55 protein-coding genes and 1 riboswitch (2 of these 56 cut by a window edge) are annotated in these 57,671 nt (G+C 32.1%); of the genes, 31 read left to right on the forward strand and 24 right to left on the reverse strand.

Annotation, left to right across the window (positions count from 1 at the left end; genetic code table 11):
- From V8G56_RS13675 to V8G56_RS13685, 3 genes are all read left to right on the forward strand, one after another.
- Positions 1-1,249, forward strand: the 3' portion of a protein-coding gene (locus V8G56_RS13675; RefSeq protein ID WP_395439022.1) for an amidohydrolase family protein. The gene continues 53 nt to the left of window position 1, outside the view; only the last 1,249 of its 1,302 coding nucleotides appear in the window; the start codon falls outside the window, past its left edge; its stop codon occupies positions 1,247-1,249.
- A gap of 74 nt (positions 1,250-1,323) precedes the next feature.
- Positions 1,324-2,121, forward strand: coding sequence for a TrmH family RNA methyltransferase (locus V8G56_RS13680; protein WP_395439023.1), 798 nt, complete (start codon positions 1,324-1,326; stop codon positions 2,119-2,121).
- A gap of 93 nt (positions 2,122-2,214) precedes the next feature.
- Complete coding sequence (locus tag V8G56_RS13685) at positions 2,215-3,447, forward strand: M48 family metallopeptidase (RefSeq protein WP_395439024.1); 1,233 nt, start codon at positions 2,215-2,217, stop codon at positions 3,445-3,447.
- A 201-nt stretch (positions 3,448-3,648) separates the two neighbouring features.
- Here the strand turns inward: V8G56_RS13685 and V8G56_RS13690 are convergent, their stop codons facing one another.
- Complete coding sequence (locus V8G56_RS13690) at positions 3,649-5,430, reverse strand: hypothetical protein (RefSeq protein ID WP_395439025.1); 1,782 nt, start codon at positions 5,428-5,430, stop codon at positions 3,649-3,651.
- A gap of 388 nt (positions 5,431-5,818) precedes the next feature.
- Positions 5,819-6,475 (reverse strand): hypothetical protein, encoded by a 657-nt coding sequence (locus V8G56_RS13695; RefSeq protein WP_395439026.1) that lies wholly within the window; start codon positions 6,473-6,475, stop codon positions 5,819-5,821.
- Between the two features lie 620 nt (positions 6,476-7,095).
- On the opposite strand from V8G56_RS13695, the gene V8G56_RS13700 reads away from it, so the two are divergent.
- Together V8G56_RS13700 and V8G56_RS13705 are read left to right on the forward strand one after the other, a co-directional pair.
- A complete protein-coding gene (locus tag V8G56_RS13700) occupies positions 7,096-8,943 on the forward strand; it encodes a DEAD/DEAH box helicase (RefSeq protein ID WP_395439027.1) in 1,848 nt (615 codons plus the stop codon).
- 118 nt (positions 8,944-9,061) lie between these two features.
- The gene (locus V8G56_RS13705; protein ID WP_331631278.1) at positions 9,062-9,838 is read left to right on the forward strand and encodes a carboxypeptidase-like regulatory domain-containing protein; all 777 of its coding nucleotides are present in this window, start codon (positions 9,062-9,064) and stop codon (positions 9,836-9,838) included.
- A gap of 17 nt (positions 9,839-9,855) precedes the next feature.
- On the opposite strand, the gene V8G56_RS13710 is transcribed toward V8G56_RS13705, so the two are convergent.
- Positions 9,856-10,383, reverse strand: a complete 528-nt coding sequence (locus tag V8G56_RS13710; RefSeq protein WP_395439028.1) for an SRPBCC family protein — start codon at positions 10,381-10,383, stop codon at positions 9,856-9,858.
- 161 nt (positions 10,384-10,544) lie between these two features.
- On the opposite strand from V8G56_RS13710, the gene V8G56_RS13715 reads away from it, so the two are divergent.
- Together V8G56_RS13715 and V8G56_RS13720 are read left to right on the forward strand one after the other, a co-directional pair.
- Positions 10,545-11,225 (forward strand): SIR2 family NAD-dependent protein deacylase, encoded by a 681-nt coding sequence (locus tag V8G56_RS13715; protein WP_395439029.1) that lies wholly within the window; start codon positions 10,545-10,547, stop codon positions 11,223-11,225.
- A 145-nt stretch (positions 11,226-11,370) separates the two neighbouring features.
- Positions 11,371-12,165, forward strand: a complete 795-nt coding sequence (locus V8G56_RS13720) for a transglutaminase domain-containing protein (RefSeq protein ID WP_395439030.1) — start codon at positions 11,371-11,373, stop codon at positions 12,163-12,165.
- 80 nt (positions 12,166-12,245) lie between these two features.
- Here V8G56_RS13720 and V8G56_RS13725 read toward each other — a convergent pair whose 3' ends face one another.
- Positions 12,246-13,883, reverse strand: coding sequence for an ABC-F family ATP-binding cassette domain-containing protein (locus V8G56_RS13725; protein ID WP_395439031.1), 1,638 nt, complete (start codon positions 13,881-13,883; stop codon positions 12,246-12,248).
- A gap of 352 nt (positions 13,884-14,235) precedes the next feature.
- Here V8G56_RS13725 and V8G56_RS13730 point away from each other — a divergent pair, with 352 nt between their 5' ends.
- The 3 genes from V8G56_RS13730 to V8G56_RS13740 all read left to right on the forward strand — a co-directional run bounded on the left by V8G56_RS13730 (position 14,236) and on the right by V8G56_RS13740 (position 17,238).
- Positions 14,236-14,733: a hypothetical protein gene (locus V8G56_RS13730; protein WP_395439032.1), complete on the forward strand. Its 498-nt coding sequence runs from the start codon at positions 14,236-14,238 to the stop codon at positions 14,731-14,733.
- Between the two features lie 24 nt (positions 14,734-14,757).
- Positions 14,758-16,656 carry an adenylate/guanylate cyclase domain-containing protein gene (locus tag V8G56_RS13735; RefSeq protein ID WP_395439033.1) on the forward strand — a complete coding sequence of 633 codons (1,899 nt, stop codon included), beginning with the start codon at positions 14,758-14,760 and terminating at the stop codon, positions 16,654-16,656.
- Positions 16,657-16,791: 135 nt separating this feature from the next.
- The gene (locus tag V8G56_RS13740) at positions 16,792-17,238 is read left to right on the forward strand and encodes a KTSC domain-containing protein (RefSeq protein ID WP_331628515.1); all 447 of its coding nucleotides are present in this window, start codon (positions 16,792-16,794) and stop codon (positions 17,236-17,238) included.
- Positions 17,239-17,287: 49 nt separating this feature from the next.
- On the opposite strand, the gene V8G56_RS13745 is transcribed toward V8G56_RS13740, so the two are convergent.
- The 3 genes from V8G56_RS13745 to V8G56_RS13755 form a co-directional block, all read right to left on the reverse strand.
- Positions 17,288-18,850, reverse strand: a complete 1,563-nt coding sequence (locus tag V8G56_RS13745) for a serine hydrolase (RefSeq protein WP_395439034.1) — start codon at positions 18,848-18,850, stop codon at positions 17,288-17,290.
- Positions 18,851-18,911: 61 nt separating this feature from the next.
- The gene (locus V8G56_RS13750; protein WP_395439035.1) at positions 18,912-20,153 is read right to left on the reverse strand and encodes a glycosyltransferase; all 1,242 of its coding nucleotides are present in this window, start codon (positions 20,151-20,153) and stop codon (positions 18,912-18,914) included.
- A gap of 37 nt (positions 20,154-20,190) precedes the next feature.
- Positions 20,191-20,664, reverse strand: a complete 474-nt coding sequence (locus V8G56_RS13755; RefSeq protein ID WP_395439036.1) for a heme-binding domain-containing protein — start codon at positions 20,662-20,664, stop codon at positions 20,191-20,193.
- A gap of 39 nt (positions 20,665-20,703) precedes the next feature.
- Here V8G56_RS13755 and V8G56_RS13760 point away from each other — a divergent pair, with 39 nt between their 5' ends.
- Positions 20,704-21,270: an adenylosuccinate lyase gene (locus V8G56_RS13760; protein WP_395439037.1), complete on the forward strand. Its 567-nt coding sequence runs from the start codon at positions 20,704-20,706 to the stop codon at positions 21,268-21,270.
- Positions 21,271-21,275: 5 nt separating this feature from the next.
- On the opposite strand, the gene V8G56_RS13765 is transcribed toward V8G56_RS13760, so the two are convergent.
- A complete protein-coding gene (locus V8G56_RS13765) occupies positions 21,276-22,256 on the reverse strand; it encodes a DUF1028 domain-containing protein (RefSeq protein WP_395439038.1) in 981 nt (326 codons plus the stop codon).
- Between the two features lie 129 nt (positions 22,257-22,385).
- On the opposite strand from V8G56_RS13765, the gene purB reads away from it, so the two are divergent.
- Both purB and V8G56_RS13775 read left to right on the forward strand, forming a co-directional pair.
- Positions 22,386-23,729, forward strand: coding sequence for an adenylosuccinate lyase (gene purB, locus V8G56_RS13770; protein WP_395439039.1), 1,344 nt, complete (start codon positions 22,386-22,388; stop codon positions 23,727-23,729).
- A gap of 3 nt (positions 23,730-23,732) precedes the next feature.
- Positions 23,733-23,912 carry a hypothetical protein gene (locus tag V8G56_RS13775; RefSeq protein WP_395439040.1) on the forward strand — a complete coding sequence of 60 codons (180 nt, stop codon included), beginning with the start codon at positions 23,733-23,735 and terminating at the stop codon, positions 23,910-23,912.
- 69 nt (positions 23,913-23,981) lie between these two features.
- Here V8G56_RS13775 and V8G56_RS13780 read toward each other — a convergent pair whose 3' ends face one another.
- Genes V8G56_RS13780 through V8G56_RS13795 form a run of 4 tightly spaced genes read right to left on the reverse strand, consistent with a single transcriptional unit; the run spans position 23,982 to position 26,129 of the window.
- Positions 23,982-24,527, reverse strand: a complete 546-nt coding sequence (locus V8G56_RS13780; RefSeq protein WP_395439041.1) for a DUF4252 domain-containing protein — start codon at positions 24,525-24,527, stop codon at positions 23,982-23,984.
- A 27-nt stretch (positions 24,528-24,554) separates the two neighbouring features.
- Positions 24,555-25,115: a DUF4252 domain-containing protein gene (locus V8G56_RS13785; protein ID WP_395439042.1), complete on the reverse strand. Its 561-nt coding sequence runs from the start codon at positions 25,113-25,115 to the stop codon at positions 24,555-24,557.
- A gap of 38 nt (positions 25,116-25,153) precedes the next feature.
- Positions 25,154-25,633 carry a hypothetical protein gene (locus tag V8G56_RS13790; protein WP_395439043.1) on the reverse strand — a complete coding sequence of 160 codons (480 nt, stop codon included), beginning with the start codon at positions 25,631-25,633 and terminating at the stop codon, positions 25,154-25,156.
- Complete coding sequence (locus V8G56_RS13795) at positions 25,620-26,129, reverse strand: RNA polymerase sigma factor (protein ID WP_395439044.1); 510 nt, start codon at positions 26,127-26,129, stop codon at positions 25,620-25,622. Before V8G56_RS13795 ends, V8G56_RS13790 begins: the two co-directional genes overlap by 14 nt.
- A 147-nt stretch (positions 26,130-26,276) precedes the next feature.
- Between V8G56_RS13795 and V8G56_RS13800 the strand changes: the two genes are divergently transcribed.
- Both V8G56_RS13800 and V8G56_RS13805 read left to right on the forward strand, forming a co-directional pair.
- Positions 26,277-27,806, forward strand: coding sequence for a S41 family peptidase (locus V8G56_RS13800; RefSeq protein ID WP_395439045.1), 1,530 nt, complete (start codon positions 26,277-26,279; stop codon positions 27,804-27,806).
- Positions 27,807-27,859: 53 nt separating this feature from the next.
- Positions 27,860-29,344 carry a S41 family peptidase gene (locus V8G56_RS13805; RefSeq protein ID WP_395439046.1) on the forward strand — a complete coding sequence of 495 codons (1,485 nt, stop codon included), beginning with the start codon at positions 27,860-27,862 and terminating at the stop codon, positions 29,342-29,344.
- A gap of 48 nt (positions 29,345-29,392) precedes the next feature.
- Here the strand turns inward: V8G56_RS13805 and V8G56_RS13810 are convergent, their stop codons facing one another.
- Entirely contained in the window at positions 29,393-31,330 is a 1,938-nt protein-coding gene (locus V8G56_RS13810; protein WP_395439047.1) for a TonB-dependent receptor plug domain-containing protein, read from the reverse strand.
- Between the two features lie 67 nt (positions 31,331-31,397).
- A riboswitch (cobalamin riboswitch) is annotated at positions 31,398-31,604 on the reverse strand.
- Between the two features lie 92 nt (positions 31,605-31,696).
- On the opposite strand from V8G56_RS13810, the gene V8G56_RS13815 reads away from it, so the two are divergent.
- The 5 genes from V8G56_RS13815 to V8G56_RS13835 all read left to right on the forward strand — a co-directional run bounded on the left by V8G56_RS13815 (position 31,697) and on the right by V8G56_RS13835 (position 36,758).
- A complete protein-coding gene (locus V8G56_RS13815; RefSeq protein WP_395439048.1) occupies positions 31,697-32,965 on the forward strand; it encodes an ABC transporter substrate-binding protein in 1,269 nt (422 codons plus the stop codon).
- Positions 32,966-33,997 carry a FecCD family ABC transporter permease gene (locus V8G56_RS13820; protein WP_395439049.1) on the forward strand — a complete coding sequence of 344 codons (1,032 nt, stop codon included), beginning with the start codon at positions 32,966-32,968 and terminating at the stop codon, positions 33,995-33,997.
- Positions 33,998-34,006: 9 nt separating this feature from the next.
- A complete protein-coding gene (locus tag V8G56_RS13825; RefSeq protein WP_395439050.1) occupies positions 34,007-34,801 on the forward strand; it encodes an ABC transporter ATP-binding protein in 795 nt (264 codons plus the stop codon).
- Between the two features lie 83 nt (positions 34,802-34,884).
- Positions 34,885-36,207, forward strand: coding sequence for a DNA recombination protein RmuC (locus V8G56_RS13830; RefSeq protein ID WP_395439051.1), 1,323 nt, complete (start codon positions 34,885-34,887; stop codon positions 36,205-36,207).
- Positions 36,208-36,221: 14 nt separating this feature from the next.
- On the forward strand, positions 36,222-36,758 hold the full coding sequence (locus V8G56_RS13835; protein WP_395439052.1) for an acyl-CoA thioesterase: 537 nt from the start codon (positions 36,222-36,224) through the stop codon (positions 36,756-36,758).
- A gap of 7 nt (positions 36,759-36,765) precedes the next feature.
- Here V8G56_RS13835 and V8G56_RS13840 read toward each other — a convergent pair whose 3' ends face one another.
- From V8G56_RS13840 to V8G56_RS13850, 3 genes are read right to left on the reverse strand one after another with little or no spacing between them, the layout of a single operon-like run.
- A complete protein-coding gene (locus tag V8G56_RS13840) occupies positions 36,766-39,276 on the reverse strand; it encodes a TonB-dependent receptor (RefSeq protein WP_395439053.1) in 2,511 nt (836 codons plus the stop codon).
- Positions 39,260-40,168, reverse strand: coding sequence for a FecR family protein (locus V8G56_RS13845; RefSeq protein ID WP_395439054.1), 909 nt, complete (start codon positions 40,166-40,168; stop codon positions 39,260-39,262). The genes V8G56_RS13840 and V8G56_RS13845 overlap by 17 nt, the downstream gene beginning before the upstream one ends.
- A 48-nt stretch (positions 40,169-40,216) precedes the next feature.
- Positions 40,217-40,741 (reverse strand): RNA polymerase sigma factor, encoded by a 525-nt coding sequence (locus V8G56_RS13850; protein WP_395439055.1) that lies wholly within the window; start codon positions 40,739-40,741, stop codon positions 40,217-40,219.
- A gap of 130 nt (positions 40,742-40,871) precedes the next feature.
- On the opposite strand from V8G56_RS13850, the gene V8G56_RS13855 reads away from it, so the two are divergent.
- The 8 genes from V8G56_RS13855 (at position 40,872) to V8G56_RS13890 (ending at position 45,831) form a co-directional block, all read left to right on the forward strand.
- Positions 40,872-42,020: a hypothetical protein gene (locus V8G56_RS13855; RefSeq protein ID WP_395439056.1), complete on the forward strand. Its 1,149-nt coding sequence runs from the start codon at positions 40,872-40,874 to the stop codon at positions 42,018-42,020.
- Positions 42,021-42,054: 34 nt separating this feature from the next.
- On the forward strand, positions 42,055-42,528 hold the full coding sequence (locus tag V8G56_RS13860) for a hypothetical protein (protein WP_395439057.1): 474 nt from the start codon (positions 42,055-42,057) through the stop codon (positions 42,526-42,528).
- A gap of 119 nt (positions 42,529-42,647) precedes the next feature.
- Positions 42,648-43,022, forward strand: coding sequence for an OB-fold protein (locus V8G56_RS13865; protein WP_395439058.1), 375 nt, complete (start codon positions 42,648-42,650; stop codon positions 43,020-43,022).
- Between the two features lie 18 nt (positions 43,023-43,040).
- The gene (locus tag V8G56_RS13870) at positions 43,041-43,613 is read left to right on the forward strand and encodes a T9SS type A sorting domain-containing protein (protein ID WP_395439059.1); all 573 of its coding nucleotides are present in this window, start codon (positions 43,041-43,043) and stop codon (positions 43,611-43,613) included.
- 19 nt (positions 43,614-43,632) lie between these two features.
- A complete protein-coding gene (locus tag V8G56_RS13875) occupies positions 43,633-44,475 on the forward strand; it encodes a DUF5777 family beta-barrel protein (RefSeq protein WP_395439060.1) in 843 nt (280 codons plus the stop codon).
- 11 nt (positions 44,476-44,486) lie between these two features.
- Positions 44,487-44,849, forward strand: a complete 363-nt coding sequence (locus V8G56_RS13880) for a c-type cytochrome (protein ID WP_395439061.1) — start codon at positions 44,487-44,489, stop codon at positions 44,847-44,849.
- Positions 44,850-44,875: 26 nt separating this feature from the next.
- The gene (locus V8G56_RS13885; protein ID WP_395439062.1) at positions 44,876-45,253 is read left to right on the forward strand and encodes a cytochrome c; all 378 of its coding nucleotides are present in this window, start codon (positions 44,876-44,878) and stop codon (positions 45,251-45,253) included.
- A 35-nt stretch (positions 45,254-45,288) separates the two neighbouring features.
- Positions 45,289-45,831 carry a YceI family protein gene (locus tag V8G56_RS13890; protein ID WP_395439063.1) on the forward strand — a complete coding sequence of 181 codons (543 nt, stop codon included), beginning with the start codon at positions 45,289-45,291 and terminating at the stop codon, positions 45,829-45,831.
- Positions 45,832-45,862: 31 nt separating this feature from the next.
- On the opposite strand, the gene carB is transcribed toward V8G56_RS13890, so the two are convergent.
- Both carB and rpmH read right to left on the reverse strand, forming a co-directional pair.
- The gene (carB, locus tag V8G56_RS13895) at positions 45,863-48,715 is read right to left on the reverse strand and encodes a carbamoyl-phosphate synthase large subunit (RefSeq protein ID WP_395439064.1); all 2,853 of its coding nucleotides are present in this window, start codon (positions 48,713-48,715) and stop codon (positions 45,863-45,865) included.
- Positions 48,716-48,821: 106 nt separating this feature from the next.
- On the reverse strand, positions 48,822-48,983 hold the full coding sequence (rpmH, locus tag V8G56_RS13900; RefSeq protein ID WP_331633057.1) for a 50S ribosomal protein L34: 162 nt from the start codon (positions 48,981-48,983) through the stop codon (positions 48,822-48,824).
- A gap of 299 nt (positions 48,984-49,282) precedes the next feature.
- Between rpmH and V8G56_RS13905 the strand changes: the two genes are divergently transcribed.
- Positions 49,283-49,858 carry a DUF2892 domain-containing protein gene (locus V8G56_RS13905; protein ID WP_395439065.1) on the forward strand — a complete coding sequence of 192 codons (576 nt, stop codon included), beginning with the start codon at positions 49,283-49,285 and terminating at the stop codon, positions 49,856-49,858.
- A gap of 46 nt (positions 49,859-49,904) precedes the next feature.
- Here V8G56_RS13905 and V8G56_RS13910 read toward each other — a convergent pair whose 3' ends face one another.
- Both V8G56_RS13910 and V8G56_RS13915 read right to left on the reverse strand, forming a co-directional pair.
- A complete protein-coding gene (locus V8G56_RS13910) occupies positions 49,905-50,825 on the reverse strand; it encodes a lytic transglycosylase domain-containing protein (protein WP_395439066.1) in 921 nt (306 codons plus the stop codon).
- A 48-nt stretch (positions 50,826-50,873) separates the two neighbouring features.
- Positions 50,874-51,536, reverse strand: a complete 663-nt coding sequence (locus tag V8G56_RS13915; protein ID WP_395439067.1) for an alpha/beta hydrolase family protein — start codon at positions 51,534-51,536, stop codon at positions 50,874-50,876.
- A 116-nt stretch (positions 51,537-51,652) separates the two neighbouring features.
- Here V8G56_RS13915 and V8G56_RS13920 point away from each other — a divergent pair, with 116 nt between their 5' ends.
- Positions 51,653-51,949, forward strand: a complete 297-nt coding sequence (locus V8G56_RS13920; protein WP_395439068.1) for an N-acetyltransferase — start codon at positions 51,653-51,655, stop codon at positions 51,947-51,949.
- 32 nt (positions 51,950-51,981) lie between these two features.
- On the opposite strand, the gene V8G56_RS13925 is transcribed toward V8G56_RS13920, so the two are convergent.
- Both V8G56_RS13925 and mtaB read right to left on the reverse strand, forming a co-directional pair.
- Positions 51,982-52,485, reverse strand: a complete 504-nt coding sequence (locus tag V8G56_RS13925) for a hypothetical protein (protein WP_395439069.1) — start codon at positions 52,483-52,485, stop codon at positions 51,982-51,984.
- 97 nt (positions 52,486-52,582) lie between these two features.
- A complete protein-coding gene (gene mtaB, locus V8G56_RS13930; protein ID WP_395439070.1) occupies positions 52,583-53,926 on the reverse strand; it encodes a tRNA (N(6)-L-threonylcarbamoyladenosine(37)-C(2))-methylthiotransferase MtaB in 1,344 nt (447 codons plus the stop codon).
- A 222-nt stretch (positions 53,927-54,148) separates the two neighbouring features.
- On the opposite strand from mtaB, the gene V8G56_RS13935 reads away from it, so the two are divergent.
- The gene (locus tag V8G56_RS13935; RefSeq protein ID WP_395439071.1) at positions 54,149-55,774 is read left to right on the forward strand and encodes an ABC transporter substrate-binding protein; all 1,626 of its coding nucleotides are present in this window, start codon (positions 54,149-54,151) and stop codon (positions 55,772-55,774) included.
- Here V8G56_RS13935 and V8G56_RS13940 read toward each other — a convergent pair.
- Both V8G56_RS13940 and V8G56_RS13945 read right to left on the reverse strand, forming a co-directional pair.
- On the reverse strand, positions 55,771-56,601 hold the full coding sequence (locus tag V8G56_RS13940) for a TolB family protein (RefSeq protein ID WP_395439072.1): 831 nt from the start codon (positions 56,599-56,601) through the stop codon (positions 55,771-55,773). The genes V8G56_RS13935 and V8G56_RS13940 overlap by 4 nt on opposite strands.
- Before the next feature lie 127 nt (positions 56,602-56,728).
- Positions 56,729-57,671 carry the 3' portion of a GlmU family protein gene (locus V8G56_RS13945; protein ID WP_395439073.1) on the reverse strand. The gene runs 233 nt beyond the window's last position, so 943 of the gene's 1,176 nt are visible here — the last part of the coding sequence; its start codon lies beyond the right edge, outside the window; the stop codon is at positions 56,729-56,731.

Genomic DNA, 57,671 nt, shown 5'->3' on the forward strand with positions numbered 1-57,671 from the left:
ACAACAAACACCCGCCTCCAAACAATCCCAAGACATCGCTATTGTTGGAGCAACAGCTCATATTGGAAATGGCACCATTATAGAAAACAGTTTGATTATTTTAAAAGATGGAAAAATCTCTGCAGTCCATGACGGAAAATTGGTTAAAATGGATTTAACAGGAATGAAAATTATAAAGGTCAATGATAAACATGTATATCCGGGTTTTATAATACCAAATAGCACTTTAGGCTTAGTTGAAATTGATTATGTTCGTGCATCTATTGATGAGAAGGAAATAGGAACCTGGAATCCACATATCAGAAGTCTTATAGCCTATAATGCCGAATCTAAAATAGTAGAATCAACGCGACCAAACGGCATTCTTTTAGGGCAAATTACACCAAGAGGCGGACGAATTTCTGGAACCTCTTCTGTGGTGCAATTTGATGCCTGGAACTGGGAAGACGCTGCCGTAAAAATTGATGACGGTATTCATCTAAATTGGCCAAGTTGTTTTACAAGAGGCGATTGGCAGTTAGGTGGAGATACGAGACTAAAAGCGAACGATAAATATACTGAACAAGTTAAGGAACTTACTGATTACATCAATAACAGTAAAGTCTATCATAAAGGTAAAAAATCTAAAACGAATCTTCCTTTTGATGCAATGGATGGTCTTTTTAAGGGTTCAAAAAAACTATTTATCCATGTTGACAATGAAAAAGGCATCATCGATGCTATTAATTTTTCAAAAAATAACGACATAAAAAACATAGTTATTGTTGGTGGACATGAGGCTTATAAAGTTACTGGATTATTAAAAGACAATGATGTCTCTGTTTTATTGGAACATGTACATTCTCTTCCAAAATCAGAAGACGAAGATTATGATTTACCTTATAAAGCAGCTAAATTATTAGTTGATCAAGGAGTCTTAGTCGCTTTACAGACGGACTTCCATGATACAGAACGTATAAACGCACGTAATTTACCCTTTTACGCTGGCACTTGTGCTGCTTATGGATTAGATAAAGAACAAGCCTTAAAATTAATCACCCTTAATCCTGCAAAAATATTAGAAATTGATGATAAATATGGATCTTTAGAAACAGGAAAAAGTGCTACCTTATTTATTTCTGAAGGGGACGCTTTAGATATGCGTACTAATATTTTAACACATGCTTTTATTGATGGTAGAGAAATTAGTCTAGAAACACATCAAACAGAGCTTTGGAAACGCTATTCTGAAAAATATAATAATCAGTAATCTAAAAGAGCGAGCTATTTAGCTCGCTCTTTTATTTAAACTAGTTTTATAAATACTTATTTTTGTGCACTATTATGATTAAGCAAATTTTCAGTTTACAAAACCCATTTATAAAACAGCTTGTTCAGCTAAAAGACAAATCAAGAGAACGCAAGAAAACCGGCTTGTTTTTAATTGAAGGTCAACGTGAATTATCATTAGCATTAAAGGGCCATTATGCTATTGAAACCATTTTATTTTTACCAGAATTAATTTCAGAATCTCAAATTAGTCCGTTGGTTTCTCCAGAAACAGAACTCATAGAAATATCTAAAGAGGTTTTTCAAAAATTGGCTTATCGCGATACCACTGAAGGCGTAATAGCTATAGCTAAATGCAAATCACATGATTTAGAAACCATACATTTTGCAACTAAAAACCCACTCATATTAATAGCTGAAGCACCCGAAAAACCAGGAAATATTGGTGCCCTTTTAAGAACTGCTGACGCCGCTAATGTTGATGCCGTAATTATTGCTAACCCAAAAAGTGATTTATACAATCCTAATATTATCAGATCTAGTGTGGGTTGTGTTTTCACCAAACAAATTGCACTTGGCAGCACTTCAGAAATTATTGATTTTTTAAAAACACGACATATTAACATCTATTGCGCGGCCTTGCAGGCTTCAGTTCATTACAATACACAGGATTATGCGCAATCAACCGCTATTGTAGTAGGAACCGAAGCTACTGGGTTGAGTGATGAATGGATAAAAAATGCCACTCAAAATATAATTATCCCCATGCAGGGAGAAATAGATTCCATGAATGTGTCTGTTGCTGCCGGAATACTTATTTTTGAAGCCAAAAGACAACGAAATTTTAATTAAAACGTCATTACTAAGGAAGTATGACTGAAGTAATATAACTAATATTAAACAGATTACCACGGCTTTTACAAAATCTCGCAATGACCTTAAGATATGACAGCTACCACCCTTTTCTATATCATAATCGCTATTATCATTATCAATTTTATTGTTGATAAAATTTTAAATGCACTTAATGCCCGGCATTATAAAGATGCCTTGCCAAAGGAGCTAATAGATGTCTATGATGAGTCTGAATACAAGAAATCTCAGGACTATAAAGCAACCAATTATAAATTTGAAATTATAACCTCCACATTTTCTGTTATTTTAACCTTGGGTTTTCTGTTTGTGGACGGATTTGAATTTGTTGATACTATTGCGCGAAGTTATAGTCAGAACCCTATCATCATTGCTCTAATTTTCTTTGGCATTATAATGTTATGTAGCGATATTTTAACCACACCATTCTCATACTATAGCACCTTTGTAATTGAAGAGCGCTTCGGGTTTAATAAAACCACTAAAAAAACCTTTATTCTTGATAAATTAAAAGGATGGATTATGATGATTATTTTAGGTGGTGGTATATTAGCCCTTATCATTTGGTTTTATCAAATAAGTGGCTCACAATTTTGGCTTTATGCCTGGGCCTTAGTAGCCGTTGTCAGCATATTTATGAATATGTTTTATTCGAGATTAATTGTCCCACTATTTAATAAACAAATACCTTTAGAAACAGGAAGTTTAAGAGAAAAGATTTCTGAATATGCCAAAACAGTTGGTTTTAAATTAGACAAAATTTTTGTGCTTAATGGTTCAAAAAGAAGCACAAAAGCAAATGCTTATTTTTCTGGTTTTGGAAGAGAAAAACGAGTGACGCTATACGACACTTTAATTAATGATCTAGATGAAGAAGAAATTGTAGCTGTACTGGCACATGAGGTTGGACATTATAAAAAAAAGCACATTATTTTCAACTTAGTAACCTCTATATTTTTGACCGGATTGACACTTTATATTTTATCTTTATTCATTAATAATCCTTTGCTTTCTAATGCCATAGGGGTTGAAATACCAAGTTTTCATATTGGGTTGATAGCCTTTGGTTTGCTGTACTCTCCTATTTCTGAAATAACAGGTTTAATTATGAATTACTTTTCCAGAGTTTTTGAATATCAGGCGGACAACTATGCAAAAAAAACCTATAAAGCAGAACCATTAATCACCTCACTTAAAAAACTATCAAAAAATAGTTTAAGCAATTTAACACCTCATAAAGCCTATGTATTTATGCATTATTCGCATCCTACTTTATTAGAACGCATTATGAATTTAAAAAAATAGTTGTTTTCTAAAAAAATATCGGTAATCATTTTTTTAGAAAAGATGATTACCGATAAAGAAATTCCAAATTTATTACATAAGTTTAATAAGTGATTTCACCATAAACTGTATGTTAATTATGACCTGTTTAAAAATTAATAGTCCTTTTTTCTAAACAAGACGCTATAATGCTTAAGGTTGGAAACCTTGTCTTCATTGGTCTTAACGAACCTTATTTTGGGGTACGCGATAAATGACATTCTTTCCGCCTCCCGAAATATAGATGTCACCTGATGAACCAACGGCTACCCCGTCAAAGAACCATGTTGAAGGAATCTCCAGACCAGGCCCGCTAAGTTCAAGATTTTCTACAAGCGTAGTGACGTTTTTACCTGCCTCTTTTGACAAGTCGATACGGGATAGACGGGATGCACCAGACTCCACCACCACCAAGCTTCCGTCTTTTTCAAAGGCAAGTCCTTCTGGATTCTGAAGGCCGGATGCAACAGAAACTGGTGCGGTCAGGTTTGTACCATCATAATCCAATTTATAAATTTCACCTGTAGACCTGTCAGCCACCCATAAGGTTTCACCATCGGTAGCCAAACCACTAGGTTCAACCAGCGTGGCTATCAACGATTGGTCACTTGCCCAGATTAGCTCACCCCTATTTGCCTCTGATACGATAATACCGTTCTTGAAGCGAATGGCATCCATAGGACTACCAGGAACTTCAAGTGTTCCTATAGGATAATTCTCGATGACCCCAATTAGAGGATCAGGATTCCAGACCTGCACGGCACTGCTAAACCAGGAAGAAATTATCAGGTTGACCCCATCAGCAGAAACATTCATTGGTAAAATTAGAGACGCAACACCTACCTCCGGTTGTATAGGGACTAAATACCCTTTATAATCATTCAACTGTTGGCCACTATTTCCATCGAATTGTCTCAACAAAAAGAGATCAGCTGCATACACAATATCCTTATTATTGGGTCCTGATAAAACTGCCAAGCCTTGAGGTTGTATCATTCCCCCTTTACTAATTATACGAGCTTGCCCACTTTTGAGTATCTCGGCCACCCAGCCTTCGTCATTATTGGTCATATACAAGGTACCATCTTCATCAAAGACCATATTATCTAACCCTGGCTGAAGGGCAGTGAACAGTGTTTTTTCACCGGTTAAAGTGTTTATTTTAAAAACCTCACCTGATTGATCCAACACATAAAGAAGTCCATCTGGTCCGAACTTTGCAGACGCTGGGTTTTTAAAGCCACCTGCCAATATCTGTACAGTTCCATCACCAAAAGGGTCTGTAGAAACAGGATCTCCAGAATTACCGACATTTACACTGATTACTAAACCTGCTGCAAACAGAGGTCCGTATAAGCGCCCGTCTGTACCGAAATCAAAAGCATTTAAAAAACCAAGAGGATAAGGGTTTGCTGCAGTCGATGCTATGATGTGTCGTGGAGGCTCAATAAGATCGGGGTCAAGCTCATATAGCCCGTCACCCAGAAAATCAAGTCCCACAAAGAGACGTCCATCTGATGAGAAAGTAATTGGGTTAACACCAGGTGCAACAAATTGGTACCCCAACTGATTGCCATCCAAATCCATTCTACCTACAAATCCGGTCAGAATATCAGTCCAGTAGAGCGATTGACCGTCAGGATTAAACACCAAATCATCAGGACCCAATACACCATTGCCTGGTCCAAATCTTTTGATGATCTTGCCATCATTCTTGTTTATCACTGAAATATCCTGACCATTAACACTAGCAACGTAAAGATTACCATCTGGTCCAATGTCAATACCGTTGGCTCCGTGCAGGGCAGCGCCTTTAGCTAATACTTTCAAAACAGAATTTTCGCCCTTCTGAGATTTGGCACTCACTGCCTCTAGGTTTATTTCAGACTCCAGGGTCTTATCCGTGCTGCATGAAAATGCAAACAGAATTACAAATAAAAGTGTAAACTTAAAAATTGTTTTCATAATTGGTTGGTTTTAATTGGTTATATAATTGATTAGTAATTGCAGTATTGCGTTGTTTATAATCATAACAATTTAATATACGATAACTTAAACCTAGCCAAATAGGTAGTAAAAAGGGCACATTATGGATTCATTGAATTAATCCATTCAAAATTTTAAATATGCTATTAATTAGGGAGTTACTTAATTTATTCTTTGAAAAGTTAGTGAAAAATTAAATATAAAAATAAAAATAATTATTTTAAACGACTAATTACCAGTAACCTAGGTCATAATGACGTTTTTTGCTCAATAATGTAATTTTAGTAAGCAATTTAAAATAAAAAAGGGCCGGTATTTTAAGCCGACCCGTTTTTATCATAGTCAATTATAGCTAAAAAAACTTCGGTTATTTTAGACTAAAATCAATATGTGCATTTTCCCATCCTCCGCCGGGATTAACATTCCACCACATTTGCAACATGCGTGATTTTCCTCCAGCACCGTTCAAAGTAAGAGCAGCATTGCCGTGAATTACCCACGCATTATTGCTGGGATCTTGATAGAGAAAAGTTTCACAAAACTCCTCTCCAGTGACTTCATCCACATAACAGAATTCTTCACTTGTAAATGTGAATTTTGTATTCATATTTCCAGTGCCAGAGTAAAACTCTCCTGTTTCAATGTTAAAGTAGCCTGCAAGAGCCTGGTTAGTTGTTAATTTGACTGAAACAGTCCCATCTGGATTCGTCCGCCAGAAATCACCTTTTCCATAACTACCTTCAAAATCTGCAAACTCACCACTGATAAATGTGAATGTGAACGTCTCCCAGTCGATTTCCATTACCACATTCTTAGCAATCCCTAAACGGTAACCATCGTCCGTTGGTTCAATGAAGTAGGCACCTTGGCCTAGATTATTTACCGCCATAATCTTTGCTACGCGTTGATACTTTTGAATGTCTACTTGTTTTGCTGATGATTTATGACTTTTGCTAACTGACGAAGACAAATTTGCTGAATCTATTTCAGGAGTACTAATAGCTTCATCCTGACTACACGACATACATACAAAAATTAATAACATCAATACATAAATTGTTTTTTTCATAATTGGTTGATTTTAAAATGATTAAAAATATATTTTGTTACCAATCACAAGAAGGGAAAATATTATAATAAAATTGCGCATGTAAAAGTGGAGGTTGAGTAATACTATAGTTTAATTATTACATATAGAGAAGTTAATACTTAACTCTTTACCTTTAAAGAATTATATATACCGAATGTAGTGTTCTGTTTTTCAATTATACTAGTTAATTATTTATAAACGTCAAAAAGCCATAATTCAACGTTCATTACTTAATTTCATCATGGTTTATTCAATTTCATAGTCCAAATTATAATTCTCGGCAGCATTTTGATTTCAAAAATTGCACAAAAAGGATAGTGTTAACGATTGAAATAGTATCCTTTTTTTTTATATAGATAGAGTGAAAAGCGTTTCAAAATAGCCTAAAAATAAAATCACAGGAATAAAAATAAAAGTGTATCTTTGCCGCTTGAAATCCAGAATATGGGTTTATATTCCTCAGAGTGAGGATGTGTTACAAGAAGGTTAAGGTTAAGTATGTCGATTCGCTTCTTATGTAACACCACATAATAAAATCGAATACTTACATAAGAATGAACACATTCCAACAATTGGGTCTTAACGAAGACCTATTACACGCTATTACAGATTTAGGTTTTGAAACACCCAGCGATGTTCAAATCAAAACCATCCCCATTTTACTAGAAAAAGATACTGATCTGGTAGCTTTAGCTCAAACCGGAACCGGTAAAACGGCCGCTTTTGGCTTCCCAATGCTTCAAAAAATTAATATTGATAGCAGAACTACCCAAGGGCTTATTTTATCACCAACTCGCGAGCTTTGTTTGCAAATTACCAATGAAATAAAACTTTATGGTAAATATTGTAAAGGACTTAATGTGGTTGCTATTTATGGTGGAGCCAGTATTACTGATCAAGCCAGAGATGTCAAAAAAGGAGCTCAAATAATTGTGGCTACTCCGGGTAGAATGAAGGATATGATAAACCGTAAACTGGTTGATATCTCCAAAATTGAATTTGCTGTTTTAGATGAAGCTGATGAAATGCTAAACATGGGCTTCTATGAAGATATTACTGATATCTTATCATATACACCAAAAGAAAAAAACACCTGGTTGTTTTCTGCAACTATGCCTCAAGAGGTTTCTAACATCGCTAAAAAATTCATGCGTAGTCCTGTAGAAATCACGGTTGGTAACAAAAATGAAAGTACAAACCAAGTGTCTCATGAATATTTTCTTATTAATTCAAGAGACCGGTATTCTGCCTTAAAACGATTATCTGATGCCAATCCTGATATCTTTTCAGTAGTTTTTTGCAGAACCAAGCGCGATACACAAAAAGTAGCTGAGCAACTTATTGAAGATGGGTATAGTGCAGCAGCCTTACATGGTGATTTAAGTCAAAATCAACGTGATTTGGTAATGAAATCTTTCAGAAACAAACAAATTCAAATGCTGGTTGCTACAGATGTGGCTGCACGTGGCATTGATGTTGATGATATTACGCATGTAATAAACTACCAGTTACCTGATGAAATTGAAACATATACACATAGGAGCGGACGTACAGGACGAGCAGGTAAAACGGGTATTTCCATGGTACTTGTATCAAAAAGTGAAGTGCGCAAAATAAAAAGCATTGAACGCATCATTAAAAAAGAGTTCATAAAAAAGGAAATTCCTGATGGTATGGAAATTTGCGAAGTACAATTAATGTCACTCGCCAATAAAATTCATAACACAGAAATCAATCATGAAATTGATAAATATTTATCTAGTATCAATGAATTATTTGCAGATTCAAGCAAAGAAGATTTAATTAAAAAATTCTTCTCTGTTGAATTTACCCGTTTCTTTAATTACTATCAAAAATCAAAAAATTTAAATGTTGAAAGTTCATCATCTGATGAGCGTGAATTTTCAAAATCATCAGACTCCGTGCGTTATTTTATTAATGTAGGTAGTAAAGATGGTTATGACTGGATGAGTTTAAAGGACTTTTTAAAAGACATATTAGAATTAGGCAGAGATGATGTTTTTAAAGTGGAAGTTAAGGACAGTTTTTCCTTTTTTAATACTGAAAAAGAACTGAAAGAAAAGGTCTTAGCCTTTTTTACAGACTTTAAACATAATGATAGATTTGTAAATGTTGAAGTTTCTGAAAACCGCGGTGGCGATAGAAGCAGAAGCAGAAGTCGTGGCCCAAGACGTGATGACAGAAAAGGCGGAGAAAGCAGAGGAAGTGATAGACGCAGTGGCTCTGGCCCAAGAAGTGAAAAACGAAGTTTTGGATCTGATTCCGGAAACAGAAGTGAAAGAAGACGTTCAGATAGTAGCTCTAAACCAAGACGTGCTGGCAGTTCAGATTCTAAATCTTCGGCATCTGGTTTTGACAGACCAAGACGTTCAAGAAGATAATTTATAAATCAAACCTCTTTGTTTATCACAAAGAGGTTTGTTAATTTTAAGTCAAAATATTACACTGGTATAAAATTTGACATTTAGTTTACTATTTTTATACCTAATTAAAAATTGAATGAAAAAGTATTTATTCCTATTTACCTTTTTACTAACAACGCTATTTTGTTTTTCTCAAGAAATCACTACGAGTGTTAAAGGAGTTGTAATAAATAGTGCTGATGACACGCCGCTTGAAAGTGTAAATATTGTGAACTTAAATGAGGTTATAGGAACGGCCACTAATAGTAAAGGGGAATTTGAAATAAAGGCTAAACCGAATGACACCTTACATTTTTCATATTTAGGTTTTAAATCCATCAAAGTGAGAGTGACCAATGACTGGATTAAGTTTGGAAGCTCTAAAATAGAATTGACAGAAGTGGCTTTAGCTTTGGAGGAAATTGTCATCAATCAATTAAAACTAACAGGTTATTTAGAGGTTGATATTAAGCAAGTTCCCATAAACAATAACTACCGTTATAGTATTTCAGGGTTACCAGGCACAGGTTATGAGGCCAGTTCACCAACAGCCATAACAAGAGTATTAGGTTCTATATTTAATCCGGCCGATTTTTTGAATAGGATGTTTGGTAAGAAACCAAATGAAATGCGAAAACTCAAAAAAATGAAACAGGATGATGAAATCAGGAATCTTCTTGCATCACGATTTGACAGAGAAATGCTTACTGCTTTGTTACAAGTTGATCGTGTAGATTTAGATGAAATTGTGAGCCAATGCAACTACTCTAAAGGTTTTATTCAAACAGCTAATGATCTACAAATATTAGATGCTATTAGTGAATGTTATGAAGAATATAAACTTTTGAGCAGAGGAAGAACTAATAGATTATAAAACTCAATGTTTGTTCATTAGGCTTTTTCCAATAAGGCTTTAAGACTGTTTAAGCCTTCTTCAAAATCCTTTCCAGCTGCTTTATCCATATTGTAAAATAGCATAAATATATTTGCTGGAAATTTATTTTCTCCTGAAAAACCCCAAGTCACTTTGGTCTGCATTTTACCTAAATTTTCAACTTTAGTAATGGCATGAGAAGTCGATTTCCATGGTTTGACAAAACGTAATTCTGCCTCTATCCTATCATTCTGAACAATTTCAAGTATTTCCTGCTCTCCAGAACCAACATCACTGTTGCCTTCCCATTTTGCTATAAAACCAACCTCACCATCAATTCCAAAATATTCTTGTTTCATGTTAGGATCTTTCTTTTTCCAAGGAGACCAATGATCCTGATTTTTAATATACTTTAAATACTCAAAGACACCACTATGTGGTCTGTCAATTATGACACTTCTGCTTACCTCATATCTTTTAGGCGCCAGAAAGGCGAGCATAATAATAATTGCCACTATGAGTAAAGTGAGGAGGAAGAAAATCATAAACGCTATTAATTAGTTGGTCTGTTGATGGTCTAAAATTATAAAAAATATTTTAGTTACAAAATAGAAAAATAATCTTACCAAAATCATTATTTTAGTTAATGTACATTTTTAACTATAACCATGTTTACGATGTACCAACCTGAAATATTTATTACTATATGAAACATATTGTTGTCCTCACCGGAGCTGGCATGAGTGCTGAAAGCGGGCTCAAAACCTTTAGAGAAGCGGATGGTCTATGGGAAGGTCATGATGTAACAGAAGTTGCTTCACCTGAAGGTTTTATTTCAAATCCCACATTAGTTTTAGATTTTTACAACCAAAGACGTAGGCAACTCTTAAGTGTTAAGCCCAACTCCGGTCATTTTGATTTGGCCCAATTAGAGAACTATTATAAAGTTAGCATAATCACTCAAAACATTGACGATTTGCACGAACGGGCGGGAAGCACAAATGTTATTCATTTGCACGGTGAAGTCCTAAAAGTGAGAAGTACGTTTGATGAAAATGATATTCAAATATGGAAAACAGATTTACTTTTAGGAGATACCTGTAAAAAAGGCTATCAGCTTAGACCTCATATTGTTTGGTTTGGTGAAGCAGTACCTATGATTGAAAAAGCTATTGACGTTTGTAGTACGGCTGATATTCTAGTGGTTATTGGAACCTCTATGAAAGTGTATCCTGCAGCAAGTTTGATTCATTATATACCTGAAAATACCAAAACCTATTTTATTGATCCAAAACCTGCCTTAGAAACCAAAAAGAACCTAACTGTAATTGCGGAAACCGCTACTCAAGGGGTAAAAAAGCTTTTTGAAATATTAAAATTTCAATAAATCATCATTGTATTTTCACTATTCATTATAATGCCTTTTTTCTTAAACAAATAACTTGAATTTAATATACTTCTGTATTTAATCATCTACTTTTGAAAAGCTAGCCGTTATAGTACTTTTACTCATTTTATTTTATACTTTATTTATGTGGTTACGAATTAGTTGTGACTTAACTTTTGATATAGAAGTTACGACACCTTTTATATTAATGTTACGCCCTAGAAGTGGTTTACAACAATGGGTAGCATCTGACGAATTCAAAATAACTCCAAATATCTCTGTGATTGAATTTACAGACAATTATGGAAACCTTTGTCAACGTTTGGTTGCTCCTCCTGGTCATTTCTCCATTTGCACAAAAGCCGATATTAAAACTTCCGAACTTGTAGATGTAGGTTTTGGAGCCGCATTCATAGAAATCCAGAATTTACCAGATTCTGTGCTTAGTTATTTATTACCAAGTAGGTATTGCGAATCTGATAGGTTTAGTGAAATGGCTATGTCAATTACTGCTCATCAAAGCCCTGGCTACGATCAAGTAGCCACTATCGAAACCTGGTTGCGCAATACTATAAGCTATATTCCAGGAAGTTCCAATTATCCTATTTCGGCCATTGAGGTTAACTTCAAGCAATCCGGGGTTTGCAGAGATTTAGCTCATTTAGGCATTGCATTGTGCCGAAGCCTTAGTATTCCAGCACGAATGGTAGTAGGTTATTTATACAATTTAGAACCTATGGATATGCATGCCTGGTTTGAAGCTTATGTTGGTGGTCGCTGGTACACTTTTGACGCCACCCAAGCCGGCCCAAAAGGCGGCTATGTCGCTATTGGCTATGGGCATGATGCCGCTGATGTGGCGATGTACAACCAGTTTGGACCATCTGTTTACCCCATGAGCCAGGTTGTTCAAGTAGAACTGATTGAAGAAAATTTATAGCGTTTTTTTTCTGAATTCATTTAGTGTCACCAGACGTTAAACGAAATGTAACAACATTTGTGTGTAAGCCAAGTCCAAATTTAATTTTTCAAATCAATCTGTTTTAAATTTTCTATACGGTTTCTTACTAAAAAGTCGTCAATAGTTTCAAAATGTTCAATAACGCGCTGGTCTTTAAACTCAAATACTTTTTGAGATAAACCTTGAAGAAAATCTCTATCATGAGACACCAAAATTAAGGTGCCATCAAAAGATAACAAAGCTTCTTTTAATACGTCTTTCGACTTTAAATCAAGGTGATTTGTAGGCTCATCCAGAATCAATAAATTCACTGGCTCCAACAGTAGTTTCACCATGGCTAGTCTGGTTTTTTCCCCACCGGAAAGCACACTTACTTTTTTATCAATATCATCCCCTTTAAACATAAAGCGACCTAATATGTTTTTGATTTGAGTTCTAACATCTCCTTCTGCAACCTCATCAACGGTTTGGAAAATGGTTAAATTCTCATCTAATAATGATGCTTGATTTTGAGCAAAGTAACCCACTTTAACATTGTGCCCTAAATGACACTGACCGTCTACTTCAATTTCACCCATAATCGCTTTAATCATAGTTGATTTACCTTCTCCATTACGCCCTACAAAGGATACTTTTTCTCCTCTCGAGATAGACATATTGGCATGTTTAAAGACAACATGTTCTTCATATGATTTAGATAGATCCTTGACTGTTACCGGATAATCTCCTGAACGTTGTGCCGGTGGGAAACGCAATTTTAAAGCCGACGTATCAATCTCATCAATTTCAATAATCTCCAGTTTCTCCAACATGCGTTCCCTGGAATTGACCTGATTAGTCTTTGAATACGTTCCTTTAAAACGTTCAATAAAAGCCATATTATCCGCAATAAATTTTTGTTGCTCATTATACGCCTTCACTTGATGTGTTCTTCGGTCTTCACGCAATTGCAAATAGTGTGAATAGTTGGCTTTATAATCATAAATGCGGCCCATAGTAACCTCAATGGTTCTATTGGTAATATTATCAATAAAGGCTTTATCATGAGAAATAACCATCACAGCCTTTGCCTTATTGATTAAAAAGTCTTCGAGCCAAATAACGGATTCAATATCAATATGATTGGTTGGCTCATCCAACAATATCAAATCTGGCTTTTGTAATAATATTTTGGCTAACTCAATACGCATGCGATAACCACCACTAAATTCACTAGTAAATCTATTAAAATCTTCACGTTTAAAACCCAACCCTCTTAAGGCCTTTTCTACTTCAGCATCATAATTAACATCTTCAAGCGCATAATATTTTTCTCCTAGATCTGAAACTTTAGTGATGATATTCATGTAGTCATCAGATTCATAATCCGTTCTGGTTTCCAACTCTTTGTTGAGACGATCCATCTCATCACGCATTTCAAAAATATGATTAAAGGCTTTTGAAGCCTCTTCAAAAACAGTACAGTTATCGTCAGTTAATAAATGCTGAGGCAAATAAGCTATAATGGCATCTTTCGGAAAACGAACATGGCCACGAGAGGGCTTTTGCTCACCGGCAATAATCTTCATCATGGTTGATTTTCCAGCGCCATTTTTACCCATTAGGGCAATTTTATCATTTTCATTTATAGTAAAGGAAACCTCTTTAAATAAAGACTGACCTCCAAATTCTACAGCTAAATTATCAACTGAAATCATAGTGTTTTTTTTTAAAGCTGCAAAACTATGAAAAAGTCAAATAGTAAAACCTTATTATTTACTATTTTCATTATTAAAATAACATTTAATACTCTTATATCAATAGGCAATTAAAATCTCTAATTGTCAAATATTTACACAATAACTAATATGTTTTTACTGATAATTTAAATAACAAATTGATGTAAGCTGAAAAAATAGTTCCTTTGTAAGTTATTATTTACTATATTTATTTTTTGCTATTACTTAAACTTCCAAATTACAAGTAAAAATATCCTACTTAAATATGTAAATGATATCCCATTTTACTAGGTATCGACTATTTTTTAATTAACCAACTAATTTTATCTTAATGAAAACAACAAATCGCTTATCTCTAGTTCTTGTATTTTTACTATTTTTTGTAATTACAACTTCGTTTTCCCAACAAACGCATTACATTACTTTACATGTTAATACAGAACAAATTAACAGTCAAAATGAGTTAGAGACTTGTTACTTTACATCAGAATCACCAGATGGTCAAGTGATTACATCAAGTGGCAATATTCAGGAATTTACTACGGTTGTCAATGCCGGTGACACTATTGTTTGGAGAGGCCAATCTTCAAATGACCCCGATAATCACACTGTCAATATTTCTTCAATTAATTACCATGGTGGTGACAATGTGTTCGATCAAAATGTTTTAAATGGTAATGGGGGGTCACCCGAAGAAGTAGTTGGAGTGGTCAAAGTGGGAACAAATGGCCAGACTGAAAAATACGCTATAAAATTTAAAGTTTTTAATAATGGTAATCAAAATGGCGGCACTTTTAATATAGATCCAAAAATATCAGTACAGCCATAGAATTAAGATATTGTTTAATTACTAATGATGTTTAAATTATCCTTTCAAGATATATTTCCTTTAAAAGCCTATTTATTAATAGGCTTTTTTTGTCTTGTTTCCAACACTTCTTTTTCGCAAAAAAAGTCTCTTTTGGATAGTTTAGAATCTGTTTATAGAATGGGTGGTTATGACGAAAAAGATCAATTAATTATTTTAAATGAACTTTCTATTAATCATTCTGATCCTCAAAAAAAACTTCAATATAGTGCCGAACTTATTCAAAAAGCAAAATTATTAGATTCCACTCAATATCTATTTATTGGCCTTATTAACAAAGGACATGCGTTAAGATTTAAAGGCGATTATACCCAGGCATTAGAAAGTTTTTTCGACGCCGCCAGTATTGCAGCAAAAAATAATAATAACAGAGAGATAGGCTTGGTAAATATTACCATTGCAGATGTGTATTCTGAAATGAAAAACCATAAAAATGCGGTTTCTTATTATAAAAATGGTATCGATTTATTAAAGAAAGAACATGACACGTCGAATTTCGCCAATGGATTATTTAATCTAGGAGACGAATATTTATCAAATAAAGAATATGACCTGGCCATAGAACATTTTATGGAAGCTGGCCTCCTTTTTCGTAAAATAAAATCTAATGATATTAATTTGGGTGAAATTGGAGAAGCTTATGTTTTAGGCAATATGGGAATAATATATGCGGAACAAGGTAAAGACGATTTAGCTGAAGCCAATATAAATGAAGCGATTGGTATGATGGAAAAACATGAATTGTATTCGCCTATTTCAGAATACCTGACCTATATGTCTGATATCTACTTAAACAAGAATGATTGGAAATCTGCTTTTAATTATTCAAAAAGAAGTCTTGATATAGCAACTAAATATGGTTTAAAAGAACAAATTAGCCAAGCCAACCTTCAAATCTCAAGGTTATTTGAAAAGTCAGGTAGTTTTAAGGAAGCGCTCACTTATTTTAAAAAATATCAGGTTTATAAAGACAGTATAGCCAACATACAAAATGTCCTAAAAATAGGTGACTTACGTACAGATTTTGAAATTTCTAAAAAGCAGACTGAAGTTAACCTGAAGCAATCCGAAGTTAACCTTTTAAATCAGCAAAAGAAAAATCAACGCATAGTGATGATTGCTACTGCTATTGCCTTGTTTTTAATAGTGCTGTTGGCCTTTGGACTTTATAGGCGCAACAAATTTATAAGCAGAACAAAATTAATTATAGAAAAAGAAAAAAATAGGTCAGATAATCTTTTACTTAATATACTTCCTGAAGAAACCGCTCAAGAATTAAAAACAAGTGGTAAAGTTGAGGCAAAAAGATTTGAATCAGTTTCCGTATTATTTACCGATTTTAAAGACTTTACAAAATATTCAGAAAGTCTAGCTCCAGAGAAACTTGTAAAAAGTATTGACTTTTATTTTTCACGTTTTGATGAGATTATTGAAAAATACGAACTAGAAAAAATAAAAATTGTCGGAGATTCCTTCATGTGCGCTGGCGGGTTGCCTTTTCCAACGGAAGACCACGCACTAAAAATAACATTAGCTGCCTTTGAAATGCTGCAGTTTGTTGAAGATACTAAACAAAACGATGATTCTGACATTGTACATTTTGATGTGAGAATTGGTATTAATACCGGACCCGTGGTTGCTGGAGTAGTTGGTACTAAAAAATTTGCTTATGACATTTGGGGAGATACTGTAAATGTCGCTTCAAGAATGGAGGCTTCTTCAAGAGAAGGGAAAATTAATATCACAGAAAACACTTATCTTTTAATTAAAGATTACTTTAAGTGCAAATACAGAGGAGAAATTGAAGTTAAAAATAAAGGTGTAATGAAAATGTATTTTGTGAATAGTATAAAAGATCGTACTATTGCCAGTATGAAGTTTTAACCTAAAGCTCAACAAAACCAATCCTTTTCAATTATTCTACACCCTTATCCATTTAATTATTTGCATATAATGATTTAATAGGGTGCTAGTTTTTTAAAAAAGTATATCTTCGCGCCTTATTTCAAAAAAATCGTTATGAAACGTATTAATGAATACAAGAAATTGTTTGGTATTGAACAAGACATGAGTTTAAAAACACTGAAGTCTACTTATAGAGATTTGGTGAAAGAATGGCATCCTGACAAATTTCAAGCTGGCGATTCATTGGCTGTTGAAGCAGAATTAAAAAGCAGACAAATTATTGACGGTTATCATTTTTTGGTGAGCATTGCTCCAGAAACTAAAGCTAATAATTTAGAAGCATACAATGAAACCATTAATAGCCCTATTATTGATTGGCATCATAAAGGTTTAGTATTAGAAGTTACTTTTTTAGATGGTAACACTTATGAATTCTTCGGAGTTAATAAAGCATTGTTTGTGAAATTTTGTCAATCTGATAAACTATCACGTTTCGCCAAACGAAATATTTTCAACACTTATACTTATAGAAAAATAAAGAAAAGTGAAGTTGAAGCTTAGACATTATAACCCAACATTCTTATTTTGTTAGGTACTTATCTCTAATATTTTAATCTTCTACCCTTTGTAAATCTAAATCATGAAAATCAAAACTAAAGTCAATGTTTGGAGAGATACCTTTCATTTTAATACTTCGACCTGTTCCATTTTCATCTAGGGAAAACATAGCGAATGCGTCACAATTCATATCTTGATATTCCCACTTAATAGCAAACGTATTGGCATTATAAAAATACATGGGGCCATTTAGTTTAGGTGAACGATGTGATTTCATCCAAAGTTGATTTCCTTTTTTAAAAACTTCCATATTCCCAAACCAGCTATCTCTATAAATTCCAATATACTTGGATTCATTTACGTTGTTCTTTTTATTGGCTTCAACAGTTTCCCAAACTTTTTTTGTCACCTCATCCCCTTTATCTTCTCTTGATTTTAAATATTTGCTCAATTTATCAGTCCATTGAAAATCATCTAACCCTAAATAACTATCTTCAATTGTTGATGAGACGGCATAAAACAAACCTGAGCCTCCAGGTTCTGTATTTGTTAAAACGACGATGCCAAGATTTAAATCCGGTATTAACAAGGTTTTACTCAACATGCCTGGCAAACCACCTGTATGTGACACGACCATATTCCCTTTTTTATCTGTTAAATCCCATCCTAAACCGTAACCAGCAAAATGCGAATTGTATCGTGGGTTTCTGTTAACGTTTGTGGTAGTATGTATTTTCCAAATTTCTTGTTGTGTAGACTCCTTGAAGAAATTCTTGTTTAAATTGTCTCCATATTTACCTTTATTAAGTTGCATTAACATCCATTGACACAAATCATTAACATTGGCGTAAATTCCGCCTGCTGCACCATTGATCATTTCCTGATAATCAGGCAACACTTTAAAACTACCACTGGTTGTAGAATGGGGAGATGCGAGATTGCTTTTATCAGTTATATAATTTAAAGCAGGAAAAGAATGATTCATTCCTAATGGCTCAAATATTCTGGTTTTTATAAATTCTTCCCAAGTCATACCCGTTTTTCTGGCTATTAATTCGCCCGCTACTAAATACAGTAAATTATCATAATCCCATTTTGTTCTAAAGGCAGAAACGGGTTTAAAATGCTGAAAACTTGATAATAAATCATCTATAGTAAAATCTGAGCCGTCCGGAAAAAACATTAGATCTCCCATACCAAGACCAAGACCACTGCGATGGGTTAATAAATCCTGAATATTAAAATTTTGCTGAACATACGGATTATACATAGTAAATTCAGGAATATGCGTTATGACTTTATCGGTCCAATTGATTTTCCCTTCTTCTACTAATAAGGCTAAAGCGGCCGTTGTAAAGGCTTTACTATTAGAAGCTATCGCAAAATTGGTGTGCTCATTAACAGGTTGATTCGTCACCTTTGATGTAACGCCAAAACCTTTTTCATAAATGATTTTTCCATCTTTTACAATAGCTACGGCAGAACCAGCAACTTTAAAAGTTTCCATAGCGTTGTTTACTAAAGAATCAACTTGCTCATTTGTAAGTTGAGCAAACATGGATAAGTTAGAAGTAATTAGAAAAAGAGCAATAAAAACAGATTTTTTTGATTTCATCTTGTCGTTTAAATTATGTTTATTTTAAGCGGAATTATAGGATCATAAAATTTAATAAATTTTAGGTTTTAATTGAATTTTTTAATTCAATCCATTTACTCATATATTTAGTACTTTGCAAAGTTTGTTGTTGTAGCATCTGACCAGTAAAATTATCCAAACGATGGGCATTAATGTTAGTATGAATGGCGTTCATTTTATACATGAAATCTGAAATAAAAAGACGCTTATCAAAACGCGCATTCATCACAACAAATCCGTTCTTTTGTTTTCCATTCCAGAAAATCTTATCGGTGTACAGTTCTATAGCCTTATCTGCAAATTTTTGAGGATCATCAACTATAAAACCATTAGCTTCAAAACCTCCAAACATACCTTCAGCCGCAATAGTTGTCATCACACAAGGTGTTCCATTTAACATGGCATCTATCAGTTTCCCTTTCAACCCGGCACCAAACCGCAAAGGAGCTAAACAAACTTTAGCATATTTCATCACTTGATTGACATCATCTACATATCCTTTTATTAAAAATCCTTCTTTTTTATTGTTAAGCTGATTGACTTTTTCAGAAGCATACGCACCATACACATGCATTTCTGCTTGTGGTAGTTTTTTTCTAATTAATGGCCATATCTCATACTTTAAAAATAATAAGGCGTCATAATTTGGGGCATGTATAAAGTTACCAACAGAGATAAAGTGTTCTCTTTCTTTTATTTTAGGTAATTTCTTCTTTATATCTGCTGAAATACTATCCGTTAAAAATGGTAAATAATACAAAAGGTGTTCACTTACTTTAAATTGATTTTTTAATATTTCAATCTCTTCTTCAGAAATTATGAGACTTAAATCACATCTATAAATACTTGCAATTTCGCGTTTTGAGACCTCATTGAACAAATACGACTTGTCAAAGAGTGCTTTATCTTTAAGTGCCAGTTCCCTACCCTTTCGCAAACAATGTAAATCTTCTGTATCTAATACTTTTAAGGCTTCAGGGCAATGTTCTGAAACACGCCAACCAAATTGTTCTTCAACCATAAAACGGTCAAATACAACAATATCTGGGTTTAATTCTTTTAAAAATTCATCAAAACTTGCGCTATTTAATTGAATAAAAACTTGCTGAATATCAAGAAGATTTAAATCAAATGCATGATCCTGTTTTGCACAGGCACTGGCAAAGGTTATTTTATAATTAAAAGATTGAAAAGCTTCTATTAACTGCATCATTCGGCTTCCAGCTGCTGAACTTTTAGGTTCTGGCCAAACAAAGCCAATAATTAACACATGTTTTGTCATAGAAGATATTTAATCAAACACTGAAAATTTCAGTGATTTATTCCGGTTTAGGTTCTAAACTATATTTCAATCTTACTTGTTTTGCCCAATCAACAAATGCTTTTATTTGAGCATCAGATAATTTTGCTTCTTGATGTATTACAGTATAAGACTCTATAGGCATATATTTCTTTTCAACCATTTCAATAAGATCTTCCATTTTATGATCTTTACGTTTTACAGAATTACCTACCCAATTTGAGGCATTAAAATGCTTTTTCCCATCATTCACATGCTCAGCTAACCAATAATTTACTGGTGTAATATTATTATACCAAGGATAACGTGTAAAATTACTATGACAGTCATAACAACTTTCTTTCAAAATCATTTTAACATTTTCAGGCGGATTGGTTTCTTCTAAAAACGGCTCGATTGAAGCTAATTCTCCTTGGTTTTTTTCAGGACCAAAAAATTGAGCAATCACTAATAACACTAATAAAGCTAAAAGGATTTTTTTTATCGTTTTCATTTTAGGTAATTTTAAAACCCTAAATTAACAAATTATTTAATGACTTTAGAACAATTACATAAAGAGTTAAGCTATGTAAATGCATTACGAGCAAACAGATTAAAATATGCCAAAATAATTTTAGACGATTTAAACTTATTACCTAAGCTAATTACTGTTATGTTTATGACAGATGATAAGGTTTCCTGCAAAGCGGCCTGGGTTTTTGAATATGTATGTTCTGAATATCTTTATTGCATTGTACCCTATTTAGAGGTGTTTACAAAGAATATACATAAAGTTCATTTTGATTCTGCCGTTAGACCAGTTGCTAAAGTGTGTGAGTTTCTGGCAAAAGCAAACTATTCAAAAGAACCTAACCCCATTAAGTCGATGCTTTTACCAAAGCACAAAGAGTATATTATTGAGACTTGTTTTGACTGGATGATAACCAATCAAAAAATAGCTGTAAAAGCCTATTGCATGAATACCTTATATCTTTTCGGAAAAGACAATAAATGGATTCATCAGGAACTTGCTCAAATATTAGAGCAAGATTATACCGGTCAAAGTGCTGGATATAAAGCCAGAGCCAAACATATTTTAAAAAAGATCAAAGCAAAGTAATACCCTTATAACTTCATTACCTTACTTAATTCTTCATCTGAAATTATAAGTAGTTTGTTTTTTACGATTCTTGAGGTTAAAGTTTTCCAATTCATATCTTGTTCAAAAATACTCTTTAAAATAGGATGCGCTTTGTCAAATTCCTTATTATTCAATAAGTTGATGGCATACCAATATTTCATTTCTAAATTTTCAGGAAACAAATTTTGCGCACTTAAATATAAACTTTCTGCCATTTTGGAATCTCCTGCTTCCATTGCTAAATCTCCTTTATTCATAAAATCATATGCCTTTTGCACTTTTACTAACCGCTCCAGTTCTTGCACAGGGTTGGCATGATCTTCAACTCTCAAATCCATCACAACATCTTCCCAAGAATTTTCTGTTGCTGTACCCTTTACTATTAAAATAGCTGCTGATTGGCTTCCTCTAATATCTCCCTTTTCAGCTTGTGCCGCTTTTAAAGCAGCTATCATTCTATCACTTAAATCTCCCTTCGTTGTTTCAAAAGCCCTGGCCATTGCATCCCAAACGGTATTATTGAGCATCATGTTAGCCTGAACTGAAAAGTTTTTACCTTGTCTGTGACCGGCTGCTTCAATACAAGAACTACCCGTATGTGTGGCCACCTCTCCTTTTGTGCTCAAAAAAGCGACCTGCCTAAACATTTCACCATTATCAGTAGCTAATAACGCGTCTAATGCCTGTTGCGGTGACAGCCCTTGTTCCATTAAAGCTAAACCTTTTGAGCCGTAACTGGGATTTACGAATGATTGAGTAGCGACTACACCTACTCCTGCTTTGCCATAAGTCACAACACTTCCCACACTAAACCAATGAGACTGTACTGCTACACCAATATTTCCCGTTACTGAATCTCTTGCCACTATGGAATAAGTATGTGCTAAAGGTTCAGAAGATTTATAAACCTGTGAGCATACAATTTGAGACAGAAATAAAATGAAAATAAAGTTTAATGATTTCATAAATAAATATTTTTATACTAAGATAACCATTCTAACCAATAAAATACTGAGCAAAAATTCATAAACTCTAATTCGGTATTCGATATACAAATACCTATCTTTGCAAATTCTTGTTAAAAGCAACAACGCATGTCATTATCAGAACTAAATGCCATCTCTCCAATTGATGGAAGATATAGAAATAAAGTTAAGGATTTAGCTGCCTATTTTTCAGAAGAAGCACTTATAAAATATCGTGTTTTAGTTGAAATTGAATATTTCATAGCGCTTTGCGAAATCCCATTACCTCAGCTTAAAACGGTTTCTAATAGAGTTTTTGGAGATTTACGAGCTATTTACCAAAAATTTTCTACTGAAGATGCCTTGGCGATTAAAAAAATTGAAAGTGTAACCAATCATGATGTTAAGGCTGTTGAATATTTTATAAAAGAAAAATTTGATATATTAGGTTTATCTGATTTCAAAGAATTTATACATTTTGGGCTCACTTCACAAGATATTAATAATACTGCTATTCCATTAAGCATTAAAGAGGCTATTGAAAAGGTCTATATTCCAGAATACAGTTATGTATATGAAAAATTAAAAATACTATCAAGTGACTGGGCCAACATCTCGATGCTTGCAAGAACACATGGACAACCGGCTTCCCCAACACGTTTAGGTAAGGAAATTGAAGTTTTTGTAGTGAGACTAGAACAACAATTCAATACTCTTAAAAATATACCGAACGCTGCGAAATTTGGAGGTGCCACTGGAAATTACAATGCGCATCATGTGGCTTATCCAACTATTGACTGGAAAGCTTTTGGAACCGCCTTTTTAAATACTAAGTTAGGATTGCATCATTCATTTCCAACCACTCAAATCGAGCATTATGATCATATAGCGGCTTTATTTGATAATTTAAAGCGTATTAATACCATTCTTATTGATTTAAATCGTGACATATGGACTTATGTATCAATGGATTACTTTAAGCAACGTATTAAAGCAGGTGAAGTTGGAAGTTCTGCTATGCCGCACAAGGTAAATCCGATTGATTTTGAAAATAGTGAAGGCAACTTAGGCATCGCTAATGCGCTTTTTGAGCATTTATCAGCCAAACTCCCAGTATCTAGATTACAAAGGGATTTAACCGATAGTACGGTTTTAAGAAATATTGGTGTCCCCTTTGGCCATACTTTAATTAGTTTTAAATCTACTTTAAAAGGATTGGATAAATTATTATTGAACGAATCTAAGTTCGCAGAAGATTTAGAAAATAACTGGGCCGTTGTTGCTGAGGCTATTCAAACCATCTTGAGAAGAGAAGGGTATCCTAATCCTTATGAAGCACTGAAAGGCTTAACCAGAACCAATGAAAGAATAAATCAAACATCCATTTCTGATTTTATTGATACTTTAGACGTGTCAAAGGCAATAAAAGAAGAATTAAACCGTATTACACCAATTAATTATACTGGAATTTAATTTATGTTGACTGATAAACAATCTATATTTCTTTGTGGACTACTGGGCATTGGTATTTTTGTTTCGGGAGTGCTGGAAATTTTAGATAATTTTATCACTAAAACGGTGCTTACTATTCTTTTTATTGTAATTATAACCAATTTAATTGTTACTGTTTTAAAAAAAAAAGAAGAAAAGGAATAGATTTAATCTATATAAATCAAAAAAGGCTTGCAATGTTTGCAGGCCTTTTTTATTACTTTATGATATTATCTATTTTTTGAAGAAATCCATAATGCCTCCTAGCTGAGACTCATCAATATTTGAATTTTTCATGGCATCAGCTAAAGTCATCATTTTCTCAGGGCTCATCTTATCTCCTAGTACTCGAACAATTCCAAATCCCATTTCATTAGAGCTAGCAAAGACTATAAATTCATCGGCCGTATCATCATTTCCTAAATACTTCACTGATACTTTGGCATTTTTATCATTAAATTCCATCAGATCATTATATTTTTTGTCTTTTAAAATAGTTTTAACTTTCCCTAATTCTGTGTTAAAAGCATCTAAATTATCTTTATCTAATCTATAGCCTAAAAAGTTTAATCGTTTTACCGAACTGTAAGCTTCCTTTTGATTGTCTGTTAATTTAGACTCATCCATTTTCAAAATAGAAACTGGCAAATCAATTGAAGTAAAGTTTGGAGTTTCTTGATTATCGACATAATATCGTTGTAAACTTGCACCATTATTACAGCTCACTAAAAGTAGAGCTGTAATAAAGATGAAGACTGAATTTTTAACTATTCGTTGCATGATTGATTAGTGTTTTTATATTATTTCTTATTTCTTTTTGTCTAAGTGTTGTCCACCTGGAATATTCATTTTGTCAGTAAGCTTTGAGATTTCATTTAAGTTAATATCTCCAGTTAAAGACACCACTACCGTTTCAATTTTTCGGTTTTCACCATTAATTTCAACGCCTTGTCCTTTCATGACCTTATCTATACCATTCACGTATATTAACAGCTCTTTTACATGGTCTGAATCTTTTCCTTCTTTCACATAAAACTTCACTTCAGAGCCATCATCTTTTACTTCCATTAATTCTTCTAATGAACCAGAACGAGACTTTACCCATTTTGTGATGTCTGCTGAAATAGATTTGTTATCTGTCACTAAAGTTTTAAAACTGGTGATACTGTTTACCATATCCATAAATGATTTTGCTTCAGGATCATCGACATTGATACCCATTTTTGCTATCATTTGAAACATTTTTGGTTTGATGGATACATAAGTCACATCTGAATTATCATTATATCTCTCAAAAATATCTTGAGCCATTGATAATGCCGGCATTAACATGATTGCCATTACGATTACTACTATTTTATTTTTCATGGTATTTGTTTTTATTTTATTTAAAGTTTTCATTGTTATTATTGGTTATTAGGTTTAAAAATTAAGTTTCTTGTATTTTCAATTTCATTAAGGTAACCTATAGTTGAGGTGCCTTTATCCATTTCATTAAGGTAATTTACAGTTGAAGTACCTTTATTAAAATGAGTTGAGATCATGGCTAACGATTTTACTACTTCGTTGTAAGCCATTTGTGGGTCATCATAAGTACCTAAATCATCTTGAGTATTTGACTTAAAATAAAACCCTATCATAAGAACTGCTACTGCTGCGACAGAAATCCATTTGTAATTAAAAATACGTTTAGTTTTTAATGGAACGTCTTTAGTAAATTGCTCTTCTTGATTTACTTTAAAATATGCGAACATTGGTTTATACATTTCTAAATGTGGCGCTACAGTTTCTTGAGAAAAATAGTTTTTTAACTGTTGCTCTTCCTTTAGAGTTGTTTCTCCGTTTTCATACTTTTCAAGTAATTTTTCTATATTATTTAATACCATAACTGTGTGTATTAGTTAATTTTTCACGTATTGTTTTTCTTGCTCTAGATAAGGCTACTCTTACTGCTGTATTATTCATATCCAGCATTTCACTAATCTCATCTAATTCGTATTGTTCTATATCTCTTAATTGTATTACCATTTTTTGTTGTTCTGGCAAATCTGCTATAATTCTTCCTACCCAATCTAAACTATCTTTATTCTCTATATCTTTTTGTAATGATATATTATGATCTTGATAGTTGCTATGTACAATTTTTAAATTTTGAGCCTGTTTTGATTTTAATTTATCTAAACAAAAATTCTTTGTCATGGTCATTGAAAAGGCTTCAACATTTTTAAACTCTTCAAACTTTGATTGGTTATTCCATAGTTTGATAAGAACTTCTTGTGTTGCATCCTCCGCTTCTTCAGTTGATACTAACAATCGTTTTGCTAAACGAAACACTTTATCTTTAAAAGGCATGACAATATTTAAAAATTCTGTCTGCGTCATTTTCTTTTTTTGGTTTGGTATAGTTTGTTTAAAAAATGCTTTTTAAGGCGTTTGATATTACGACGAATAACAATTAAATTTGTTACAAATTATTTTAATAATACAATAATCTATTACTTTTATGGTTTAAAAAATTAAAATAGCGTTATGAAGCTCGAAAAATTATCCTTAAAACTACTAATTGGTTTGTTATCTATTTCTGTAATGTTTAATTGCAGTAAAAAAGAAGATGATGTATTAGATGAACCTCAAATAATTGAACAACCACAGCCCGTAACATTAAATAATGAAATTAATGATTTTATTTGGAAAGGGTTAAATGAGATTTACCTATGGCAAGGCGACGTTCCAAACTTAGCTGATAATAAATTTTCAAATCAAGATGAATATTATACCTTTTTAAATACTTATAATACACCAGAAGGGCTATTTGACGGGTTATTATACCAAAAGGGTGTTGTAGATAAATTTAGTTACTTGGTAGATGATTATATTGCACTTGAAAACTCCTTACAAGGAAACTCTAATTCTAGTGGATTAGATTTTAGATTGGAGAGAATATCAGGATCTGATTATGTTTTTGGTTATGTTAGATATACTGCAAAAGATTCTGATGCGGCTAGTAAAGATATAAGAAGAGGAGATTTTTTTCTTAGTGTTAATGGTCAACAACTAACAATTAATAATTATTTTGATTTGTTATTTGGATCTAACAATACCTACACTTTAGGAATGGCAGATATAACGAATAATACTATTGCTCTAAATGGAAAAACGGTAGAACTTACTAAAACCAGTTTTACTGAGAACCCAATATTGATTAATAAAGTTATTGATGCAGATGGAATAAAAGTAGGTTACTTAATGTACAATCAATTTATTTCAAATTTTGATACTGCCTTAAATGATGCCATATCCCAATTAAAGTCTCAATCAATTACAGAATTGGTCTTAGATTTAAGATATAATCCAGGAGGTGTAGTCAGCTCTGCTATCATTTTGTCAGGTATGATAACAGGTCAGTTTACTGGGAAAATTTTTTCCAGAGAAATATGGAATAACCGATATCAACAATATTTTGAAGCCAATAACCCTGAGTATCTTATTAATCGTTTTACCGATAAGCTTTTAGATAATTCACCAATGACAATGCTTAAATTAAATAAGGTATATATTTTAACTACTTCAGGATCTGCTTCTGCAAGTGAATTGGTTATTAATTGTCTAGAGCCATATATTGATGTTGTACAAATAGGTGCTACAACAACTGGTAAATATACAGCTTCAGTAACATTATATGATTCTCCAAATTTTGGTAAAGATAATGCCAACCCAAGCCATAAATATGCCATGCAACCACTAGTTTTTAAGTCGACAAATGCAATTGGCGTTACTGATTATTACAACGGAATTATTCCTGATTACTCTATAACTTATCAATCCGCATCGGGCAGTGTTTTTGAAGGCGAAAACATAACTGCGTTAGGGGTTTTAGGAGATGTAAATGAACCTTTTTTAGCGAAAGCTATTTCTTTAATAACAGGTAAAACAAGTAAATTTAAAGATACTAAAAATGAGAAAAGGATTTTAGGATTTGATTTTGAAGAAATAGCAGACTCAAAAGATTTCGCTCCTTTAGGAAAAAATATGTTTATAAAATTAAAACATAAAGAATAATCTAATTAGAATCGTTTTTTGCTTAATATAAGTTAAAATTATAAAATAAAAACATGAAAATCTTAAAGCATTTAGTTATTGTCTTTATTGCAGCTCTCTCAATAACAAGTTGTTTTGAAGATAATGATGATAATACCATTTCAGCAAATGAAATCAGTGATTTTGTTTGGAAAGGAATGAATGTTTTTTACTTGTACAAAGACAATATACCTAATTTGGCAAATGACCGTTTTTCTAGTAACGAAGAGTATGCCAATTATTTAAATGACTATGCCGCACCTGAAGATTTATTTGAAAGTTTAATATATCAAAGACAAGACGTTGATAGACACAGTTGGATTGTTAATGATTATATTGCATTAGAACAATTTTTAAGTGGTGTTTTCAAAAGTAATGGTTTGGAATATAAGATTTTTTTAGAACCTAATAGCACAAACCAGCTCATGGCTATAGTGAGATTGGTATTACCAAACAGTGATGCCGACATTAAAGGTATTAAACGAGGGCATATATTTAATACTGTTAATGGAACCGTTTTAACCATGACTAATTATAGTACTCTATTATCAACAGATAATTACACAATAAACAAGGCAACCTATAATGATAATGGCACCCCTGAAACAACTGATGATGTAGTCATTTCAGGAAGTGAATCAATAACACTTAACAAATTAGAATACAGCGAAAATCCTATTTATAGAACGGAAATTTTCAATGTTGCTGGAAATAATGTTGGCTATTTAATGTATAATGGTTTTACTGCAAATTATGACAGCCAGCTTAATGATGTTTTTGCCAATTTTAAAGCCAATAATGTCAAAGATCTAATTCTGGACTTAAGATACAATCCAGGTGGTCGCGTAAGTTCTGCCATTCTGCTATCAAGTATGATAACTGGTCAATTTAATGGAGAAGTTTTTAGCACGGAACAATGGAATAGTGAATTTCAAACACATATTCAAAATGAAAATCCTGAATTACTTATTAATAGATTCACGAATACTTATAATGGAACCGCTTTGAATAGTTTAAATCTTTCTAAAGTTTATGTTTTAGCAACCAGATCTTCTGCTTCTGCCAGTGAATTGTTAATCAATAGTCTTGACCCTTATATAGATGTCATACATATTGGTGATTTTACTTATGGAAAATATCAGGCATCACGGACATTATATGATTCCAATAATTTTGAACGTAATGGGGCTAATCCAAACCATGCCTATGCGATGCAGCCTCTCATACTTAAATCTTTGAATAAAGTTGGACATACAGATTATTATAATGGATTAACGCCGGATATTGAACTTAAGGAAAGTTATTTGAACTTGGGTATTTTAGGAGATGTCAATGAAACCCTTCTTGCGGCTGCCATTGCTCACATTGAAAATTCAGGAAAATTGATAACCATTCAATCTCGACCTCGAATTGATTTAAAATTAATTAAAGACAGCAATAGCTTTATCCCTTTTAGTGATGACATGCTTATAGACAAAGACATTCCTGAAGATATCCTTAATAAAATACATTTTAAATAGAGTAACATTCCAATGGCTGATTTTAATTATTAGCCATTGATTTTCAAATTATAAATTAATATTCAATCCTAGATTTACATTTCTACCTCGTGATGAATAGCCATATAATTCTTCAAAATCTTCGTTAAAAAAATTAGTTACATTCGCAAAAAGTAATACTTTATGGTTCATTAATTTATGACTGATATAAAAATCAAATAGATTATAACTTTTTAAGAGAATCTCATCATTCACATAAGTAGTGCTATTATAAACACTATCTTTTCTGCTATCATTAAATTGATAAGACAAACTCATAAAAGTCCTTTTTGTCAATTCATACATTAAGGAAGCATTTATCTTAAACTCAGGAATTCTTACACTTAAATTTTCTTCAACATGCGTATACGTAGCATTACTAGTCAATTTGAATCGATTTGAAAAATTATAATCAGCATTAAACTCTAGTCCGATTGCCGTAAAAGAATCCTCAATGTTTTTGTACTGATACACGAAATTTCCTAGGTCAACAAAAGCAATAAAATTAGTTTCCTTTCTATTAAAATAGACAAGATTAAAAATAGCTTTATCCTTTATACTAATTTCAAATCCAACTTCAGAGGTCGCATTTTCTTCAGGTTTTAAATCACTATTTCCATAAGTTGGTTCAAACAATTGGTATAATGATGGTGTAATAAAGGCCGTACTATAACTAGCTAATCCTTTTATATAACCAAAATCGAAGTCTTTTTTATATGAAGGATTTAAACTATAAACCAATTTAGATCCATATTCAGAATGATTATTTAAGCGTGCACCTGTATTAATATTTAACCCAAAGTCAGATACATAAACCACATTCACATAAGGATCAATCAAAGTAAATTTGGCCATATCAGGATTTATACTCTGTTCTAAATTTGTACTTCCATAGGGTATTGCAAAACTTTCCATGCTGTTCTCTTGAATGTTTATACCCAAAACTGAATAGACTTTATCATTAAATTGATATCTGTTAAATAGATCTGCAAGGACACTTTCCGCTTTATAAACGGCTGGATAACTGGAGCTTATTTCACGGATTGTATTGTTATAAGCAGCATTTAAAGTGATACTCCCCTTTTTATATTTGAATTCTGGAGATAATCCAAAACGATATTGATTGGTTTTAGAGACATCCTCTATTTCAGGCTCAGAATAGGTGTCATCAAAATCAGCTTTAAAATCATCAAAACTTCCATATAGGTTAATTTTAAATGTTTCTGAAAATTGATAACCTATTTTAATATTACCGTTTATAGCATTATAAACATCCTTATCTGGTTCTATACCTCCTGATAATGATGATAAACCTCCTGTGTATTGATTTCCAAAACTGGCCAAATAACTGAATTTATTTAAAGTACCATTAACCGACACTGAATTTCTAAAATCTTCAATATAATAATTCAGGTTATTTTGAGACTGATTCGTGCCTAAAACACTTCTAAAACTTGCGGATATCGGTTTATTTGAGGCTTCTTTCAATTTAATGCTAATAACTGCGGTTGCTGCACCGGAACCATAAAGCGTACTGGAGGCTCCCTTTAAAATTTCAATACTATCGACTTGGTCTGCATTTAACAGGCGTAAATCATAATCATTGGCTATTTGTGACGCATCTGTTAAAGCAACACCGTCAATCAACACTAAAACCTGCCGGTTTCTTCCTCCTCTTATGTAATAATTTAAGTTTTGGCCTGCATTACTTTTGGTTCCGTTAATTTCAATGCCAGCGGTATTACTAATAATTTCTGCAATAGATTTACCTTGTTGATGTTCTAAAACGGCCTGTGTAATTTTAGTGATCACCTTCCCTGAATTTTCACGTTTTAGTTTAAATTTTGTATCGGTTACAACAATTTCATCCAATTGTTGCACTTCTGTAGAATCAATTTGTTTTTGCGCATAACCAAACATTGTTACACCTAAAAACAAGATACCAAATGCTTTCGCTTTGTAGTTCATTTCATTTTTTAATCACTCGAGAGTAGTATGACCAATCATACGTAAACTTTTATCCCGAAAGTTTGACTTATTTGTTTTGAAAAAGGCAGGTCTCCTGACTCTCGTCTTAATATTGGTCTTCCCGGAAATTATTTCCAGTGACTTGAAGTTGAACATTAAGCATTCCCTTTTGGGAACTAAGATTACAGTTGCGGGAACAGCTCTGGATTTTCACCAGATTCCCTTTTAATTCATACCTCAATAAAGGCATGAAACCAAATTTCATGGCGAAAGTAAATATTATCTTTTATTTGATAGCTAAAATGCTATTTTTTCTTTGTCATTTTATAAACCAAATAAATAAAGCCAACTAAAAAATGTAGTATTATGACGGTGGCAACTATATATATTGTTAAATTTGAATTGTCTCTCATGACCATGAATTTACTCAAAAGTATTAACAAACTAAATAAGCATCCGTTACAATTGTTACATTATTCCTCCATAAAATCTTTTGCTCAATTCCTTATTTTGCTAATCTTATTTTTTTCTGTAGGTTGTAAAAACGACACCTCTAAGAATATAAAAGAACCTGTTCAAGAAACAACCATTGTTTTAAAATATGCAAAAGGCTTTTCAATAACAGATTATGGTAATTATAAAGTTTTAGAAATAAAAAATCCATGGCCCAAATCTGATAAAACATATAAATATATTTTGGCTTCCCAACAGATTATTTCAAAAAATCAATTCCATAAAAATGATTTTGAAGCCATTATAAGTATCCCGGTAAAAAAAATTGTGGTAACATCAACAACACATATTCCTTCATTAGAATTATTAACGGAAGAACAAACTTTAGTAGGGTTTCCCGGAATTGATTATATATCCTCAGAAAAGACCAGAGAGTTGATTGATAATGGCAATGTTAGAGACTTAGGCAAAAATGAAAGTATTAATACGGAAGTACTTTTAGAATTATCACCAGATGCCGTTATTGGTTTTGGAATTGACAATGACAACAAAACTTTTGAGACTATTAAAAAATCAAATATTCCTGTGATTTATAATGGTGATTGGGTAGAAAATTCGCCATTAGCCAAAGCTGAATGGATTAAATTTTTTGGATTTCTGTATAGCAAAGAAAAACAAGCTGATTCTATTTTTAATACTATTGAAAAAAGCTATCTAGAGGCTAAAAAACTGGCTGCAAAAGTAAACTACCAACCCACTATTTTAAGTGGTGCCATGCATAATGACATTTGGTATTTACCAAACGGTTTCAGTACTGAAGCACAATTATTAGCAGATGCCAACACCAATTATCTTTTTAAAGAAACAAAAGGAACGGGAAGTTTATCTCTGAATTTCGAAACTGTTTTTGCTAGAGCCCAAGACGCTGATATTTGGTTAAGTCCATCAAATTATAGTAGTTTAGAGGCACTTAAAATAAATAATGAACATTACACGATGTTTAAAGCTTACCAGAACAAAGCTGTTTATTCATTTACAAATACTACCGGTAAAACCGGAGGTGTTTTATATTATGAATTGGGATTGACAAGACCTGATATCGTTCTTAAAGATTTGATCAAAATATGTCATCCTGAATTGTTGGAAAATTATGAACCATATTTTTTTAAAAAATTAGAATAATTGATTAGGACAAAAACATATCAACGTTCATTTATCATTCTTGCTTTAGTCCTGGTGTTTTGTTTTATTTTAAATATTAGTTTAGGCTCGGTTTATATTCCTTTAAAGGAAATTTTGAAAAGTATCATTGGTGCTGCCACTGAAAAGGAATCCTGGCAATACATCATTCAAAATTATAGGCTTCCTAAAGCATTTACAGCTATTCTGGTTGGGTCAGGTCTAGGTATTTCAGGACTGTTAATGCAAACCTTATTCAGAAATCCCTTAGCCGGTCCTTTTGTATTAGGCATAAGTTCTGGTGCCAGTTTAGGGGTGGCGCTTATTATTTTAGGTTCCAGTCTGTTTGGAGGTGTTTTTGCCTTACTAATGATTTCAAAATGGAGTATTGTAATTGCTGCAAGTCTGGGTAGTTTTTTAGTATTAATGTCCGTAATGGTGGTCTCAATAAAAATAAGAGATACCATGGCTATACTTATTATAGGTCTGATGTTTTCAAGTATTACAGCTGCCATTGTTAGTGTTCTTTCTTATTTTGGGTCTGCTCAACAATTGCAGCAATATATTTTCTGGGGATTTGGTAGTTTAGGAAATTTATCCTGGAATGAACTAGACATATTCTTTATCATCTATTTTTTAGGAATGATTTTAAGTATTAGCTCCATAAAATCTTTAAACTCTTTGCTGCTAGGAGAAAACTATGCTAAAAGTTTAGGGTTAAATATCAAAAAAAGCAGGTTGACCATCATCATAGCGACCAGTTTGTTAGCAGGAACAATAACGGCTTTTGCCGGACCCATAGCTTTTATTGGTCTGGCCATTCCACATATGACACGACAAATATTCAACACCTCTAATCATAAAATATTATTGCCAGCTGTATTTTTGTTTGGAGCCATTGTCATGCTTATTTGTGATAGCATTGCACAAGTACCTAATAGTGATTATACTTTACCTATTAACGCCATCACTTCTTTAATTGGAGCACCTGTAGTTATTTGGTTATTAGTAAGGAAACGTAAAATGATTTTTTAGATTATAAGAATGAAAGATATTCAAAAACATATCATTTTAAATACTGAAGGATTATCTATTGGCTATTCTTCAAAAAAAGAGCGCACTGTTATTGCTTCTGATATTAACATCAACTTACATCAAGGGGAACTTATTGGGTTAATTGGGGCCAACGGCATAGGTAAATCAACACTTTTAAGAACATTAACTAATGTTCAAAAACCACTTCTTGGAAGCATTCATATAAATGGGAAAAACATGCATGAATACCAAGCTATTGATTTAGCTAAAGTATTAAGCTTGGTATTAACAGAGTCGATGCCCTCTAAAAACTTAACGGTTTATGAACTCGTTGCTTTAGGAAGACAGCCCTATACTAATTGGGTTGGTTCCTTAACCAGTGAAGATATAGACAAGGTAAATGAAGCGTTAAGGCTCACTAATATTGAAAATTTAAAATATAAAAATTGCTTTGAATTAAGTGATGGGCAGTTACAAAAAGCGATGATTGCCCGCGCCTTAGCACAAGATACAGATCTGATTATTTTAGATGAGCCTACCACGCATCTTGACATGTATCATAAAGCTTACATTTTAAAATTATTACAAAAGTTAGCTCAGGAAACAAAAAAGACCATTTTGTTTTCTTCACATGAAATAGATTTAGCCATTCAGTTATGTGACACTATAATTGTGATGACAGCTGATCATGTCATTTCAGACCAGCCATGTAATTTAATTTCAAAAGGTGTTTTTAATAATTTATTTCCAAAAGATTTAATTGCTTTTGACCAAAAAACAGGAAGTTTCAGGGTCATTAAATAAAATTAAACCCGTTCTGTTTACAGCTTTAAAAACTTTATTCTTCAAACTAAAAAAATTATCTTTGGTAAAATTCATACTTATTTATGTCTGACTTCATAATTCAATTTTTTGCCGTTTTAATTTTTGCTGTATTGGGATTCTTTTTAGGTACCTATTTTAGCAAACTAAAAAGTAAAAGCGAACAGAGCTCCTTAAAAGAACGGTTAAATCAAACGCATTTAACAAATGAAGAACTTAAGCAAAATATAAACAAAGTTGAGCAAAACCGTGAAGAGATTCGTCGTGAAAAAGAATTATTGACATCTGAACTTGCCATAAGAAATACTGAATTTGAAAATTTACAGCAACTCAGTTTAAAAAGAGATGAAGAAATTGAATTAAGGCAAGAACAATTAAGAAAAGACTTTGAACTGTTAGCTACCAAGATTTTAGATGAAAAATCTGAAAAATTCACCCTTCAGAATAAAGAGAATATCAAAAATATTTTAACGCCTTTACAAGACAAAATAAAAACCTTTGAAGAAAAAGTTGACCTCACTCAAAAGGAAAGTATCAGCATGCATTCTGCTTTAAAAGAGCAGCTTTTAGGCTTAAAAGACCTTAATCAACAAATGACTAAAGAAACCACGAATCTTACCAGAGCCTTAAAAGGCGACAGTAAAATGCAGGGGAATTGGGGCGAGTTGGTTTTAGAACGTGTTTTAGAAAAATCGGGTTTAGAAAAAGATAGAGAGTATTTTGTTCAACAGAGTTTTACTTTACCAGATGGTTCGCGAGTTTTACCAGATGTGGTTTTACATCTTCCTGATCAGAAAAAAATGATTATTGACTCTAAAGTATCGTTAACAGATTACGAACGCTTCGTAAATGCTGAAGATGACGATAAATCGCCCTTTTTAAAAGCACACGTCAATTCTATCAGAAAACATGTAGACCAACTTTCTGAAAAAAATTATCAGGATTTATATGACATTGAATCCCCAGATTTTGTCCTAATGTTTATTCCTATTGAACCGGCCTTTGCCATTGTAGTGAATGAAGACAACAGTATTTATAACAGAGCATTTGAAAAAAATATAGTCATTGTAACACCTTCTACGCTATTAGCTACCTTACGTACCATTGACAGTATGTGGAATAATGAGAAACAGCAACAAAACGCCATTGAAATAGCCAGACAAGCAGGTGCATTGTATGATAAATTTGAAGGCCTAATGGCCGATTTAATCGGAGTTGGTAAAAAAATAGACGCTACCAAAAGTGATTACAACGCTGCTATGAATAAACTTTTTGAAGGCAAAGGAAACCTTATTAATAGTGTTGAAAAACTTAAAAAAATGGGAGCTAAAGCTAAAAAAGCACTTCCTGAAGCTATTATAAAGCGTGCAGAAGAAGATGATGATTAATAAAACAGGAATATATGTTTAAAGATATCAAAGAATCAAGGATTACCTTAACTCAATTAATGCTTCCTTCTCACTCTAATTTTAGTGGTAAAATTCATGGTGGGTTTATTTTGGGACTCATGGATCAAATTGCCTTTGCTTGTGCTTCAAAACATTCCAGAAATTATTGTGTAACCGCTTCTGTAAATAAAGTCGATTTTTTAAATCCTATTGAGGTTGGAGAACTGGTAACCTTAAAAGCTTCTGTAAATTATACCGGTAGAACCTCAATGGTTATAGGTGTGAGAGTGGAGTCTGAAAATATTCAAACCGGAGAACAAAAACATTGTAATTCATCCTATTTTACTATGGTTGCCAAGGATGAACAAGGTAATAATGCACCCGTTCCCGGGTTGATACTAACTAATAAAGATAGTGTGCGTCGTTTTGCCAGGAGTATTGAACGTCAAGAACAGGCTAAACATAGAACAAATCGATTTAAGGCGTCTGAATTTCATATAGAAGAATACCTTGATCTTATTAAAACACAAAATGCAAAACTGAATATTTAAAATTATATTAAAAGGACAATCGAAAAACAGCATTAGAAGTTAACCCTAAGGAATTTTGTGTAGTTTTATTAATCTCCCCTATATTAATTCTATAAAAGCTATTAATCTCATTTTTTTTATTCAAAACATTCCAAACAGAAAGTCCGATGTCTGCTTTCATCTTTTTGTGCGATTTCAAAACATAAATTGCTGAAATATCCAAACGCGAATAATCCTTTAAATTTGAAGAATTTGGCAAATTATAATTTATATTACCATTTACTATGGCATTATCCTTTATTGGTTCTGTTGTTGGTTTACCTGAATGCCAATTAAACCCTGCGGAAACTTTAAAATTTTTTAATTTATAGGCGCTACCCAGTGTCAACACATGTGTAACATCATAATTACTTGAAAAGGGGCTCTCAGATAATTCACTAAAAAAATATGAATTATCCATATATGAATAACTCATCCATGTATTTAACCTTTTTATATTCTTTCTTACTAAAACATCAAAACCTTTAACTTCATATTGCCCTTTTGATTTTACAAATTCAAATTGATTTTGGAATCCTTGACTTTGGGTTGTAATACCTTTTACAGTCTTAACATAGCCATCTATATCGAACAACCAGCCTTTATTATTAAAACTGATTGCAGATGATATTTGCCTGCTTTCAATTACTGGAATATTATCATTATTTGAGAGTTGCCATCTTCGTTTTTCTATACCTAAAAAATCATTTTGGAAGTTGATTACTTGGGAAGTATTCTGATGTTTAAACTCAGCTAAAATTTCCCAATTAAACTTTTTTAAGAATTTTTGACTGAAACTGAAGCGTGGTTCCCATAGCTTCTTATTAAACTTCTCAAGGTAATTATACCTGACTCCAACGTTCAAATTTGTTTTTTTATTCAAGGATTTATATCCAACTTCAGAAAAAATACCATGGGTTCTTAAAACCTCAGAAACCAAAACTCTAAATAAAGGATTATCTACATCATCCAAATTTGTTATCTCTGTTTCAACAAAATGATATCCTCCCAAAAATTGAAATCTATTATTGAAATTATATTTTAATTCAAACTTCGAACTGGTTTCAGAAATCGCATTTTCTTGCAGAAACCTTTGAGAATCAACAATATTTGAATTTATTGATTTTAACTTATAGTCCGTTTCATAAATTTCAAGTGTAGTTTGTAAATTTTTATTCCAATTCCGTTCATAATTGATAGCGCCTGCAATACTGAACTGGGATAAACTACTTTCTTTAGACTCTTCTAAATTATTAATTGTGGCATTTTCATTAAATACAAGTTCGTTATGAACGTTAATAAAATTGAGCCGTAATTGATCTTTATCACTTATTTTATAAATCCAACGTAAAGAGGTATCATAAAAATCAAAAGCTTTATTTGAATTGGTTATACTTGAAATATTATTTTCAACTTCTGTATTCTGAGAAATCCTTTCAAAAAATGCTTTATAAGTTGGCGTTTCAACAAAATCACTTATTGATTTTCGCGCAGCAAACTGAATAGAGGAATGCGTGCCTAACGGCACATCAACAAAACCATTGACATTGGTTAGATTTAAACCTATTACTCCTTTAAACGATGGATTTATGTGCTTACTTGTTGTCATATCTATAATTCCAGAAACACCATCGGTATAGGCAACACTGCTACCATTCTTTCTTAAGGAAACTTTTTGGGTAATTTCCGGATTATACATTGAAATTAACCCAAAGAAATGGCCAGACTGATACATTTTTATTCCATCCCATAGAATTAAATTTTGATCATTGGTTCCTCCTCTAATATTAATATTTGAAACAGTTTCATTCAGGCTTTGAATTCCGGGAAAACTCTGAACTGATTGTAGAACATCTGCTTCAATCAAACCTGGTAATATATCAAAGTCCAAAAAATTTATTTCATATGAACCGTTATCAATTTTATTAATTCCATTAACTATATAATTAGAAATTAAAACTTCCGACAACTTTTGGAAACTTGTAGTAAGATAATAGTCTTGGCAATCTTTACTGACAATCATATTGGAATTAGTTCGAACCGTACCATAACCTAAAAACCTAATAACAACAGGTTCAGATATTTTGTTTATGCTAATTTTAAAAAATCCGTTTTCATCACTTGTCGTTGCTTGTCCAGATGTTTCAATAGTTGCCGACACTAACGGCAGTAAAGTCTCTTTGTCTTTAATATAACCACATAAAACTTTGCCCTTAAAGGGTTTAATAAGAATAATATTGGAATCGGTCAAAATGAATTCTAATCCTGTTACTTTTTGTAAATAACTAATAGATTCATTTAAAGATAGCCCCTTAAAAGGTTCAATAATAGTAATACCATTTACAATATCTGCAGCATAATTAAATTGTACTTGATATTTAGCTTCTAAATACGCTATGATTTTTTCTAATGGTATCGTTTCATTTTTAGTTTGTGAAAGCAATCCATTACAGAAAACCAGAAGAAATATTATAAAAAATTCTTTAATTCTCCTTTTCATGAATCACTACGAGATTTGAAGAACTCATTTCATAGGTCAAATTCATGGGTTGGGTTATAGTATTTAAGGCATTATCTAAATTATCATGAACAAATCCACCTGTAAATAAGCGATTAGAGCGACTATTATAATTAATTTCTATATCATATTGTCTTTCCAACTCTGCAAAAACCTCTTTTATTGGAATTGCCTCAAAAACACTCATATTTTCTGTCCAATTAGGTACAGGTGAAATTATTTTTCCTTCCGAAAATTTTCCATTTAATATCTTGTAAGTATCCCCTGCCTTTAAAAATCGCGAAATTGTATCTGAAGTAACTTTAACAATACCCTCAAAACATTTTACTTCAAAATAATTTTTACGATCCTTAACATTAAACTGAGTACCAACAACAGTCACAACACCCTGATTAGTAATCACATCAAAAGTTTGTCCTTTTGAAACTTTAAAAAATGCTTCTCCATCAAGATTAATCTTTCTATGATCTTTCCAAGTTCGCTTATTATATTCTAGATGTGATGAAGCATTTAACATAACCAAAGAATGGTCTGGCAATTCAATGGATTCTTTATTACTAGCTAAAGTTTCAATTTGAACTCTTTGGTTAAAAAAGAAAGTAAAATAAACACCTAAAGCAATAACAATAATGCTCGCTATTTTCAACAAAGGATTTATCCAATTTAATTTTTTAACTGGAATTTTCTGTTGATTATATTGAACCTTAAAAACATCAAAATTATTAATTTCAGAGAAATTAGAAGCTTTAAAAACCTGTGCCTTTTCAATGATATAGTTATTTAAATGTGCATCATCAAAACTATCAAACATTTGCTTTTCTTCATCAGAAAGCTCATTCTTTAACCATTTTTTTATCAACTCTTCAGAATCCATAAATTATTCACTTTATAATATAACAATCTAAAACCTAAAAATCCTGAATTATTTTATTTTAAAGCCTACTAATTCTTTCTTTAAAATACTAAAAGCACTATAAATTCTATATTCAACGGTTTTTTGAGTTATTCCTAGCATGTCAGCAATTTCACTATGCTTTTTCCCTTCTACTTTATTTAATAAAAAAGCAACTCTTTGCTCTTCGCTCATTTTACCAAGCACCTCTTGATAACGCTGTAAAAATTGCTTCTTTTCTAAAACAAACTCCGGGGTTTCGTTGGTGAAATCCCTCTGATTTTCATTTTGGTATTTTAAAACCACTTTGTGATGCTTAATTTCATTGAGCATTAAATTATTTGCAACGGTAAACAGAAAAGATTTGGCTTTACTAAAAGTTACATCTTTGCAATTGTTCCATAGCTTAATGAACGCGTCTTGAACCTTATCATTTGGACTAAACTTATCTCCATATTTGTAATATAAATAATTGTGCAGATCTTGAGAATATTTTTTATAAATACTTTCAAATACCGCTTCTTCACAAATATGTTCATTTAATTCTGGTAGCAAAATATTTTATTTTTATTTAAATATATAATTATTCTTTAAAACTATATAAATGATTTAAATAACTTAATCCTGTTAAAATATTTTATTCTTTGACCTTTTTAATCATTTAAGACAAGATTTTTAAAAAAAAATGAATAAAACTTTCAGGAGTTTTAGCTTTTCAGTTGTTTTATTTAAAAAGACAGTAAAACACATGACCACCTTTATAAATATATTCATCAGAAAAATTTTATCCTATTCCTTCGCTATGTTGTTCACATTCACATCCTGTCGCAAAGAGGAAGTTGAATTTGTGCAAGCCCCTTCAAATGAAGTATTAGTAGCCAATTCTTCAATTGCCGGTCTCATTAAAAATACAACAATCAATGATGGTTCAAATGATAATATTATTGATAAAGCTAATTGCTTTAATATTACGTTTCCATTTAATGTAACAGTTAATGGCATAAGTGTCACCATAGCATCAGAAACAGATTATTTAATAGTGGAATATATTTTGGATGAATCTGATGATGATGTTGATAATATAAGCATTTCTTATCCTGTGACTATTACCCTTGATGATTATAAAAGAATTATTGTAAATAATTCTTCAGAACTGAGTAACTATTCAAATAACTGTAATGGAGAAAATCAACCTGACGATGATGTAGAATGTCTTGATTTTCAATATCCAATTACAGCGTCAGTATTTAATAAAGACAACGAAATTCTGGAGACAGTATCATTTAATTCTGATAATGATTTAATTGATTTCTTTAATTATCTCAATACTAATTACATAGTTACAATAAACTTTCCTATAAATGTCTTACTATTAGATGGTTCACTAATAGTCATTAATAATTTAAACGAGCTTGAAACCACAATAAACACCCATAAAAACGACTGTGATGAAGACGATGATTATGACTACAATGATGATGATTGTAATGATTGTAATCCAGAGCAATTGGAATCATTACTTACATCTTGTTCAGACTGGACCATAGACAAACTAGAGCGATACAATAGAGATTACGACAATTATTACGATGGTTATACCTTCAACTTTTCGACGGATGGCATTATCACTGTTTACTATGGAACTAATACAGACTATGGAACGTGGACAGCCTCAGGTTCTGGGAACAATTTAGTTGTAGTCATCAATGTCCCCGATCTACCTTATTGCAATAATAACTGGATATTACATGAAATTTCCCAATATTCAGAAAGTAAAATTGATTTAAGAGTAGGGGATAATGATAGAATGCGTTATAAAAATAGTTGTAACTAATATGAAAACAGAAAAACAAACCAAAATTAATGCTATGAAAAAGAATTTTATTTACCCTTTGTTCACCTTGTTAAGTTTGTCATTAATGTCATCAACTTGTTCTTCAGATGACGACATGAATTCTAATAACAATAGTCAAACTATTCAAGAGATAGAAACGTTGATGCAATCCGAAGCATGGATAATTTCAAATTATATTGATTCGGGCCAAGATGAAACCAATAATTTTAGTGGCTACAACTTCACTTTCGGATCGGACAATTCGTTAACAGCAAATAATGGCTCAGACACAATTATCGGCACTTGGTCTGTTACTGATGGTAATGGTAATGACGATAGTAGTAACTCTGATGATATTGATTTTAATATTTACTTTCTTTCTCCATCAAATTTCAGTGAATTATCTGAAGACTGGGAAATTGTAACGAGAACAGCTACAATTATTGAATTGATACATATAAGTGGCGGTAATGGAGGCACAGACAATTTAACTTTTGAAAAAAACTAAGCTAGTAGAAAAGTCTTATGAAAAAGAAAATTTCCTTTAACAAATCAATATAATGATTTGTTACTAGCACTGAGCTGCTTCGGTGTAAATGCTGAAGCAGCTTATTTAACCAACCTAATATGAAAAAGTGGATAACATTAAGTGTTTTAGCTGTAATTGCAATACTTATTTATAACTATATATACCAAAACCATAGAGTTATTAATAAAGAAAAAGTTGAATTTATACTCACATCAGTCGAAATCTTAAATGAATTTTCAACTGACCCAGATAATTCAGAAAAAAAATATCTTGACAAAACTATGGAGGTTATTGGCAAAATAACTGATCAAACGGAAAACACAATTACCTTAGATCATATTGTTTTCTGTCAGTTCACAACCAAAATTAATATCCAATTAACAAACAATTCCCAATTCAAAGTAAAAGGCCGTTTTATTGGTTTTGATGATTTACTTAACGAAGTAAAACTTGATCAATGTAGTATTAATTAATTTTTAAAAATAACATTCATGAAAAAAACATTACTATTACTCATGTTTACATCGTTTGGGGCGCAAGCACAAACAACCCACGATTTAGATTGGGAAATTGGAATTGGAAGTAACTTAAATCTAACAATTAATGTAGGTGATCTTGTAAGATGGACCTGGACCGACACTTTCGCACACACTGTTCAAAATGATGCTGGTAGTACAGAAACTTTTAACAGTGGTTCTAAAACTGGTCTGGGAAATACATTTACTTACCAATTTAATTCAATTGGTTCAAATCCATATAAATGTGGTTTTCACCCATTATCTATGGCTGGCACAATTACAGTAGAAAACCCATTAGATATTGAAGAATATTCTATTGAGAATTTTACAATTTCCCCCAATCCCGCTTATGATCAACTTTCTCTAAAAATGCCAAACGGAATTGAATTTAAATCTATTTCAATATTTGACTTATTAGGCCAAAAGATTTATTCAAGTAATAAACTTGAATACACCATTGACATTTCGAAACTAAATAAAGGTTTGTATTTTATAAAAGTAAGCTATTTTGGCATTAGCCATACCAAGCGTTTCATAAAACTTTAATTAAAAAGTAGAAAAACTCATGAAATATTTAATAATTATACTTTTTCCAATATTAGTCTTTTCACAAGATAATTTATTAAATGAAATCGATACAGATTCCATTGGAAAGCAATATGAAATCGCAGCATTTAAAGGCTTAAAAATTGTCAATTTTGAATCTACTAAGTTGGTTGCAAAAGACGAATTTACCTTTATTGTGTCTCATAGATTTGGAACAATTAAGAATGGAATCAATACGTTTTTTGGATTGGATGATGCAGTTACTAGGTTAAATTTTGTTTTTGGTATTTCTGATGGACTTAATATTGGTGTTTCAAGAAGTTCATTTCAAAAAATTTATGAATCGTCTTTGAAATATAGGCTTTTAAGACAAGAAAAAAATGGATTTCCTTTCACCATTGTTGGTTTTAACGCCATTTTAATTAATACCGCTCTTGATAAAGACAACTTACCAAAATTAGAATTTAAACATCGTCTAGGCTATACTGCTCAATTATTAGTTTCAAGAAAAATAAACACCTCTTTAAGTCTAGAATTAGCCCCTACCTTTTTCCATGATAACTATGTGGTTATTGATGAGCAAAATAATTCCCAATTTGCTTTAGGATTTGGAGGAAGATATAAATTAAGAAAGCGTTGGTCCATTAATGCAGATTATGGTTGGCACTTAAATCGTGCTGATAATTCTCCTTTTAAGAACCCACTATCCATTGGATTTGATTTAGAAACTGGTGGTCATGTTTTTCAGATGCATTTCACCAATGCCCAACCAATGAATACCAATGGTTTTCTTGGACAAGGTTCCGGTGACTGGTCAGATGGTAATATTTATTTTGGCTTTAATTTAAGTAGAGTATTTTAAAACAATTTGTTATGAAAAAAATATTTATAAAAATTATCCTAATTAATCTTTTTCTCTTCAGTTGCACAAATGCGAGTGAAAGTGACTTGATTGATGAACAGCCAATGGCAACTATCACGACATATAATGATATAAAAACTATTATTAATAACAATTGCATAAACTGCCATCAAAGTCCACCGTTAAATGGAGCCAACACTCCTTTATTAACATATGACAACATAAAAAATGCAGTTCTTAATAACAATTTGATTAATCGTATCTCAAGTCAGGCCGGAAGCCCAGATGCTATGCCGTTTGGCGGGCCAAGATTACCTCAAAACTTAATAGACCAAATAATTAAATGGAAAGATGATGGTCTTATCGAAAATTAAAAAAAATAACTTTAAATAAATATGCTATGAATTTAAAAAATCTTATCTCATTAATTGTGGTTACACTATTACTATTTAGTTGTTCAGGAAGTGATGATGATCCAACAACACCAAATTCCAGTAACCCTGATCCAAACCCTAATAATTCAACAAATATCACTTACAATAGTCATATTAAATCTATTATGAGTGGTAATTGCACTTCATGTCATGGAAATCCTACTACAAACAGTGCTCCTATGTCATTAACAACTTATAGCGAAGTGAAAAATTCAGTTGAAACCAGAGGATTAATAGGAAGAATAAATAATGCAAATAACCCCATGCCGCAAGGAGGATTAATGTCACAAACAAATAGAGATTTAATACAGCAATGGAAAGATCAAGGGTTTTTAGAAAATTAAATCATTAAAATTAATTTTTCTTTAATGCAAATATTATGAAACGTTTACTCTTTATAATTGCTTTTATAGGATTGAACTCGTTTTGTCAATCAAAGTATATAACAAAAACAGGGGCCGTAGGTTTTGAAGCATCCGTCCCTTCATTTGAAGAAGTCAGTGCAAATACCAATACAGTTACTTCTATATTAAATATAGAAAGTGGAGAATTTGCCACATTAATTTTAGTGAAGGGTTTTAGATTTAAAAATGCTTTAATGGAAGAACATTTCAACGAAAACTATGCGGAATCAGATAAATATCCAAAAGCAACTTTTAAAGGTATTATAGAAGATTTTTCTTATGATAATATTTCATCTCAAAGAGAATTTCAATTAAACGGTGAATTATATTTCCATGGCAAAACAAAAAAGTTGAAAAATATTAAAGTAACCCTTATTAAAAATTCAGAAGGTATAAAATTATCCGGCAATTTTACGGTCAAAAGTTCTGATTTTGATATTGTTATACCAAAAATTGTGAGCAACAAAGTCTCAGAAATGGTTAACATTTCTTTCAATTTCAATCTCCTTCCAATGTAAAAAAAGCCGCTAAAAGCGGCTTTTTTTTATTCTATTTATTTAGATACATTTTTCGTCTAGAGTATAATTCATAAAATTGATCATCTTTAAGACTATCAATGAATAATATACTTTCTCCGGTGCTTTTCATTTCTGGTCCTAACTTTTTGTTTACGTTAGGAAACTTGTTAAATGAAAATACTGGTTGCTTTATGGCATAACCTTCTAAATGAGGATTAAAATTAAAATCTTTCACTTTCTTTTCTCCTAGCATAACTTTTGTAGCATAATTCACATAAGGTTCACCATAAGCTTTGGCAATAAAAGGAACCGTTCTGGAAGCTCTTGGGTTGGCTTCAATGATATAAACCATATCATCCTTAATGGCAAATTGTATATTTATTAATCCAACGGTATTCAAAGCTTTTGCGATTTTTACTGTATGATCTTTTATTTGTTGCATGACTAGATCACCGAGATTGAATGGTGGCAACATGGCATTACTATCACCCGAATGGATACCGCAAGGCTCAATATGTTCCATAATTCCAATAATATAGACATCTTCACCATCACAAATAGCATCCGCTTCCGCTTCTATAGCACCTTCTAAGTAATGATCTAAAAGTAACTGATTACCTGGCATAACCCTTAATAAACCAACAACGTGCTCTTCCAGTTCTTTTTTATTAATCACAATTTTCATGCCTTGTCCACCAAGAACATACGAAGGTCTCACTAAAATTGGAAAATCTAAAACGTCCGCAATAGCTGCTGCTTCATCTGCAGTAGTGGCTATATCAAACTCAGGATAAGGAATATTATTTTCTTTTAACAAATTGGAAAAAAGCCCTCTGTCTTCAGCTAAATCAAGCGATTCAAAACTGGTTCCGATAATTTTAATACCATATCTGGATAACTTCTCAGCCAGTTTCAAGGCCGTTTGCCCACCTAACTGAACAATAACGCCTTCTGGTTTCTCATGCTTTATAATATCATAAATATGCTCCCAGAAAACAGGTTCAAAATATAATTTATCCGCCGTGTCAAAATCGGTCGATACCGTTTCTGGATTACAATTAATCATAATGGTTTCATAACCGCATTCAGCAGCAGCCAAAACACCATGCACACAACAGTAGTCAAACTCTATCCCTTGCCCAATTCTGTTCGGACCAGAACCTAAAACAATAATTTTTTTCTTATCAGTAACAATACTTTCATTATGAGAAAAACGCTCGCCACCCGCCAGTTGCATGTCACTTTCAAAAGTAGAATAGTAATATGGCGTTTGAGCCTTAAATTCAGCTGCACAGGTATCAACGAGTTTATAAACTCTGTTGACCCCAAATTCTTCACGTTTGTTATATACCTGACTTTCTAAACATCCCAACATATGAGCAATTTGCCTGTCACCATATCCTTTTTGCTTTGCTTCAAGCAATAAATCCTTTTGAATGGTATCAATTTTATAGGTTGAAATTTCCTTTTGAAGCAGATATAATTCTTCATATTGCTTTAAAAACCACATGTCAATTTTAGTGATTTCATGAATTCTACTCAACGGAATTCCTAAAGCTATCGCATCATAAATGATAAACACTCGATCCCAAGAAGCATAGGTGAGTTTCTCTATAATTTCCTCATAATTTTTATTTTCCTTCCCATCTGCACCTAGGCCATTTCGCTTAATTTCAAGAGATTGTGTTGCTTTGTGCAATGCTTCTTGAAAGGAGCGTCCAATACCCATCACCTCTCCAACAGATTTCATTTGTAAACCTAGTGTACGGTTACTTCCTTCAAATTTATCAAAATTCCAACGCGGTATTTTTACAATTACATAGTCTAAGGTAGGCTCAAATAATGCTGAAGTAGATTTTGTAATTTGATTTTGCAATTCATCTAGGTGATAACCTATAGCTAATTTAGCCGCAATTTTTGCTATAGGATAACCTGTTGCTTTACTTGCCAATGCCGATGAACGCGATACACGTGGATTAATTTCAATAGCAATGATATCTTCATTCTCATCTGGACTCACGGCAAACTGCACGTTACATCCACCAGCAAAATCACCAATACTTCGCATCATATGAATAGCCATATCACGCATTCTTTGGTAAGTTCTGTCACTTAAGGTCATGGCTGGAGCAACTGTAATAGAATCACCTGTATGAATACCCATTGGGTCCATATTTTCAATAGAACAAATGATAACCACATTATCATTAGCATCTCTAAGGAGCTCTAATTCATACTCTTTCCAACCAATAAGGGCCTTATCAATCATAACTTCATGAATTGGAGATACTTCCAAACCATGAGTTAATAATTCATCAAAATCCTTTTCTTCATGCACAAAGGAGGCACCTGCACCACCCAGCGTGAAAGAGGCTCTAATTACTAAAGGAAAACCAAATTCCTGAGCTATTTCTTTACCCTTTAAATAAGAGGTAGCTGTGGCCTGCGGCGCCATTGGAATTCCTATTTTAAGCATCAACTCTCTAAATTTCTCTCTGTCTTCAGTTATATTGATAGCATCAATATCAACACCAATAATTTCAACTCCAAAATCTTTCCAAATACCCTTTTCATCAGCCTCAATACATAAATTCAATGCTGTTTGACCACCCATTGTTGGTAATACAGCATCAATTTGAGGGTGTTCTTTTAAAATTTTTATTATTGATTTGGTGGTTAGAGGCAACAAATAAATATGATCAGCCATTGTAGGATCTGTCATAATGGTCGCTGGATTTGAATTGATAAGAACTGTCTCAATTCCATCTTCTCTCAATGACCTTAAGGCTTGCGACCCCGAGTAATCAAATTCACATGCTTGCCCAATAACAATAGGCCCAGAACCAATAATTAATATAGATTTAAGTTTAGAATTTTTTGGCATTTTAACTTTTGGTTTTTTCTAGTTTAATAAAAATTTCGTTATAAGATATAAAAAAAGGCGTTACACCTAAGCAACACCTTTAATTTATAAGTAATGATGTATATCATTATTTTTTATGTCTAGCGTCAGACGATACAGACAATTTTTTTCTTCCTTTAGCTCTTCTTCGAGCTAATACTTTTCTACCATTAGCAGAAGCCATTCTTTCTCTGAAACCATGTTTGTTTCTTCTCTTTCTTTTTGATGGCTGAAACGTTCTTTTACTCATTATCTAGTATCTTTAAATCTGAAAAATGTGTTTATTTTTTAAAGTTTAAGGGTTACCTAAAACCGAGCGCAAATATACAAAGAGTTTTTACTTTGACAAACGTTATTTTAAAAATATTTATTAATTCAATAAATTTTAAAAATTATGACATAATTAAATCATACAACTCGTTTAAACAGTTTATTTTTGTTGCACCTCAATTGGGTCCTTTTCATAAAAATTTAGTTACTTTGTAATCTATATTTTAGATACAAAAAAGACTATCAAATGTATCTTTAACACCTTTATTTAGATTAAAAATGTATAATAAAATTATAAAACTTATTATTGCGGCCGGCATCTTTGCTTATGCTGTTTATCAATTTACGGAAAATAATATTGGAAATGGCATCATGCTTATCCTTCTTTCTGGTGTATTTGTGTTTTTGTACTTTAAAAATGAATTTATTCTTTTAGCCTTTCTAAGATTAAGAAAACAGGATTTTGAAGGGGCCACCAAATGGCTCAAGAAAATTAAAAATCCAGAATCAGCGCTTGTCAGAAAACAACAGGGCTACTATAATTACCTGCATGGTATTATGGTTTCTCAAACCAATATGAATGAGGCTGAAAAATACTTTAAAAATGCCATTTCATTAGGTTTATCTATGAACCACGATTTAGCGATGGCTAAATTAAATTTATCTGGAATCGCCTTTTCTAAACGAAGAAAACAAGAAGCTTCTAAATTACTATCAGAAGCTCAAAAACTTGACAAGCAAGGTATGTTGACAGAGCAAATAAAAATGATGAAAGAAAATATGAAGCGTGCTCAAATGCCCAATCAGCATTATGGAGCGGGTGGTTCTATAAGACAACAAAAAAGGAGAACTTAAGCTTCTCCTTTTTTGTTTACACTGTTATTTTTTATTTATACTGTTATTACTGTACTTTATCATAATATCCCATTTTAGGAATATCAATCATATATTTTTTTCCAGATTTATTGCTAAGAAACCTATCTCTTAACCAAGGATTGTGAACCTTTAAAATTTTATAGTTGATACCAAATCCTTCGGCAAATTTTGTAAAATCCGTAACTGCTGTATCAACTTCCACTTTATAGGTTGGTATTTGAGAATATAAATCTTTCTCTCTAAAATTAAATCCATAAATATCTGGATGTTTTAATATTTCTTTTAGAGCCACAATTCTAAACACATATCTACCTGTTTCTTCTCCTAATAACAAATCGTAATAATTAGAGACATTTTGTTCTTTTAAACGTCTTGAAACTCCAGTATCCCCTGCGTTATAAGCAGCTGCTGCCAATGTCCATGACCCTAATTTTTCTTTAGATTTCAACAAGTATTTACAGGCAACCTCAGTAGATTTTTCCAAATGATAACGTTCATCAACATTATCATTAACTTCTAATCCATTTTCTTTTGCAGTCGCCTGCATAATTTGCCATACTCCTGTGGCTTTAGCACTTGAAACCGCATTGGTCAATCCACTTTCAATAACGGCCAAATATTTAAAATCATCTGGAATCCCATTCTTTTTCAAAATGGGCTCTATGATAGGAAAATACTTTTTAGCTCTCTTAAACATTAATAAGCCGTTTGATTGCCAATACGTGTTCACTAATAATTCTCTATCCATACGCTCAAAAACTTCTGGATCTTTTAATGGCATTGGCTCACCGGCAAAATCCAAATTATTTGGAACCTGCAAGGCATAAACATTATAATCGTTGATCAGTTTTTTTTCAAAATTTTCATCAGTTTGAGCATCCTGCAGCGCATAAATAAATAGCCCACATAAGCTAAATAATCCTATAATTGCTAATATGTTTTTCATTTTTTATTTTTTTATAAAATTATAAAAATAATTGTTTCTATCTCTATACTAAGTCAATATTAGTTTTGGCAAATGTTCGTTAAACCATTTGTATTTATTCAATATCATGACATGTGTTCCATTTTTAACAATTATACATGTCCCAATATTTTTTATAGGAAACACCGGATCATGATCACCATGAATATGAATAATATCTGGAATAGCTTCCTCCTGTTTCCAACAGACCATGTTTTCAATCGCCCAATTTAAATAGTTACTATCATTAACCGATAAATATTTTTTATACAATTCCATTCTTTTAGTAATATTATTACCAAACACATATTTAGAAAATAAATCAATATTGCTTACTAATTGAACTGGTAATAATTTATAAGCCTTAGTAACTTTTGCAAGAATCATTTTTTTAGGTAACTCATTCTTAGACTTAACGCTTGAAACAATAATTAATTTCTGAACATTTAAATATTTACTCATTTCTTGAACTAAAACACCTCCGAAAGAGACACCCAGTAAAACGCATTTTTTATGCTCAATTTTGTCGGACATGCGTCTTGCATATTCACTAAGTAATTCATTATCAATAGGGATAAGCCATTCAAGATAATGAATTTGAAACTGAGTTTCAGGTAATTCTATGTATTCAAATATTTTTGAACTGGCTGCCATTCCTGGCATAAAATAGACGTGTATTATATCTTGATTCATAAGGTTTTAACCTTAAATTATCCTGTTATTAAGTATTTTTTTTGTAAATTTGCATCACAAAACTATAGAAAATAGTTCTCACTATTGAAGTTTCTTTAGAAATAAAACTTTTTACCATGATAGATGCAGCAGAATTAATAGATAATGATTTCTTACGTCAATTTGAAATAAAAATTGATGATCATTTGGCCAAAATTGAATATTCTTTGCAAGATAGAAAGATATTTTTAACTAAACTCGTTATTCCTGAGGGTATTACAGATGAAAATTTCAGAACTGAATTTTTATCTGCTGTTTTTGAACAGATTGATGAACGCAATTTAAGTATTGTGCCTACAAGTCCGGATATTGCTAAATTTGTAAGAAGAAATAGAAAGTATAAAAGAATGCTTCCTGTGGGATTAAGAATTTAAATCGCTTAAAACTAATCATAAAATTATTTATTTTATTGTTTGACATATACCAATGTCAAGTCTTGTCTTGATATAACTTTTGTAAAATCAGCATTAAATATTTCAATAGCATCTTCATATATAATAGATAACTGATCGTTCATAACGGACGCAGAATGTTTATTAAGTGTAATTGTATTACCTTTTTGAGAATAGTTAGTGGCCAAACTTATTACGCCTTCTGCATCACATTCTACGTTAAAAGCATATTCATTTATCGCTTCATTCAATATATAAATTTGAATTAAAGGATTAAAAGAAGCATGAGTATACACAACGCCGGTTGATTCAAATACCATTATTTCATTATTAACACAATCAATTTCTTGTAAAATATTAATGCTTTTTATACCGTCATTATTGATATCAAAGCCCTCTGCAACATTATAGCCCACCAGTTCCCAAACACCTTCAACAGATGTTAAATTTGAATCATCACTTGAACAGGCAAATAATGATAAAGATAAAAAAGTAATAATAATGAGAATTCTTTTCATGATTTGGGATCCTAAAGAATAGATTCAAAACTAGATCATTAGTACTATATAATGGCAAAATTCAGACCAAGGGTTAAAAAAATGGTTAACTTATAACTTATAATGTTTTTTGATTTGAAAAAACATCAATAAATTCAAACCTCACAGTGCCATCTTCATCTATTTTTACCAGCTCTATATTATGAGTTGTATTAACAAGTTCAGGATTCCAGGGCGTTTTTACCTTAACGTAATTCTCGGTAAATCCATGAATGTAGCCTTCCTTATTTTCGCTTTCAAATAATACTGTTCGGCTGGTACTTAACTGACTTTCATAAAATGCTCTGCGCTTTTTAACGGATAACCCACGCAACATTTTACTTCGTTTATTTCTCACATTCATTGGAACTGCCGCTTCCATTTCTGCCGCCTCGGTATTATCTCTTTCAGAATAGGTAAATACATGTAAGTATGAAATATCCAATTCATTTAAAAAATTATAAGTCTCTAAAAAATGTGCATCCGTTTCTCCTGGAAATCCAACAATTACATCCACACCAATGCAGGCATGAGGCATCACTTCTTTTATTTTAGTTACCCTATCAACATATAATTCGCGCAGATAACGGCGCTTCATTTTTTTTAAAATATCGTTGCTTCCTGATTGTAATGGAATATGAAAATGTGGCACAAAAGCTCGTGATTTCGCAACTAAATCAATGGTTTCATTTTTTAAAAGATTAGGTTCAATAGATGAAATTCTTAATCTCTCAATACCTTTAACTTTATCTAATTCTGTAACTAAATCTAAAAAGGTGTGTTCATGTGTTTTATTTCCAAACTCCCCCTTGCCATAATCACCAATATTAACGCCGGTTAATACTATTTCTTTTATATTTTGCTCTGAAATTTCCCGAGCATTTTTTAATACATTTTCTAAAGAGTCACTTCTTGAAATTCCTCTTGCCAAAGGAATGGTACAATACGTACATTTATAATCACAACCATCCTGAACTTTCAAAAACGCCCGGGTTCTATCCCCTATTGAATAGGAGCCTACATAAAAATCAGCTTCTTCAATTTCACAGGAATGTACTTCGCCAAAATCATTTTTAGACAAGTCATTCAAATAATCAGTAATCTTAAACTTTTCTGTAGCTCCTAATACCAAATCTACACCATTAACATCTGCCAGCTCCTGTGGTTTCAATTGTGCATAACATCCAATCGCAGCAACAAACGCATTAGGATTCGCTTTTTGGGCCTGTTTAACTATAGTTTTAAAACGCTTATCAGCATTTTCAGTGACTGAACAGGTATTAATTACATAGATATCAGCATTTTCGGAAAAATCAACACGATCAAATCCTTCTTCATTAAAACTTCTGGCAATTGTAGAGGTTTCAGAAAAATTAAGTTTACAACCAAGTGTATAAAATGCTACCTTTTTTCGTGAATTCATGTGGTAATTAAAAACGTGCAAATGTAATAAAAAAAAGAGGGTTTCTTTTTGAAATACTCGGTAACTAAATTTAATAAAATATATTGCCATCTGCAGCAAAAAATCTTACTTTCATTTTTGACATAACTTTTGAAAAAACTTCACATCATAATTTTAAAGTGAAAAATTTTTCTTTCTATAGATTTTAAAACTTTATTTTTGAGGTAATTTAAAAACATCCTCTTGAGTAAGCGCCAAATTCATAGCATAGAATTGATAAAATATTTCTTTTATTCTGTTATAATTATATTCTGCTTTTCTTGTAAAAAGAATTCACAAAAATCAATTGATCATCTTGTATTTAGATATAATGAATATGCCAATATAAATACTTTAGACCCCGCGTTTTCTAGAACTTTACAAGACAATTCGGTCAATAATCAATTATTTAATGGCTTAGTCCAAATGGACAGCGCCTTAAATATTATACCTTGTATTGCCAAAAGTTGGACTGTTTCAAATGACGCAATTACCTACGCCTTTGTGTTGCGTGATGATGTTTATTTCCATAACCACTATTTGTTTGGTGAAGATTCTACTAGAATAGTGGTTGCAAAAGATTTTGAATACAGCTTAAACCGTTTAAGAGATGAAACAGTCGCCTCTCCTGGAAGTTGGGTTTTAAATAAAGTACGAGATTTTAAAGCTATAAATGACACTATTTTTGAAATTGAATTAAAAGAACCGTTTCCCGCCTTTATTGGCTTACTGTCTATGAAATATTGCTCTGTGGTTCCTCAAGAAATCGTTGAGTTTTATGGGTCTGAATTTAGATCGCATCCTATTGGAACTGGTCCTTTTAAATTTAAACGTTGGGAAGAAAATATTAAACTTATTCTAAGAAGAAATAATCTTTATTTCGAAAAAGATAATAGAGGTAAATCATTGCCATATTTAGAATCTGTAGCAATAACATTTCTGCCAGACAAACAAAGCGAATTTTTGCAATTTGCACAGGGAAACATAGATTTTATTTCCGGATTAGATGCTTCTTATAAAGATGAACTTCTAACTGCTGTTGGAGAACTTCGTGATACCTATTCTGAATCTGTTAACATGATTCGTGGACCTTATTTAAACACTGAATATTTAGGGTTTTATTTAGATTCTGAAACACCAGAAATACAATCAGAATTGATTAGAAAAGCTATCAATTATGGGTTTGATAGAAAAAAAATGATTATCTATTTACGCAACGGTATAGGCAATCCTGCCAATGGTGGTTTTATTCCAATTGGACTTGCCGGTTATAATAAATCTATTGGTTATTCTTATCAACCTGAAAAAGCTAAACAGTTGATAGAGCAATTTAAAATAGAAACTGGAATTACTAATCCTGAAATCACATTAGTAACGACTAGTAATTATTTGAGTTTTTGCGAATTTATACAACGAGAGCTTAATAAAACAGGGCTAACTATTAATGTAGATGTTATGCCCGAAGCTTCTTTAAGAAGCGCTAGATCTAACGGAAAAGTTGATATGTTTAGAAGTTCATGGATTGCTGATTATCTGGATGCAGAAAATTATTTATCGATATTTTATAGTAAAAATTTTGCCCCTAATGGCTCCAACTATTTTCATTATAAAAACACTCAGTTTGATAGTTTATATAGCAAAGCATTTAAAATAACCGATATTGAAAAAAGGAAACACCTCTATACTACAATGGATTCTTTAGCTATGCAAAAGGCGCTGATGGTGCCGCTATATTATGATGAAGTTGTTAGGTTTACAAGAAAAAATGTCAGTGGATTAGGAATCAATCCCATCAATTTATTGGAGTTAAAACGAGTTAAAAAGAATTAATTAATAGTAAAATAATAAATATCATCCTCTCCTTTTCCTTCAGCTCGTTTAGAAGAAAAATAACCCGAATTTTTATTTGGTTCAATTACAAAACAAAGATCATCTTCTTTACTGTTAACAGGTTCAGGCAACAATTGAGCTTTATCAAACAGCCCCTGTTTATTCATAACACTTTTATAAATATCATAGCCGCCGGTTCCATTCGGCCTATTTGATGCAAAATACAAAGTATTGTCATCACTAATAAAAGGAAACATTTCACCACTATATGAATTTACTTGAGACCCTAAATTTTTGGGTTCACTATAAGTGTTATTACGGATAATATCCACTTTAAAAATATCTGATGGTCCTTTAGTGGTTTCTTTCCCACCTCTAAAATTAGCAGTAAAATAAAGAGTCTTTCCATCCTTACTTATTGAGGGGTGTGCGTAAGAATAGCGCGGTTTACAAAATGGCAAAACTTTGAAATTGCTCCAACCAACACCACTTATATATTCTGCCGTTTCAATATGGAAATTGGTTTCTTTAAAATCTCCTTTCGGCCTGTTGTTTCGGTTGATATAGTTGGTTGTAACATATAATGTTTTTGCATCATTTGAAATACAGGCACTTGTAATATGAGAAATATCTTCTTTTGAATCAATAAATAATGGTTCAATATTTTCAATATTTCCATTTTCAGATTTCATTCCTTCATAAATAGTTAAAATCCCATTTCCTAAATAGGCTTTTATCTTTCCATTTTTATTTAACAAATAAGAGGCAATTAAAATATTATGATCTGGTGTAATGGATAAACCAAAGTGAGGTTTATCATCGTTCATAGCAATATTATGAATAGTAAATTGTTCGGATTGTGAGAATATAAAAAGACTCAAAAAACAACATAAGAAGCACAAAAATCCTTTCATAAAACTCTAAATGAATTTAAATAAAGTTACTAAAAGTAATTTATTCTCTCCTAAACTTCTTAGTTTCCTCAAATACGTGTAATAAAATGGCCGCATCCTGTTCACTAAATTCTATCTGCCGTCTGGCCATAACCACTTTAGCTACTTCAAAGGCTTTTGAAGTTAAATAAGTTGTAAAGCCGCCATGACCACCCCAGGAAAAACTAGGCACAAAATTTCTTGGAAATCCACTTCCAAAAATATTAGAACTAACACCCACAACAGTTCCTGTATTAAACATGGTATTAATACCACACTTACTATGATCACCCATCATGAGACCACAAAATTGCAGTCCTGTTCTAGCAAAACTCTCTGTTTGATAATCCCATAACCGCACCTCAGCGTAATTGTTTTTTAGATTTGAGTTGTTGGTATCAGCGCCAAGATTGCACCATTCTCCAATTACAGAATTTCCTAAAAATCCGTCATGCCCTTTGTTTGAAAAGGCAAACAAAACTGAATTATTTACTTCTCCTCCTACTTTACTATAAGGACCAATAGTAGTTGGTCCGTAAATTTTTGCTCCTAATTTTATTGCGGCACCTTCACACAAAGCTAATGGTCCACGAATTAAAGAGCCTTCCATGATCTCCGTATTTTTTCCTATATAAATTGGGCCATTTGATGCATTTAAGCTTGTGAATTCAAGAGTAGCACCTTCTTCAATAAAGATATTTTCCGGGGCAATCACATTATTGCTTGATGGAATGGGTTTCGACTTTCTGTTTTGAGTAATAAAATTAAAATCTTCTTGAATAGCTTCTCCATTTTTGGAGAAAATATCCCATGTATTTACAATACGCAATATATCGTCATTAAATTCTAAGGCTTCAAAAGTAGAAAAATCGATATCCTCTTGCGCTTCATTAGTATAAAAAGCAATAATATCTTCATCCTTAAAAATAGCCTGGTTTTTCTCCAGATTTTTTATCATCTCAACC

This window comes from Gaetbulibacter aquiaggeris (assembly GCF_044003965.1).
Classification (GTDB): domain Bacteria; phylum Bacteroidota; class Bacteroidia; order Flavobacteriales; family Flavobacteriaceae; genus Yeosuana; species Yeosuana aquiaggeris.

Coding starts and splice junctions, on each gene's coding strand:
- V8G56_RS13885 (WP_395439062.1), top strand. CDS start 44,876: ATGAATTTAAAAAATCTTATCTCATTAATTGTGGTTACACTATTACTA.
- V8G56_RS13685 (WP_395439024.1), top strand. CDS start 2,215: ATGACAGCTACCACCCTTTTCTATATCATAATCGCTATTATCATTATC.
- V8G56_RS13780 (WP_395439041.1), bottom strand. CDS start 24,527: ATGCAACGAATAGTTAAAAATTCAGTCTTCATCTTTATTACAGCTCTA.
- V8G56_RS13690 (WP_395439025.1), bottom strand. CDS start 5,430: ATGAAAACAATTTTTAAGTTTACACTTTTATTTGTAATTCTGTTTGCA.
- V8G56_RS13705 (WP_331631278.1), top strand. CDS start 9,062: ATGAAAAAGTATTTATTCCTATTTACCTTTTTACTAACAACGCTATTT.
- V8G56_RS13755 (WP_395439036.1), bottom strand. CDS start 20,664: ATGAAAACGATAAAAAAAATCCTTTTAGCTTTATTAGTGTTATTAGTG.
- V8G56_RS13730 (WP_395439032.1), top strand. CDS start 14,236: ATGAAAACAACAAATCGCTTATCTCTAGTTCTTGTATTTTTACTATTT.
- V8G56_RS13865 (WP_395439058.1), top strand. CDS start 42,648: ATGAAAAAGTGGATAACATTAAGTGTTTTAGCTGTAATTGCAATACTT.
- purB (WP_395439039.1), top strand. CDS start 22,386: ATGTCATTATCAGAACTAAATGCCATCTCTCCAATTGATGGAAGATAT.
- V8G56_RS13835 (WP_395439052.1), top strand. CDS start 36,222: ATGTTTAAAGATATCAAAGAATCAAGGATTACCTTAACTCAATTAATG.
- V8G56_RS13815 (WP_395439048.1), top strand. CDS start 31,697: ATGACGGTGGCAACTATATATATTGTTAAATTTGAATTGTCTCTCATG.
- V8G56_RS13765 (WP_395439038.1), bottom strand. CDS start 22,256: ATGAAATCATTAAACTTTATTTTCATTTTATTTCTGTCTCAAATTGTA.
- V8G56_RS13860 (WP_395439057.1), top strand. CDS start 42,055: ATGAAAAAGAATTTTATTTACCCTTTGTTCACCTTGTTAAGTTTGTCA.
- V8G56_RS13695 (WP_395439026.1), bottom strand. CDS start 6,475: ATGTCGTGTAGTCAGGATGAAGCTATTAGTACTCCTGAAATAGATTCA.
- V8G56_RS13870 (WP_395439059.1), top strand. CDS start 43,041: ATGAAAAAAACATTACTATTACTCATGTTTACATCGTTTGGGGCGCAA.
- mtaB (WP_395439070.1), bottom strand. CDS start 53,926: ATGAATTCACGAAAAAAGGTAGCATTTTATACACTTGGTTGTAAACTT.
- V8G56_RS13735 (WP_395439033.1), top strand. CDS start 14,758: ATGATGTTTAAATTATCCTTTCAAGATATATTTCCTTTAAAAGCCTAT.
- V8G56_RS13840 (WP_395439053.1), bottom strand. CDS start 39,276: ATGAAAAGGAGAATTAAAGAATTTTTTATAATATTTCTTCTGGTTTTC.
- V8G56_RS13760 (WP_395439037.1), top strand. CDS start 20,704: ATGACTTTAGAACAATTACATAAAGAGTTAAGCTATGTAAATGCATTA.
- V8G56_RS13855 (WP_395439056.1), top strand. CDS start 40,872: ATGAATAAAACTTTCAGGAGTTTTAGCTTTTCAGTTGTTTTATTTAAA.
- carB (WP_395439064.1), bottom strand. CDS start 48,715: ATGCCAAAAAATTCTAAACTTAAATCTATATTAATTATTGGTTCTGGG.
- V8G56_RS13775 (WP_395439040.1), top strand. CDS start 23,733: ATGTTGACTGATAAACAATCTATATTTCTTTGTGGACTACTGGGCATT.
- V8G56_RS13740 (WP_331628515.1), top strand. CDS start 16,792: ATGAAACGTATTAATGAATACAAGAAATTGTTTGGTATTGAACAAGAC.
- V8G56_RS13845 (WP_395439054.1), bottom strand. CDS start 40,168: ATGGATTCTGAAGAGTTGATAAAAAAATGGTTAAAGAATGAGCTTTCT.
- V8G56_RS13790 (WP_395439043.1), bottom strand. CDS start 25,633: ATGGTATTAAATAATATAGAAAAATTACTTGAAAAGTATGAAAACGGA.
- V8G56_RS13925 (WP_395439069.1), bottom strand. CDS start 52,485: ATGAAAAGAATTCTCATTATTATTACTTTTTTATCTTTATCATTATTT.
- V8G56_RS13715 (WP_395439029.1), top strand. CDS start 10,545: ATGAAACATATTGTTGTCCTCACCGGAGCTGGCATGAGTGCTGAAAGC.
- V8G56_RS13915 (WP_395439067.1), bottom strand. CDS start 51,536: ATGAATCAAGATATAATACACGTCTATTTTATGCCAGGAATGGCAGCC.
- V8G56_RS13745 (WP_395439034.1), bottom strand. CDS start 18,850: ATGAAATCAAAAAAATCTGTTTTTATTGCTCTTTTTCTAATTACTTCT.
- V8G56_RS13785 (WP_395439042.1), bottom strand. CDS start 25,115: ATGAAAAATAAAATAGTAGTAATCGTAATGGCAATCATGTTAATGCCG.
- V8G56_RS13875 (WP_395439060.1), top strand. CDS start 43,633: ATGAAATATTTAATAATTATACTTTTTCCAATATTAGTCTTTTCACAA.
- V8G56_RS13810 (WP_395439047.1), bottom strand. CDS start 31,330: ATGAACTACAAAGCGAAAGCATTTGGTATCTTGTTTTTAGGTGTAACA.
- V8G56_RS13710 (WP_395439028.1), bottom strand. CDS start 10,383: ATGATTTTCTTCCTCCTCACTTTACTCATAGTGGCAATTATTATTATG.
- V8G56_RS13750 (WP_395439035.1), bottom strand. CDS start 20,153: ATGACAAAACATGTGTTAATTATTGGCTTTGTTTGGCCAGAACCTAAA.
- V8G56_RS13800 (WP_395439045.1), top strand. CDS start 26,277: ATGAAGCTCGAAAAATTATCCTTAAAACTACTAATTGGTTTGTTATCT.
- V8G56_RS13940 (WP_395439072.1), bottom strand. CDS start 56,601: ATGAACGATGATAAACCTCACTTTGGTTTATCCATTACACCAGATCAT.
- V8G56_RS13905 (WP_395439065.1), top strand. CDS start 49,283: ATGTATAATAAAATTATAAAACTTATTATTGCGGCCGGCATCTTTGCT.
- V8G56_RS13890 (WP_395439063.1), top strand. CDS start 45,289: ATGAAACGTTTACTCTTTATAATTGCTTTTATAGGATTGAACTCGTTT.
- V8G56_RS13830 (WP_395439051.1), top strand. CDS start 34,885: ATGTCTGACTTCATAATTCAATTTTTTGCCGTTTTAATTTTTGCTGTA.
- rpmH (WP_331633057.1), bottom strand. CDS start 48,983: ATGAGTAAAAGAACGTTTCAGCCATCAAAAAGAAAGAGAAGAAACAAA.
- V8G56_RS13920 (WP_395439068.1), top strand. CDS start 51,653: ATGATAGATGCAGCAGAATTAATAGATAATGATTTCTTACGTCAATTT.
- V8G56_RS13805 (WP_395439046.1), top strand. CDS start 27,860: ATGAAAATCTTAAAGCATTTAGTTATTGTCTTTATTGCAGCTCTCTCA.
- V8G56_RS13700 (WP_395439027.1), top strand. CDS start 7,096: ATGAACACATTCCAACAATTGGGTCTTAACGAAGACCTATTACACGCT.
- V8G56_RS13725 (WP_395439031.1), bottom strand. CDS start 13,883: ATGATTTCAGTTGATAATTTAGCTGTAGAATTTGGAGGTCAGTCTTTA.
- V8G56_RS13795 (WP_395439044.1), bottom strand. CDS start 26,129: ATGACGCAGACAGAATTTTTAAATATTGTCATGCCTTTTAAAGATAAA.
- V8G56_RS13825 (WP_395439050.1), top strand. CDS start 34,007: ATGAAAGATATTCAAAAACATATCATTTTAAATACTGAAGGATTATCT.
- V8G56_RS13910 (WP_395439066.1), bottom strand. CDS start 50,825: ATGAAAAACATATTAGCAATTATAGGATTATTTAGCTTATGTGGGCTA.
- V8G56_RS13880 (WP_395439061.1), top strand. CDS start 44,487: ATGAAAAAAATATTTATAAAAATTATCCTAATTAATCTTTTTCTCTTC.
- V8G56_RS13680 (WP_395439023.1), top strand. CDS start 1,324: ATGATTAAGCAAATTTTCAGTTTACAAAACCCATTTATAAAACAGCTT.
- V8G56_RS13720 (WP_395439030.1), top strand. CDS start 11,371: ATGTGGTTACGAATTAGTTGTGACTTAACTTTTGATATAGAAGTTACG.